Origin of the sequence: Peribacillus kribbensis DSM 17871 (genome assembly GCF_000430765.1) — a bacterium.
Classification (GTDB): Bacteria; Bacillota; Bacilli; order Bacillales; family DSM-1321; genus Paraperibacillus; species Paraperibacillus kribbensis.
The window spans coordinates 1-56,606 of sequence record NZ_KE387238.1; the positions used below are offsets into that span (position 1 = coordinate 1).

Genomic DNA, 56,606 nt, shown 5'->3' on the forward strand with positions numbered 1-56,606 from the left:
TTCGTCATCCGTTCAGCATAGTGTCCATTAGAACCCTTCTCATTGACCTATCTTCGTCATCCGTTCAGCATAGTGTCCATTAGAACCCTTCTCATGGACAATTCAGCGTAGTGTCCATTATATAGCTTCATACGGCACATCTTCATCAAACATTCCAGACAATGTCCAGAGCTTCAGCACACAGCCTGCTATGCCGAATTTGAAGGCCTTCTGCGCATTACACCCTCTCTTACTCTATTCACCTATTATCACCCGCATGAAAGATAAAACGAACGTCCCAGAAGTACATCTCGCTGCACTATAGCCTTCGGTCCGGCAAAGGTTCCTGTTCAAGCCAGAAGTTTTTTTGCAGAGCTCCTTATAATAATGATGAACAATTTTTTAATGCAAAGCTGTCAAAATCACACCCACAGTAATCAGCCCGACGCCGATTCCATTCAACAGGCTTAATTTCTCACCAAAGAAAGCGATCGCTGCAATTGTCGCCAGCACCACGCTCAATTTATCTATCGGAGCTACCTGTGACACTTTACCCGTTTTTAAGGCCAAAAAATAGAATAGCCAGGATGTTGCCCCTGCAATACCGCTTAAAATGATAAAGAGAAAGGTCTTCTTTTCTGCAATGATGTGTGGAATTTTACTAAGGCTGCCTTCAAAAGCTACAACAGCCACTAAAAAAAGCGTCATGATGATCGACCGGACAGCAGTAGCTGTGTTGGAGTCGACATTTTGCAGCCCCATCTTCCCAAAGATTGAGACAAACGCTGCCGATACGGCAGACAGGATAGCAAAAATAAGCCAGGTCATCCCTTTTTCCTCCTTTATCAATGGACTGTTCGGATGCTTTCCCTGCGGTCCAGCCTTTCCATAAGTGCCAGCAGCTCTTCATATACCCCTGCATGATCCGGATCCTTCCAGAATTTACGCTTTCCCAATTCAATCTTCAGCTCGTTCCACCTCAGGGCATGATTCTCCTCCTGATATTTCTTAATCTGTTCCTCAAGCTCCTCTACCGCAGCATGAATATTGCTCGTGACATCATAAACAGTCTTCTCGGAAAGATGGATGCTTTCATTAGTTTGTATATGATATACAATCATTTCCGTTCTATGCTTAATCTTCTCTGTCATGTTCAACAGCTCCTTAGTATGATTAGTCCCTACTCATCCTTTCCAAAAGGTTTTTCAGATAAACGGCCGTTCCTCGTTGCCCGCATAAAAACAGCCAGGGTACACGGCCCTGGCTGTAAAGAACGAATGAATCCTTAATACTGTTCGTCTGGATGAAGATTATTCCGCATGAACTCCTGCACTCTTTCCACTTGTTCAAGGGAAGCTGGTTCTGTTTCATACCAGCCCTCCACATCCATCATCGTAAAAATGGCTTTATGATTGGCGATCGCATTATCAAAGCACTTTGCATAAATATCCTGTAATTCTGGATGGCTTGTTTCTAAGATTGTGTTTCCCAGGCTGCGGCTCCTCCCCTTTTCCAGCTCGAGGCACAGCTGAAGCATTTCACGGTTGGTTAACCCGCGGCCCTCCATATTATTCGGCATATCGGAACCTCCTATTTTTACTGGACTCTTCCCCGGTTAAAATATTGAGAAATTTCAGCAATGCGTAATTGATGGGATTCGGCGATCCGCTCCAATCTTGTACGCATTTCCGGGTCATCACAAAGAGATGCACACCAGTTGATCGTCTTTGCGGTTATCGTTTCTGCACGGATCTCGTCCTCGATAAACGAAAGCTCCTTTGTAGTAAGGCGGGTCATACTCATACCTCCCTTAAAATCTATATCCTTAACTTCCTCCAGATCCAGCCTTTTATACACAGGATGCAGAATAAGGTGAAATTCTGCATAAAGTAAAAAAAATGCCCCATCTTAAATGGAGTAGGATGTTATAAATATGGAGGTCAGCAAAGTGAAAAATGAAAGTAAAGGCAATATGATCCATTCAAAGACTGTAAAAAAGCAGCTGGATGAACTAGAAAAAAATTCGGCGGCCAGTAAAAAAGGCAGTACAAACGAAATAAATCCAGAGGTTACAGACGAAGGATTATCTCAGTAAAAGGTTTAGTCTCCCAGCTACCAAGATGGGAGACTTTTTATGTAATCTTTGTACAAAAAGAGACTTCAGAAAATCGAAGTCCTAAAGGGGTTATGAAGAGAAATCATATGTCACATGAGTCAATTGTTCGGATACATCCCATAAGCGGCTCATGATCTCCTGGTTATAGACTCCTTGTGCAGGTATTTCGATGGCCGGATAGCCTTTTCGGGCCCCTTTTCCATCCGGCCCAATATATTCACCGCCTTGAAGATCTTCATTTAATGCGGCAAAAACCGTCGGCAGCGCACCCATCTCGGCAGGCTGAAGAAAAAGGGAGGACATCTTTTTCAGGATGCCCGGTGCGTCACGGCCCCCGATTTTAAATAAATTGGTGGCCGAAATGCCGGGATGGCAGGCGATGCTTTTAACAGCCAGCTGATGCTCTTTGAACCGCTGATCCAGCTCTTTAGAAAATAACAGATTCGAAAGCTTGCTCTGTCCATAAAATTTCATCGGTTTATAACCGGAGCTTCCATCCAGGTTAGTAAAATCAATCACAGCCCCTTTATGCGCCAGACTGCTTAAGGTGACCACACGGGAAGATCCTGAAGCCTTTAACAGAGGAAGCAGTAAGCCAGTCAAAGCAAAATGCCCCAAATGATTGCTTCCGAACTGAAGTTCAAACCCATCCCTGGTTTTTTGGTAAGGCGGGACCATGACGCCTGCATTATTGATCAGGATGCCAAGGCTGGAATAGTCATCTACTAAATGATCTGCAAATTGATGAACGCTCTCCAGGTCGGCCAGATCCAGCTTTCGCACATCAAGCTCGGCCGCTGGGATTAGACGCTGGATCTCAGAAGCTGCATTTCTTCCTTTTTCCATATTTCGGACTGCCAGGACTACTTTGTATCCTTTGTCAGCCAAGATCTTCGCCGCCTCGAATCCTATGCCGCTGTTTGCTCCGGTAATAATGGCGGTCTTCTTTCTGTTCAGGCTTTCTGTCACATTCCCAGCTCCTATCTTTATTTTCTAAAAAAACGGGGCTTTTGCATGATGAAAACCATAACAGGAGCAAAAGGAACAGAAAAAAGTTTTCATCTGTACCTGCTTCCCCTGCCAAGAGCCCAGCCTAACCCGTATTAACTCCGGGCATTCAGCCGTTCATACACCAGCAGATTTTCATAAATGATTCTGAGTAAAGGCGCTTCTATCCCGTTCGACTCCGCCATCGTCAGCAGATAGCCATGAATATGCCTGGCTTCAATTTCTTGATTCTTTTCCATATCCCGCTGCATGGACGACTTCATTCCATATGGGAGCGCATGAATGCTGTTAACGGTCGTCTCCACGATGTCCTCGCTGATGGGGGCATTCACCGCTTTCACAATCTCAGCAGTTTCACTCAATAATTGCTGGAAAAGAGAAGACCCAAAGCCGCTTTCTCTGATTGCGCCGACGGGTGCCCGCATAAGAGTGGTGAGTCCGGCAAGCACCGTGATAAATAAATATTTATGCCACATTTCCTGTTCAACATGATCAGAGAGAATAAATCGATTTTTTTCATCATTCAGGTATTCCTGCAGCTGCCGGCAGCGTTCCTCCTGTTCTGGATGAAGGGCTCCAAACACTACCCGGTTTACAGGGCTGGTCTGGACCACCTCCCCACTTTCATTCAGTGTAGACTCGATAAAGCACAGGCCGCCAAGCACCTTTTCCTCACCATATTCCCGCTTCAAAATGTCCATATGGCTCATTCCATTAAGAAGAGGAACAATCAAGGTTTGTCTGCCCACAAATGGTTTGAGATCCCTGATTGCCGCTGCCAAATGATAGGATTTGGTAGAAAATAAAATGAGATCATATGGTTTCACCCTGCTGTCAGCCGTAATAAGGCTTGGAGTAATCACAAAATCACCATGCAGGCTTTTAACAGACAGGCCCGACCGTTCCAATTGCTGCTTTCTGCCTCTGCGTACCAGGAAATCTACCTGTTTCCCCTGCTCGGCCAGCCTTCCTCCGAAATAACCGCCGACTCCTCCGGCCCCTAACACTAAAATGCGCATGTTGTTCCCCCTTTTCGTTCATTCCTTTATGTATGAAGAGTTCGTTCGAAATATTGGGCCAATTCGACAATCATGGCTCCCATTCTTTCATTCCCCGGAACGATGATCCGCCCGACTCCTTCATCCTTCAGTGCTTCAGCTGTTACCCTTCCAACCGCCGCACATACCGTTTCCTCTGACAACCTGAAAATGAACAACCCGAACTCTCCCTGCTTCCTGGCATATTGAAACAGCGAGCGGACCTGTACGGCCGTGGTAAAGCAAATGGCGTCCAATTCACCTGAAAGGATTTCCCGGTATGTCTTCTCCAGGATTTCCTGCTGCGGCGGAATATGCCTGTAAGGAAGAAGATAAGAAACCTCTGCCCCCTGATTTACGAGATAGTCTGTAAGAGCAGGAGCTGTTTCCCCGTGCAGCTGAACCCACACTTTTTTTCCTGCAAGATCATTCCCCTCCATCGAGCGGATCAGACCGTTTGTAGTGCCATCATCATCTACCGCCGCCGGAAAAAATCCCAGTTTCTTTAAGGCCGCCCTTGCCTTGTACCCTCTGCATGCAATTTGTGCAGCTTCCAATGTCTGAAGCAGCTCTTTTTTTATGCCCAGCTTTTCAGCGGCAGAAACCAGTGCCTCGAGACCGATTCCCGTCGTAACAATCACCCAGTCGGGACGATCCAGGACAAATTGGCGGATTTCCTGTTCAAGCTCCTTCTCTGCCGGATAAACGGTTCCCTGCAGCGGGCGCAATAAGGGAATTCCACCCTGTTTCTTAATAATTTCCTTCATCTCTTCGGTTTTTCTTGAACCGCCTGTGGCGATTCTTTTTCCAAGCAAACCTTGCCCCATCCAGCACCCTCCTGTATTCTTTTGTTCATACTTTCTACGTTATCTCAAGCTTACCAAGAAATCCAGAATCTTTCCTAATTAAAATACCTGCGGATCTAAAGAAAATTAAAATAGAGCTGCCAATGGCAGCTCTACCGTACATTTTGAATGTTCAAATACCTTTATGCTTCATTTCTCAGGGCAGCGGGCGAAAATACTTCACCTTCATCTACAGGGGGGAAAAGTGAACGTGATGGCTGTCGTTTTGCTTCATGATTTACCTTTTTAAACTCTTTTTGAAGGAATGTTTCGATTTCTCTACGTCTGCGGCCGCCTTTTTTTGCCATTGCAGAAGCCTCCTTTAAAATTATTCACAAGATAACCATCCTGACAGGAAAACCCTGCCGCAAAATCCCTTGACTTCATGCCTTCAAAACCTGTCGACCTTGCTGCCTGTCTTTTTCAATAATCAAATCCTGAATGTAAATGGATTGTTAAATTATTGTTAAGGCTAATTTTAAAGAATCTATTTAAAAGATTCAATGCTGAAAAACAGCCAAATTCCTCTTTATTTTTACAAAATTCTGACTATATGTTCCATATGGTAGTTTTTACGGCTAATTCAAAGAATTTTGCCGCTTGGACATATATCGCACTCCTGTTTTATATTTTTTGCTGAAGAAACCCCAGGATGTCGGCAGTTTTTCTCTCCGTGTCCAGCAGAATGATTCGTTCATCACTTTTATGTATAAAAATTGGATTTCCTTCTGGATCAAAACAATAAGCAATCGGGATGGAGAAGCCGCAGTTACGATAAGAACCATCCGCATGGCTTGCACCGATAACAAACGCTCTCTGGCTTCTCGCAATATTCCGGGCTTCAGATGTCCAATCCTCAAACTGGTGCTCACTAAACATTCCGACACCGATCGGATTAAAGATAAAATCCACAGCCTCCTCTCCCAGGCCTTCCAGCCCCTGAAAAACCTCCCGGCATAGAATAAAGCCAAGCTTATTGCCATTTGATTCAACCTTTGAAGGCTGATATAACCCCGAATGTTCTGGCGTCTTATTTCTATCAAGGATCAATCTGCCGGAAGGGTCTGCGATAAAGGCCCTATCCTTCAGGCTGCTATCCTTATATCCCGCCACAATATACATGCTGTACTCCTCTGCCAAATGACATACATCCATGAGCTGCCACTCCTTAACATAACCTTCAGGAAATAGAATCAGCTCTGCCTCCCGGCTCATCTTTAAGGCAGCCTCAAGCTGGACCGTCTGCTCCTCATGGACCGGCTGTCCTATAATCATTTTCATACCGGCACACCCTTTCATTTTTTATCCAAGACTATATATTCGATAGAGACAGCCCGCCTCCTTTTTTGGACAAAAATAAAAACCCCCAAGACTTTTGTTGTCTTGAAGGCTTAATCGATCATTCTTCCATAACCTCATCAAACGCATACGATACCTTGGTGAATTCCTCATCCGACTCAATCGCTGTCAGATCTCCGTCAGAATCAACCTTCATGAAGAAAACATCAAGATCTTCTTCCTGCTTGTTTTTGACATCCTCTGAAAAACTCACAGCCACATATTCGGTTCCCTCAATATTCAGGGATCCCAAAACCTCTACTTCCTGCTCAGGCCCATTTTGCGACTCGATCGTAAAAGTTTCTCCCGTTTGAATTCTTTCCACTTCTCTGCCCCCTCCTGTTTGCTTCCTGTTATTTTCCCTTATTGAGCAGGAAACATTCTCAATTCGAACAAAATAAAAAGCTGTTTTTCTACAAAGGATAATAGAAACCAATTTTGGAATCAGGAGGCATTTTCATGAGAAAAAATCATCTTTTATCCTTAACGGCAGCAATCATGGCGCTCTCCGCCTTTACACCAATGGATTCAGTCACAGCAGAAAACCTCCTTCCTTCTTATCATTCCAGGAGCGAAATCCCCGCTCAGTACAAATGGAAAACGGAAAATATTTATTCAAGCATTAAAGACTGGGAGAAGGATCGACAAAAAGCATCCTCTCTATCCGCTTTGTTCAAGAAAAAATATCAAGGCAAGCTTGGCAGCTCTCCTGAATTACTGAAGGGCGCCCTTGATGATTATTCGGAACTGGCACGGATCTCCGACAAAGTGAGTGTTTATGCCAGTCTCTCCCGGGATGTCAATGCAGCGAATCCAAAACTGCAGGTGCTGTCAAACAAGGCGGATAAAATGTCAGATACGATTTCTGAAAACACAGCCTGGTTCGTTCCCGAAATACTGGAGCAGCCCCAAAACCGGATTAGCACCTGGATTCATCATCCGCAGCTGAAAACCTATTCCTATTTCCTGAGTGATATCGTCAGGACAAGGGCACATAGTCTGCCAAAAGAAAGCGAAGAGCTCTTGGCAAAGGTCTCCCCTCTTGGCGGTACAGCGAATGCATTGTACGGGACCCTTGAAAAAGACATTGCTTTCGGCCCGATTAAAAACAGCAAAGGGATAAAGACCACTTTAAGCAGAAGTAATTTTCCTTCTATTATGGAAAGCAGCGACCGCAGCTTTAGAAAAGCTGCCTTTAAAAAGTATTACGAGACTTTAGGCAGCTTCCAGGACACCTTTGCAGAAACCCTGCAAGCCCAGGTTAAATCCCATAATATCAGTGCTGCTATCCGGAAGTATCCATCTGCTGTGGAAGCAGCCCTTGACCAAAATGATATTCCGTCTGAAGTCTACAGTCAGTTAGTCAAAACTGTCAGCAAGGGACTTCCCGACCTCCACCGGTACATAGCCTTGAAAAAAAAGCTTCTTAAAGTGGACAGGCTTCATATGTATGATATGAACGCGCCCGTAATAAAAGCCGATACTGAGTATATTCCCTATAAAGAAGCAGAAAGCCTTGTTATAAAAGGATTGAAACCTATGGGAAGCGATTATCAGAAACTCCTTAAAACCGCTTTTTCAAAGGGATGGATTGATGTTTATTCCACAGCTGATAAACGTTCGGGCGCCTATCAGTGGGGATCCTATGATACACACCCTTTTGTTCTGCTGAATTATCAGGGCACGATGGATGACGTCTCCACCATCGCACACGAATTAGGCCATGCCATGCACTCGTATTACTCAAAAAAGTCTCAAGACTATATCAATGCCGGATATGCGACTTTTACTGCCGAAGTTGCATCAACCCTGAACGAAAACTTATTATGGGAAATGCAGTACAAACACGCAAAAATCAAAAAAGAACGAATAAACCTGCTAACCCAGCGGCTCGAGCATTTCCGCACCACCCTTTTCCGTCAAACCCAATTCGCTGAATTTGAAAAAGAGATCCATGAAATGGAGGAAAGCGGCAAAACGCTGAATGCCGCAGCTCTTAACCGGCTGTATCAGAATCTTAATCAAAAATACTATGGCCCAAGCCTTGCAGCTGACCAGGAAAATGCCCTTGAATGGACGAGGATCCCTCATTTTTACAACTATAATTTCTATGTCTATCAATATGCGACCAGCTTTGCGGCTTCTACAGCCCTTAGCAGTCAGATCCTAAAAGAAGGGAAGCCTGCAGTAGAGCGAATTAAGACACATCTGCTGAATGCGGGAGGTTCAAAGGATCCTATCTCTATTTTAAAAGACGCAGGTGTAGACATGTCTACATCAGCCCCTATTAATCAGGCTCTTTCCGCATTCAGAACCACCCTGGACGAGCTTGAAAAACAGCTCAATTGAAGCTTGTTCATGCAAAAACAAGCACCTTTCCATCGTTTGCGTGAATTTGCATAGTTTCATTTTTTTATTCATGATTGCGCATTTAATCATTTTTATCGTATTTTTTCATATTTGCGTGTTTGTGCATAATTATTTGTATGTTAGTTGTAGAAAAGGGGAACTGCCTGCTAAACAGGAGTCCCCCTTTTTTGTACACTATTAACCATGCACATCCATACACCTCATTTTATCTCCAAGGGAAGTCAAAATGAATCCGGTCTTTAATAATTAAAACTGCTCATTTTCTATTGTATGTTGTGCTGGTCCCATCAGCATTGAACTGCTAAATGTGTTTGTTTAAAATGGATAAAGAGTTGAAACAAAAGGACGACGGGAAGAAGCTTTGATTATCACAAATGTTTCTAAATGAAAAAAATGAAAGACACCTTTAAATTCAGCCTCCAAAACTAATATCCCCGCCAAAATAAACGGGGATACTAAATGTCTTTATATAAAGGCATTTTACAATTGCAGGTAACAAGAATTAAAACTAAGCAACCTCTAAAATTCATCCCCTGATGTTCAATTCTTTTTACTCTAACATATGAAATTTTGATAAATATGACTCTATTAAATTAGATCTCCCTTTATATTGGATTACAATATGAAATGGAGTCGGATCAGTCGGAAACGAATCATAATTTCTTCCCTTTACCCATTCATCTACAGTTGAAAGAAGTATAGAAAAAAAGTACTTAATTCATGTTTATCATGTTATTAATATCTCTTCAACTCTAAAGATGGTGAATATGACACTGCTTCGAACTATAAATTTAGATTGGGTCTTTCTTAAACTCTTTCTGTTTCGCTAATGATCCTTTCAGATGATAAACGACAGAGCTTAACGTTATCATCAAAAGGGCAGCTTCGGGGATGGACTAATTGTTTGAGATGTTGATAAGCTAAAAGAGGGAGGCATCTTGAAAATGGACTTAGCGTTGAAACCGTATTTTCCTGACAGTCCCCCTAGTAGGACTCCCCTCCCCTTTTTCATGTTTATACAAATTTCTGCGCTAAAGCTTTATATTTTAAGTTAATAACCGCATTTCTTCCTATTATATAGGATTAAAGTTCCCAAGAAGGAGTTTACATAATATTTTTATCGAAATGTTCAGTGGAAATAGTTTTGGAAGAGATTTTTATTTAGTTTTATTAATCCGTTGATTTCTTTTTACCAAGTAAGGATGTAAGAGCTGGTTCATTAAATCCTTTGATAATCAGCCAAATGGCTAATATCATTTCATTTGCTGCTACCGGTACTGCCAAAATCCCGCCCCAGACTGAAACTTGTTCAATGACATCAAACATGACTAATATGGCACAGAGAAAGATAAGTACGGCTCCTGTCATCCCGAGGATTGGAATGAATCTGGGAATCAGTCTGGATCTATAAAAAATATAGCTGTACATCATGGTGTTTATGCCTAGCATGAAGTTAGGGCCAAGCAAAAATGTCCAGTCATGGACTGCTTTCAATAGGGTTCCTGAGGTTTGATAGGAAGTGATTGCTGGGGCTGCTGCTGAAGTGAATTCACGGCTGAGAGTAAGTAGAGACAGGACACTGAGCACACCAATCAATATGAGAACCGCTTCCAGAAACCGGAAGCAGACGTGCCAGAGTGCGATTGTTTCGTTATATTTCTTAAGAATAGGAAACATTGTGGTCGCCGTGCCTATCGCAGAAACGACAACCAGCAGCTCAAACAATGCTCCCAGCATTACCTGACTGGCATGTTCGGAACCTTGAGTCAGATAATCAGCGTTAACAAGGACTGGATTATATAAATTAAAAGCAGGAATGACCGCAAACACGGCCGCCAGTATAAAAAAAATCCCAATAAGTTTCGCAGTTTTTTTATTTGAATTCATTTTTATCCCACTCTCCTCTAAAATTCACTACATTTCCTCACGATTTTGTTTCTTCTCCATAAAAGAAAACCTCTTCCAATGAAAGGTTAAAGGCACGAGCAATGCGGAAAGCCAGTTCGAGTGACGGTGAATAATTTCCCTTTTCGAGAGCCACGATCGTTTGTCTTGTAACACCCACCTTGTCAGCTAATTGCTGCTGGGTCATTTCATCATGGTTGAATCGGAATTTTCGGATATGATTGCCGACAAGATTTTTTCCCATCTTATACTCCTTTCCAATAATGATAAAGTTTTGTTATGGAACCAGTGACATCTGCCATGAATCCTGAAAAGATCAGGATGATGAACATAATCTGTGACGGCTGATAAACCAGTAAACTCATAGCAAGAAGAAACCCGAGAATGAACACAAAAAATGAATTTCGATAAGCCTTCAACTGAATGATCTTATCCAGTTCGTCCTGAAAGGATGGCTCCTTCTCTTTGGTAGTGATTCGATAGAAGATATTAAATATGATGCTGATGATGATGTGAGCGATAATGGAAACCACTGTCAATGTAAGAACATAGGTGCCCCAATAGTGAAAAATTTCTTCGGAATACAATCCGCCTTTAGGATGCTGAGGATACATGTACAAGCCAAAACCGGCAAAAATCAAAATGACGCTGATTACAGACACAATGCTTTTCTTCTCTTGATAAGTCATGCTGACTTCCCTCCTTCATATGTTTTATTTTACATAAAGTAAAGTTTATTTTACTCAATGTAATATAAACTATACATCAAGTCAAGTTGATATGACAAAAATAGGCAGGAAAAGTTTTTAGAATGATCAGCGGAACAAACTAAAAAAGACAGCCAGCTGACTGCCTTTTTTGGACCATTCTTTTTACTCATCTGGCGATACCAGCATCGGTTACAAAGGTTTAATAAATGTGTTCCTATAAAAACTTATTATTTTGCCTTTTTCCCTTTTCTCACCGGTCCAAAATGATCATTTAATCCTTTTGTTAACAAGCCTATGCAGCGCTCCAGCTCGACTTTTAATGTCTTTCTATAAGTCTCAAGCTTTGCTTTTCCTTCTTCCGTCATATGATATACAATGATTTCTTGGAAAGTTGCATCCTTCTTTCCTATGAAATCACCGCCTTGTTCTCCCAGCAGCTTCTTTTCTCTTTTCAAATATCCTTCTCTATATAAATCGTGAAGACATTTATAAACTTCTGAATGAGTTGGAGCATAGGCATAAGGTTCAAATTCTTTTCGCAGATCCTCGACGAATTGTCTGCCATAGCTTTTATTGGATTGAATATAGTCCAATAAATAAAGCTTCAAAAAGGCACGCTGCTTCAAGAGGAATCCCCGGCTTTGATGATTTTCTTCCATAATTGCACCCGCTTTCCATTTATTACTTTTCTTAAATTATATCATTTTTCCCTCTCTTTTTTTGTGATTTCCCCTTGATTTTAGCAATAAATTTCACTAAGCTTAATGGCTGATGACTTGGTTTGATTGTTATTAAAGATTTGGAACTAGGTTGTTTCAAAAAATTTTAACTCGTTGTTTTTTTGGCCCCAGCTCTTCTTAGAAGTGAAGGAATTTGGATTAAATTTCAAACTATTTAAAAGTATGATTGATTAAGCTTATTGACTGGTGATTCATCTAATGTGTTATTGAATAGTTGGAACCTTGTTGTTTCGGATTTTAGCTGGGGTTGGTATTATGCTGAGAGTATTGGCCCTGGCTTTTCAGATATATTTTTTCTGCTGCGGCATGGCTGCAAGAAATTAAATGACATTCCATACGACTCCTGGCACGGCTTGATTACCGTTTCGCACACGAATTTTGGATTATAGATCATGTTCTTTTTAAATTCGAGCATCACTTCTTCAATATTGAGCACGGCCGCCGGATATTCGAACATACCCATATGATCCTCCGTACCTGGCCGCCTGTTTCGAACACAATCGCAATATTTTATAACAGGATTTTGGTTTTTCGTGGGTATGATCACACCCTGGCAGCTTTTTTGCTATTTTAATTTTTTAGATACGGATTGTAGTTCTATGAGGTTAGCAGAGTCTATTGAATATTTGGAACCTTGTTGTTTCAGCTTTGTTTATACTAAGTTTTTCGAATGATTTTTGATGATCGGCTATTATTCATGTGTAATAAGGAGTTTAAAAAGGTAACTCTATTTCCCCAGTTCGTATGGTTAATACTTTAGAAGATTTGGAACTAAGTTGTTGCAAGGATTAAGTTGATATTGCTTATTATGACTCGAATAGCCAAAAAATAGGTGCCTTGAAACGGCATCCTACATTCAATCCCAGATTAATCAGCTTACCCGGATGATTTGAATCCTCAATTAAAGCTGATGGTTCCTTCTACACCGGCAGCCGCTTTTGAATCTGGTTCCTATAAAAAAATTCAAAAACTCAGAAAAGCAAAAAACCTCTCTGCCTTAACAGAGAGGTTGAAATGATTTATTATACTCCAGGAAACCATCCCGGAGTATGGATGATGGCATTCCAAAGCGGATCTGGAACGACCAGTTCCTGCTGACGGTTTTTGTCGATTTTGGTGACAATTTCATCTTCTCTTCCCTCCTGGATCTTCTGGACCCAGTCAGGCTCGATGATTAATTCACGGGCCAAGGCAATTAGCGGCACACCAGTTGCAAATGCATCTACTGCATCCTGTGGTGTATAGATGGAACCGACACCGATAACAGGGACTTTGTTCCCCACTCTTTCCTGGACGATTTCAAGGCGGGATCTTGTGTCATCCACTCCCCTTCTTGGGATGGAAGTATGATCCAGCAGAGAAATGTGAAGATAATCCAGGTCCTGTTCAGCGAGCTTATCGATTAATACAAGGGTATCCGCCATCGTAATCCCCGGTGTTTCAGGCTCCTCTGGAGAGAAGCGATATCCGACGATAAAAGGTGTCTTGGATGCGGCTGCTGCTTTTTTAACTTCCTTAATGACTTCAAGCGGGAACGTCATGCGCTTTTCAATGCTTCCGCCAAAGCGGTCTTCTCTGCGGTTGGAATGAGGGGAGAAGAATTGCTGAATCAAGTATCCATTTGCACCATGGATCTCCACTCCGTCAAATCCTGCTTCCACAGCGCGTCTTGCGGCCTCGCCGAAATCCTTGATGATCGTTTCCACTTCACTGGTTGTCAGTTCACGAGGTACCGGCTGCCCTTCTCCTTCTGCAGGAATGGCGCTTGCACTGACGGTCTCATTATTAGGAACGAGCTCCGGAGGGCAGGATCTGCCGCCATGAAAAATTTGCAGGATGGCTTTGGCACCCTGTGCTTTGATACCTGCCGCAAGCTGTCTCAGACTTGGGATAAGTTCATCCGTATCTGCTCCGAATTCCCCGTGGAATCCTTTTCCGTTGCGGGTCACATAGGCGCAGGCAGTAATGACCATACCTGGTCCGCCTGAACGGCGGGCATAATAGTTCACTTCTTCTTCTGTCACTGAGCCGTCTGTGTTTGAAGAGAAGTTGGTCATAGGAGCCATGACGATCCGGTTCTTCAGCTTCACTCCATTTTCAAAGGAAAACTCTTTAAAGAATTGTTCATAGTTTGCATTCATCTTTTCTAATCCTCCCAAATTAAATCCATTCCACGATATCTTTCATTTCACTTCTTGTTTTAGGCCTTGAAGGATCTGCAGCCCGGTAGCCAAACGCGGCCATGACGGAAATCGCAAATTCCCCATTTTCAAGCAGATTTCTTTCTTCCAGGATTTTGTTTACCGCAGCAGGATCAAAGCCCTCAATCGGACAAGAATCAATCCCTATTAAAGCAGCAGAAGTCATCATGTTGGCCAGTGCGATATAGGTCTGTTTGCTGGACCAGTCGAACAATGCTTTTTCGTTATCCAAAAGACCAAATTCCTCCTGGAAATCCTTATATCGTCCGAGTAAAGATTCCGCAAACTCAGGCGGCATCTTTTTTACTTCTTCCATATGTTTTTTTACAAAGTCAGCATCATAGGTGGCTTTTGTTCTTGCCAGAATCAGCACAAAATGGCTCGCTGTCGGCAGCTGCCCCTGTGCTCCCCAGGACACCTCCCGGATTTTTGACCGGAGCTCCTCATCCTGGATCACAAGAAACTTCCATGGTTCGAGGCCGATGGAGCTTGGTGACAGTCTGGCATTTTCAAGAATATATTGAAAATCCTCTTCGGAAATTTTTTTCGTTTTATCAAATTCCTTGGTTGCAAACCGGAAATTTTGTGCTTTTATAACTACTTCTTTGATAGCATTTATGTCCATCATGATGTTCCCTCCAGACTATATGTACTTATAATTTTTTTGATTCATAAAGGTCAGCTTTTAAAGGCACTTCAAAATACTCAGGCGCTGCCTTCATGAATGAAGTAAAATGTTCGGATTTGTTATGATCGGCCACCGCGTCATTGTCCTTCCATTCTTCAACCATTACAAATGAGTTTGGGGCTTTAGGATCTACATAAAGCTCGTATTTATTGTTTCCTTCTTCGGCTCTTGAAGACGCAATCAGCTTTTCAGCCATCTCAAGGAATTCTTCTCTTAACTCAGGCTTGACCTGCATATATGCGTTTATTGTAATCATTGGTTTTCCTCCCTGTTTTATAAACTTTTTTACAATGCTGAAATTTTACCCCTGCCTTTTAATATCTAGTCTGCCGTTTATACCGGCAGGGGATACGCTAAAATACATGGTCTTTGTATTAATCCATAATGGATTTGTTTTCTTCTTTTTTCGTGCTTTTGTTTAAGATTATTGGCGAAGAAATTTCTTTACTTTTTGACCTCTTAGCCTGCAATTTCTGGGTTAAGTCTAAAAACCACTCTTTATCTTTAGTCAATAGGGCCAAATCAATCATGGCAAGCAATTGGTCTTCTGTTCCTTCACTGCGGGCTTTCAGCTTTTCGATGGATGAGTTCAAGATCCAGACACCCTTTCCATTGATGTCAGCATTGTCACTTTCCGTAACCTGCACCCTCGCTTTGTTTTGGAATACATCCAAGTCATTGATATAACCCTGAATCAATTCCCCTTCACGAGTTTTGGCCAGAACCCAGTCCCCTATGTTTAAACCTGCTTTCATTTTCCGCACCCCTTACTGTATTTTTTTTTTATACAGTTATGATAAAAAGAAAAAAATCATTCAGTATCAAAGACACCGATTAATTTTTTCCAAAACATTTTGCAGTGATATGGTAGTTAAATACTCTTCATAATGCTTTTCCGCTTCACTCAAAATTTCATCCATCACCTCTTGGGTGTGGGATGAAACCGGGCAGGTTTCCAAAGGATCGCCTGAGCACCAATTAGGTTTAAGGGTTCCATAAGAAACAGAATGGTAAATCCTGCCGAGCGAGATTTCAGCGGGTAAGCCGTTCAGGATATAACCGCCGCCTACACCTTCCCTGGTATTCACCATGCCATGCTTTCGGAGACAGCTCATCACCTTCCTGATTCGCGCAGGATTGGTGCAGACATTCCTGGCAATCTCCTCGCTGCTTGCCATGTGATCCGGTAGATAGGCGAGATATAATAAACTATGGACAGCTATCGTATACTCACTGTTCATGAATCTGAATTTCCTCCTTTCGAAGGATTACTGTAATCATATAACTTACAGTTAACAGAGTCAAGTCATTTGCTTAAGGCTATCGATATCTTTCTTCTTTATAAGGATTGGCCGTCATAGAATATCCAAGCTCTTCCCAAAAGCCTGCCTCATCGTTTTTCATAAACCGGATGCCAGTCACCCACTTTGTCCCCTTCCAAAGATAAAAAGACGGAGGCGGAATAAACCTCAGCGGGTAGCCATGCTTGGGGGAAAGCTCCTGCCAGTCATGCCCGTCATCCTTCCACTTATAAACGAACAGCGCATCGTCCCCCATTAACGGTTCCAGCGGCAGATTGGCAGAATATCCGTATGGGTCTCCGTTGTAATAGCCATAAATCTTGATATGGGTCACGCCCTCTTTCAAAGAGGCAAGTTTTATGAGCTCCCGGAAAGGGATTCCTTCAAATTGTGTGCCAAACTTGGACCAAGTGGTAACACAGTGAAGGTCAATCTCTGATTTGACAGCCGGCAAATTCATAAAATCTCTGTAGGACAGAGTGATTTCCTTTTCGACATTACCAAAAAGTCTGAACGACCAGGTTGTTTCGTCAAATTTATATATATCTCCCTGATGGAGAATGGGCCATGAAGTAGTTTCAAATTGTCCCGGAGGAAGTAGTTTTTTCATAGAATCCGCCTTTCTTTTTTGTTTGGTTTACTCAAGGAGCATATCCATTATGGTTCTGTTTACAGTCCTATGTCCATTTCCATTAGTATTCATCAATACTGCAATTCCAGACTGTCTAGCAGGGAGAATGGATACCATGCTGCGAACCCCCATCTGGCCGCCGCCATGCTCGACTACAGGTTCATTTTTATATGACCCTGTGAACCAGCCAAGTCCATATCCCCAGCCTTCCGGATACCAATGCGCCGGAACCTTTATTACTGGTTTCTGCATCTCGAGAATGCTGCTTCTTTTTAATATGCCCCCACCCAGTTCCGAAATATGAAATTGAAGATATTTCCCAAGGTCATTGGCAGATGAATATAGGAATCCGATAGGGGCTGCCAGTGGATTAATCGGGTAGGGTGTCTTTATCTTCGGGCTGTCCATATAATACCAGGAACTATCCCTGTCTCCCTCAGCAATCATGGGATCCCACAACGTTCTATCCATTTTTAATTCTTTAAAAAGATAGGAGCTTAAGTATTCTTCCCACGTTATCCCGCTGACTTTTTCAAATAAATCACAAAGAATCACATACGAATCGGTACAATAAGCCCAGCCTTCTCCAGGTGGATATTTAAGCTGGACCTTCTTGAACCACCTGGTGATATCCTCTCTGGAGTGAATCCGCAAAAGCTCTTCCTCAGACAGTCCATAATATTCCAGTGCTTCATTGAATTCTGTTTCAGTATCCGAATAAATGTCTCTTATATTCGGGGCCTTCATATTGGCTACTCCCAAATCTGATGGAAATCCTGCCGTATGGCTTAAGACATGCCGGACTGTTATTTTCTTAGAGAGACAGGAATCTGTTGTTTCAAAGTATGGTAGATATTGAACCAGCGGATCATCCAAATGTATAAGATTCTTTTCACAAAGAGACAGGATGCTTACAGCCATAAAGTTCTTTGAGACACTCTGAATGCTCATTATGGTATCTGAGGTCATTGGGGTTCTTTCAATCCCCATTCGCGCCTGGCCAAATCCCTTGGAAAAAACACATTCCCCTTTTTCCACAATACTGATGCTCATTCCCGGGATATTTTCGTTTAAAAGAATTTCTTGAACAAATTGTATGATTCTCTCCGATTTGCTTCTAGTGAACATCAAGATCTCCATCCCCCGGCTGCTATACATCTGTTTTTTCTTTATTATATCAATTAGAAGTTTTGTTCTCCATCCCGGGCATAATATTTTGAGACTTAGAGTCCAGCTGTTAGAATATATCCTGAAAATAACAGAAAGAAGTTGAAGCGATGTCACAGTCTGTTAAACAATTACATGATATTAAATTCTCCGTGCTGGATTTAGCGCCCATCACTGAGGGCAGCACGGCTGCCAAGTCACTCGCCAATACGCTTGATCTTGCTCAGCATGCAGAAAAATGGGGTTATAACCGTTATTGGCTAGCAGAACACCATAATATGCCAGGAATCGCGAGCTCCGCTACTTCCGTTGTCATTGGCCATGTGGCTGCCGGTACAAAGTCCATCAGAGTGGGCTCCGGGGGAATCATGCTTCCTAACCATGCTCCGCTTGTAATAGCCGAGCAGTTCGGAACTCTTGAATCCTTGTTTCCCGGCCGTGTGGATCTCGGGTTAGGCAGAGCGCCTGGTACAGATCAGCTTACAGCCTTTGCCCTTAGAAGAGAAAGACGGAGCGACGGCCAGGATTTCCCTGAACAGCTGGCAGAGCTTCGGAACTACTTCAAAACCTCTGAAGAAGTCGGAGGACGGCACGTGCATGCCATTCCGGGTGAAGGCTTGAACATACCTGTCTGGCTCCTTGGATCCAGCGGCTTCAGTGCCCAGCTCGCCGGACAGCTTGGGCTTCCATTTGCGTTTGCCAGTCATTTTTCTCCGGATAACACCCTGCCGGCCCTTGAGCTATACAGAAGCAGCTTCAGACCTTCCGAGGTACTCGAAAAGCCTTATGCAATGGTGGGTGTCAATGTCCTTGCTGCTGATACAGAACAAGAAGCCAAACGCCTTGCAACGAGCATGCAGCAGCAATTTTTAAACTTGATCCGAAACAACCGGGCCCCCCTTCAGCCTCCAGTGGATAATATGGATGAGTTATGGAGCGCATACGAAAAAGCTGCCCTGGAGCAGCAGCTGGGATCATCCATTATTGGAGATGCTGACATCGTAAAGGAAAAGCTTCAGAACTTCCTTGATATAACCGGTGCGGACGAAATGATTGTCAATGCTCAAGTTTACGACCACCAGGCGCGCCTCCGCTCCTATGAGATTGTGGCGGAAACTGCAGGCTTGAAATAGCATGACAAAAAGAGGATGAAATCTAAGATTTCATCCTCTTTTTTTATATTGAAAGTCTTCAATTTGAAGCGAAATGAACATACGATGAATGCGCCTTTATTCATCACTCATCCCATTGTACAGGCTCCCAGGAACCCTGCTTCTTCCTGATGGAAATAATCTGGCCGATGTGGTGGGCTGTATGCAGATTCATGGAAGAGATTTTTTTCCACCATGTCCGTTCCGGTTCGGGCGGAGTCATCAGCATTTCATCATGGCAGTCCAGGATCGCCTGCATCCATTCAGAAGAAACTTCACGCAGTGTATTTACGGTCTTCTCCCAATTTTCTTCCGTAATTTCGGCTGATTCTTTTGTTTTCATGAAAGTAGACTCGTTCGTAAAGCCTTCCTCTGGAACAGGAAGTCCAATGAATTGATTTAAATATCTTGAATTCCAGAATATCAGGTGATTGACAATCTCCCAAATGGAGTTGTCTCCTTCTTGATCACGCCAGGAAGCCTCTTTTGCAGTGACATTCTTTAAGGATGCCTCCATACCGGCGAACATTTCTGTCCGATTCATAATCACATTCATTTCATTCAGAAGAAGTTTTTTAATCTCTGACATGGGTTCCACACACCTTTCTCTCTTCGATTCTATTAGAAATCTTACCCAGCTATGTTCTTTTCAAACAAAACCGCCTTCCGAATCCTTCGGAGCCTCTTTCGCCATTTAAAACAGCTTTTTTGCTGATATATCCCCTTTTTTGAAAGGATATAACTAGTTTTCAAAGCTTTTGTCGGAAGGCAGGAAAAACAGAAAGTGAATGCAGAATATAGAGGACATAGGAAATAGAATTCCCAATTAATGAAATGAAAGGGTGTTATAGATGAATAAAAGCCAGATCATGAAAGCCTATTCCATTAAAGATGTATCAAAAAAAATCAGTGTCCCTACCGGTACGATCAGGCAGTGGGAAAAGGATTTGAACGGACTGCTCGTAATCCCCCGTTCAAGGCAGGGAGCCAGATTTTATACAGACACGGAAATCGCCATCCTGGCAAAAATAAAGGAAATGAGAGAAAAGAATTTAAGCAAGGGTATGATCCGGATGCTGCTGGAAAAACATTTCAATGAAGGCTCTGAAATAGGTTCTGAAATCCCTTCCGAAACACCCGCAGTCATCCCTGCGGATAACGCCGTTGCACCGGCTGAGGAAACGTCCGTTGTACAGGCTGTTCCGAATCTGGATGAACTTTACGCCGCCCTGGACAATTATAAGCAGAATCTGCTCCAGGATATACGAAATGAAATCAAGACCAACAATAAGGAAATGCTGGATGAAGTGAAGAACAGCATACATGCAGGCACCATCCATACTGTCCAGGGGCTTTCAAAATCGATTTCCCGGTCGAATGAAAAAAGACAGCAGGAAACCCAGCAAATCAGCCAATCCATAAGGGATTCGGCCAAAGTCACTTCCGATACGTTCGCGGCTCTCTCTGAAAACATTGCGAGAAGTTCAAAAGGCACTTACGAACAGCTTTCCAAACGGATATCCGAATCTACAAAATCTGCTTCCAAGGATTATAGACAGGCTATGACCAATGCCTCGATGTCCATGAATAAAGCTCAGAAGGATTTCGTAAGGATGTCCAGAGAAATCCAGGTCAGCCAGGAGAGCCTCATGGAAGCCATGAATAAAAATCTGGAGCAATTTTCCCATCATATTCAGGAGAGGGAGGACGTATTCCAGGGAATGGTGACAAGCTTCCGTGAAGTTGCCGCTGCCAAAAAGAAAAAGAAATGGTGGAAGGTTTTTTAATAGACAGGAAAAGGCAGCTTTAGAAGGAGCAGGACTCCTTTTGCGGCTGCCTTTTCATTGAAAAGTTATTCTTCATCTTCCAAAGAAAACTTGATATTCTTTCCGTAGAAAATTTCATCCATCTCCCGCGTCAGTCTCCGTGTAATGGTCTCCTGCTCTTCAGTGCTTAACTTTTCCTTGGTATAGCCAAAAAGATAATTATCCAAATCAAAATCCTTCAATTTGCATTTTGTATGGAAAATATTCTCCTGGTACACATTCACATCGATCATATGATAAGCTTCCTGCACATTTTCAGGGATATAATTCTGTATGGAATCGATGGTATGATCGATGAACAGCTTGTGTCCTGAAATATCCCTCGTGAATCCCCTGACTCTGTAATCAATCGTCATGATATCCGTATCAAACGAGTGAATTAAATAATTCAGCGCCTTTAAAGGAGAAATTTCCCCGCAGGTAGATACATCGATGTCCGCCCTGAATGTGCTAATGCCCTCGTCAGGATGGAACTCCGGATACGTATGGACCGTGATATGGCTCTTGTCCAGCGCAACGACCACATTATCCGGAAGCGGTCCAGGCGATTCATCATACGATTCTTCCGGCACCTCCACAATCGGACCCTCCGAAACCAGCACCGTCACGCTTGCCCCCTGCGGGACATAATCCTGCTTGGCAATATTCAAGACATGCGCCCCGATAATCTCTGCAACTGTCGTTAATATTTTCGTCAGCCGATCGGCATTATACTGCTCATCAATATATTCCAGATACGCCTCGCGCTCTTCCCGCGTCTTCGTATAGCAGATATCGTACATATTAAAGCTCAATGATTTGGTCAAGTTATTAAATCCGTGAAGTTCAATCCGCTTCTCTCTTGATAGCTCCATGTTCATTTCCCCTTGCTTATAAAAAAGTATAATGATTCGTCCAAACTTCATCCTGATGTCATTGGTAATATTTACGTCAATAAAAACAAATATACAATTAAACCTTATAAGTTCTTTCATACCCTTAATGGAAAAGCTAAAAACTAGCTTATTTAAAAGAGTATGAGGGGGCCTGTGAAAGCTAAAGAGGATTCTTTATGTAAGTAGTCCAGATCCACCACCTTTAGAATCCTTTCAAGGACATAGCCCTTGCTCCCTCACCGAGTTTTGTCCTTTAACCCTCTCCTCATGGACAAATCTTTTGCTCTGCCGCTGCATTTTGTCCATTAGACCCCTCCTCACGGACATAGCCCTTGCTCCCTCACCAAGTTTTGTCCTTTAAACCCCTCCTCATGGACAAATCTTTTGCTCTGCCGCTGCATTTTGTCCATTAGACCCCTCCTCAAGGACATAGCCCTTGCTCCCTCACCGAGTTTTGTCCTTTAACCCTCTCCCCATGGACAAATCTTTTGCTCTGCCGCTGAGTTTTGTCCATTAGAACCCTTTAGAGAGATGGAGATCAAACCCATTAAAAAGAGACAGCCTCAAAGCTGTCTCATATACCTTACACCCACCACATGGAGGATGGCTGTTCTTTTATCAGGACGGTCTTCAGATTCTGGACGGCCCGGGCGAATCCTTCTTCAATGGACATAAGAGGATCTTCATGCTCGATGCTGACCACGTAATCATAGCCGTAAGTCCTGAGTGCGCTCATCATGTCGGACCATTCCTGGACGCTGTGGCCGCAGCCGACAGATCGGAAGGACCAGGCACGGGTCTGGATACTGGTGTATGGCTGCATATCGGTCAGGCCGTACATGTTTACATTGTCCTGGTCAATGTATGTATCCTTTGCATGGAAATGGTGGATGGCGTTTTCTTTTCCGAGAATCTTGATTGCTCCCACCGGATCGATTCCCTGCCACCATAAGTGGCTCGGATCCAGATTGGCTCCTATGGCAGGGCTCGTCAGTTCCCTCAGCTTAAGCAGCGTGTAGGGGGTATGGACTAGGAAGCCGCCATGAAGCTCCAAGCCGATTTTGATGTTTCTTTCCTCGGCATACTTTCCCCATTCCTTCCAATATGGAACGAGCTTTTCTTCCCATTGCCATGTAAGTACGTCTCCGTATTCATTTGGCCACGGCGCTACCGGCCAGTTTGGATATTTGGCCCCCTCATGATCTCCTGCTGTTCCGGAGAAACAGTTGACGACCGGCACTTCCAGGAGCTCAGCCAGCTTCAGGGTTTTAACGAAGGTGTCATGGGACACTTCTGCAAATTCTTTATCCGGGGAAAGAGGGTTCCCATGACAGCTGAACGCACTGATCATTAGGCCCCGGTCTTCGATTGCCTTTTTATAGGTCTCGCGTTTTTCCTGGCTTTCAAGAAGTTCATCCAGGGGACAGTGGCTGTTTCCTGGATAATTCCCTGTTCCGATCTCGACTGAATCCAATCCTGCCGCCTTTACATAGTCCAGCATCTCTTCAAAGGATTTTTCTGCAAATAATACTGTGAATACTCCAAGCTTCATAGAGCCATTTCACCCTTTCCTTGTATGGATACACTTTTTCCTTCTTCGCTGCTTTTATAAATCGCTTCAATGATCTGAGTCACCTGAAGCGCCTCTTCAGGCTTGACGATCTGTTCAGACAGTCCAAGACAGGCCTCAACGAAATTCTGTGCCTGAGGGATGCTCGGATCCTCTTCACCCGGCAGCCATGCGGCCTCACTGTTGAACAGCATTCCATGCTTGGAATAATTCAGGCTGAACGGGAAGACCTCAAGTCCGCCCATATCTCCGGAGATACTGACATTTTCAATCACATCTTCTTTGATATTGTTGGACCAGGAGGTTTCCAGCAATAAGGAGGTCCCGTTTTCAAACCGGATATAGGCTGTAACATGATCATCCACGTTGAAAGTGGAATAATCAAAGGCTCCCCATAAATTGACCTGGCCCGGCATTTTGCTCAAGGTATTATAGGTTGTGCCCATCACCTCGGAAGGGCCTGGATTTCCCATTAGCCAAAGAGAAAGATCAAGGAGATGGCAGCCATAGTCAATAAGGCTTCCGCCGCCCTGCAGCTCTTTGTTCGTAAATACTCCCCATCCGGGTACCCTCCTCCGCCTGAGCGCCTGCACCCGCACTACCAGCGGCTTGCCGATCTCTCCGGCAGCCACCGCTTTTTTGGCTGCGACCGCTTCCTTCATAAACCGATAATGAAAGGCGATGGAAAGGACCTTCCCGGACCGCTTTGATGCTTCGATCATCTCTTCACATTCCCTGGATGTCATAGCCATCGGCTTTTCGCAAAGAACATGGACTCCTGCATCAAGGGCAGCGACCGCTATTTCTGAATGGAATTTATTCGGCGTGCAAATGACCACTGCATCCACAAGCTGGAACAGCTCCTGATAGGAATCTGTCACCTTAGGGATATTAAATTTGGCCGACGCATCCGCAGCTGTCGTAAAATTCACATCATAGAGGGCTTCGATGGAGACTCTTTCCCTCAATTTTAATAGAGTAGGAATATGTCTTCCCTGGGCAATCCCCCCGGCACCGATGATGCCGATTCTTAATTTATCCATATTATCACCCTATCTTATATCAGTTCTTTGGCATGCAGGCTCACGATTTGTTTCGTGTTTGTCGATTCGAGGGCTGCAAGAATAACACCAAGTGATTTCCTTCCTTCTTCCCCGCTCACCGGAACCTCTGAATCTGTCAAAATACTGTGAAGGAATGAGCTGATCACATGAGAGCTGTTCTGGCCGCCTTCATCATTGGACTGAATTCTTCCCAGTTCATACTTTACTACTTCCCCGTTTGTATACTGGACAATCATTCCGTACTCTGGATGGTCTTCAAGGCGGATGACCGCTTTTTCAGCATAAATGATTGTCGAATTATCTTCCCTTCCATACGACCAGCTGGCGGCCATAGTCCCAATGATGCCGCTCTCCGATTTAAGGATGCATGCAGCATTATCATCCACCGTACTGTTTGGCTTGGAGCTGTTTTCCACAAAGGCCGCTACCTCCACAATTTCTTCGCCCAACAAATAGCGGATCAAATCTGATTTGTGTACACCTAAGTCTCCCATCGCCCCTATGAAGGCCTCTTCCTTTCTGAAGAACCAGCTGTTGCTTCCATCTGCACTCCAGGCTTCTGGCCCCGGGTGGCCGAACGCTGTTCGGAAGCTGTACACTTTGCCGACAGCTCCGGTTTCAATGAGCTCCCTTGCTTTCCTATGGGACGGGACAAATCTTTGGTTATGTCCGATCATCAACTTTCTATTATTGTTCCTGGCAGCCTGAATCATGGCCTCTGCTTCTTCATCGGAGGTTGCCATCGGTTTTTCACAAAGTACATGCTTTCCGGCATTCAGCGCTGCAATGGAGATTGGAGCGTGCAGATAGTTCGGCGTGCAGACAGACACGGCATCAATCGATTCGTCTGCCAGAAGCTCATTGTAATCCGTGTACGCTTTCGCGTTATAATGAGCGGCCATCGCCTCTGCTCGTTCAGCAGAAATATCGCATACTGCTGTTATTTCCGCATGCTTATTTGCGGCATATTCCGGAAGGTGGCGGTATCTCGCAATGCTTCCGCACCCTATGACTCCAATTCGTAAAATCTCCATTGTTTTTCCTCCTTATTTTCCAGAAATGGTTTCAAGTGGTTTCGCGTTTCCATATACCGGCCTCTTGCGGTCAACAGGAGCAGCCCATTTTACTGCATTCTTAATAACAAGCTGCACATCCGGGTGATGGTAGGTAGGATAGGTTTCATGTCCAGGACGGAAATAGAAAATCTTTCCGTTTCCTCTTCGATACGTACAGCCGCTCCGGAACACCTCTCCTCCTTCAAACCAGCTCATGAACACCAGTTCATCAGGCGCTGGGATATCGAAGTGCTCGCCATACATTTCTTCTTTCTCAAGCTCGATATATTCTCCCAGACCTTCCGTGATCGGATGGCTTGGATCAACGACCCATATCCGTTCCTTTTCGTCCGCCTCGCGCCACTTCAGATCACAGGAAGTGCCCATCAGCTTTTTGAAAATCTTTGAGAAATGTCCGGAATGAAGAACAATCAGCCCCATGCCGTCCAATACCCTTTGCTGCACGCGCTCTACAACCTCGTCCTGGACCGTCTCATGTGCCTTATGCCCCCACCATAGAAGCACATCCGTGTTTGCCAATACTTCCTCCGTTAAGCCGTGCTCCTCTTCATCAAGAGTAGCGGTTCTAACTTCATAATCCGCACCCTTCAAGAAGGAAGCGATCGCCTCGTGGATTCCGTCAGGATAAACCTCCCTTACCTTTTCATTGGTTTTTTCATGCTGATTTTCATTCCAGACTGTAACATTAATCATCATTTGGCATCTCCTTTTCTATTCTTTGACAGAACCGGATGTAAGACCGGATACGATTCTCCTTTGGAAAATCAGGACCATAATAACCAGCGGAACTGTAACTACGACGGTAGCCGCAGAAATTTCTCCCCAAGGAATCGTGAACTGTCCCTGGAACATGGCAATGCCTACCGGGACGGTTTTGTAATTTGTATCGGTGTTGATGGTCAAAGCGAATAAGAACTCATTCCACGCAGCAATAAATACCAGGATGGCCGTCGTAAACATGCCAGGTACAGCCAGGGGCATGATGACCTTCCAATAGGTCTGCATCAATGTGGCACCGTCCATTTTCGCCGCCTCCTCGAGGTCTCCCGGAATCTTCCTATAGAAGGTAACCAGCAGCCAGATGGAAAGAGGCAGTGCAAATGTTGTATAAGGTATAATTAAACCTAAATATGAATTCGTTAAACCTATATTTTTCAAAAAAATGTAAATTGGGGATATGGTAGCAATCTGCGGAAACATTGAAACAGATAGAACAATCCCAAGAATGAATGTTTTCCCCTTGAACTGAAGACGCGCGATCGCATAGGCTGCGAATGAGGCGACAATGACCGTATAAACGGTTGTGATGGTTGAAACCACCGCACTATTCCATAAATACCTCATGAAGGGATAGTCTACAAAGACAGACACATAGCTCTGAAAAGTAGGATGGCTGCTGAATGGAGTAAATGCCTTATCCCCAAACAGCTCACTCAGCGGCTTTATTGAGCTGAGCAGCATCCATAAAAACGGAAACATTACAAAGAATACGAAAACGACTAAAAACAAATAAAAGAAAGGATTTGCTTTTTTTCTCACTCTCTCCACTCCCTTTTAGAAAAGTCTGATCCAAATCTCATTGTCCATCGCTCCTGATAAAAGAATTTTATCTTCCTGCCCCGTTTCCATCATTCAACAAGTCTCTTCCGAGGAACTTGATAAACAGCATGGAAATGACCGCCACACACAGGAACACGATGACAGATAACGCAGATCCTTCTCCAAAATTGGTTTGGGAGAACATAACTTTATATGCCAGTATAGAAATCGTTTCCGTAGAATTCGCCGGACCGCCTCCTGTTAATACATAGATCAAATCGAATACACGGAACGCATCCAGAGTACGGAAAAGCAGGGCAACCAGGATGCTCGACTTCAGCAGTGGAAGTGTTACGTTTGTGAATTGCTTCCATTTGCCTGCTCCGTCAATGGAAGCAGCTTCATATAAGGATGAAGGGATAGTCTGCAGACCCGCAAGGAGAAGCAAAGACATATACGGCGTTGTCTTCCAGACATCTGTAAAGATGACCGAAAACATGGCACCCGTGCTGGTGGTCAGAAGATTGCTCATCTTATCGACAATCCCAACCGATTCGAACAGCTTGGCCACAATCCCGTTCTGTCCGTCATAGAGAAAGCTCCACATCATAGCCGAAACAGCCGTAGGGATCGCCCATGGAATCAGGATGGATGCCCTGATTAAGCCCCGTCCAAAAAAGGCTTTATTGATCAAGAGGGCTATGGCAAGTCCCAGAACAAGCTCCGCTGCCACCGATATAACGGTGAATGTCAGGGTATTTCCGAGTGCCCTCCACATACGCGGCTCTGTTAAATCTTCTTTATAATGCTTCAAGCCAATAAAGGTCGGCTTAATGATCGAATCTTTCATACCCGAAGCAAGACCGAGCAATTTTTTCTCCTGTGTGAATTCTGTCTTCTTGGCTGCTTTATTCAGCTGGGAAGAAACGGATTCGGTTGTTTTCGAAAATTCCTCCGCCGTCGATTTTTCTACATCTGCAAATCGAATATCCTCGGAGGGCTGTTTAAAATTCATAAGTTTATCATTTACGGCATTGTATTGGGACTTCACCTTCGGATCCTTCTGGAGCTTTTCATCCAGGGATTGCAGCTTCTCCTTGATATCCTGAAGCTCTGCGGCATCATTTCCCTTTTTGATTTCACTATCAATGGAAGAAATCAGAAACGGATAATTATCAAGATATCTGCCAAGGTCCACGCTGTACTTTAGGTGCACTTCCGATTTTTTTGGGTCGCTTAATCTTAGATCAAACAGGCTGTAATAGAAGGATTGAAGGACCGGCCATACCGCCACTATGAAAATCAGGATCATGGCTGGTGCCACTAGGTAAAGGGCTGCCCTGCTTTCCTTCTTCTGCCTTTCTCTTTTCGGAGCTTTTTTCACGGGAAGTCTGGCGTCCTGCTTGTTCAATTCGACGCCTGCCTGTCCCTCCATGCCGCTGTTTTTCATTCTTACCCCACCTTTTATGAGAGAAATGAATGATGCTGGTTAAGGACTTTGTCCCTTAGGGACTGCCTTAACCAGCATCAGTATTAGGCTGTCTTCTTAGGATTTAAGCTTTTCTTTCATTTCTTTATCCATGGCTTGGACCGCCTGCTCGACTGTTTCTTTGCCTGCAATGGCGTTTGAAACGTGGATTTGGATAATCTCTGAGATTTCAGGATAGTTAGGAGCTACCGGACGTGACACGGCTGCAGCCAATCCATCCTGGAATCCTTTATCGCCAAAGGTAGGGTTGGCTTTTAATACATCCTGGTCTTGATAAAGTTTTAGAATAGTAGGTGCATGGCCGCCATAAATGGCATCAATTTTCTGTCCTTCTTCACCCGCCATGAATTTCAGGAATTCCCACGCTTCTTTCGGATGCTTGGTGTTTTTATTAATACCTGCCATCCAGCCTCCAAGTGCTGCAGCAGAACCCTTATCACCGGCAGGAAGAGGGGCAACACCTACATTTCCGGCAATTTTGGATTTTTCTTTGTCGTTCGCGCTTGCGTATTCATACGGCCAGTTTCGTACAAAGACAGACTGTCCTTCGATGTATGCCTGGTCCGTTTCCAGTTCAGAGAAAGTGGTAACATTTCCAGGAACAATGCTTGACTTTGCCACTTCCACCAATTTTTTCAGACCCTTAATGGTTTCCGGGCTGTTTACCGTTACTTCATTTTTCTCATTGATGAATTTGCCGCCATATGCGCTGACAAATTCTACAGCATTACATACGAGCCCCTCATATTGTTTAGCCTGCATGATATATCCGAATTTTGAACCGCCCTGCCCCTGCTTCGCCTTTGCCTGCTTGATCAGGTCATCCCAGGTTTTCGGAACTTCATTTTCTTTCACAAGGTCTTTTCTATAAAAAAGCAGACCAGCATCCACGAATTTTGGCAGTGCCCACTGTTTGCCGTTAAACTGTGCAGCAGCCAGTGCTCCCTGGTTATATTCATTTAAGTCGATTCCATCCTGCTGGATGAACCGGTCAAGCGGCAGCACATAGTCCGCCTGAGCAAATTCTGCCGGCCAGATTACGTCCATATCTATGACATCAATGCCGGTTGATTTAGCATTGAAGGCCGTAATATACTGATCATGCTGCTTTCCGGTATCAGCAGGCATCTCCTGGAATTTCACATCGATGTTCTTATGCGATTTTTCAAAGGCTTCCACCATTTTCGCTGTACCTTTTGTAACATCCTTACCGCGTGCGTAAACGATGGTCACTTTTTTACCATTGCTGCTGCTTGAATTCTTATCCTTTTCATTACTGCTGCTGGAATCACTGCTGCACGCCGCCAAAGCGAGCGAAAGGCTGGCGAACACTGTCAATAACTTTGCTTTACTGGACTTTTTCATAGGTACCCCCTGATTAATTGATTTTAAATTTTGAAGAATCTCTAATCATCAGTTCATAAGGCAAAAGGATCTCTTGATATGTAAGTGTCTCTTTTTGCCCGATTGCCTCGATCAGCATTTCCATTGCTTTCTTGCCCATTTCCTTGATCGGCTGCCTGATAGTGGTGAGCGCCGGCTCCACGACTGTAGCGATGGGCTGATCATCAAACCCGATGATGGCCAAATCATCCGGGATATTTATGTTGTTAGCTTTGGCTTCCATGATGATTCCTGTCGCTACTTGATCGCTGCCCGTAAAAATTCCATCAGGCCTTTCTTTTAAACTGGTAAAATAGTTAAATGCTTTTCTGCCGTCCTCCAAGTTATAAACTTGGCTGACAAGCAGATCTTCGCAGAGCGGAATGCCATGATGGGATAATGCACTTTTATATCCTGCTTCTCTTCCCAGCGTGACGCTTGAGACCGTATCGCCATACGTAAAGGCGATCCTTCTGCAGCCCTGCTCGATTAAATGGCAGCATGCATCAAACGCTGCCTTCTCATGGTCCAGACGGACAGCCGGTACTGGAACCTGTTCACTGCTTTCATTGCATAAAATCATCGGGCCGTATTTGGCATACTCAGCCAGGCTGTTCCAATCATTTTCACAGGAAGTGAGAATGAGCCCATCAACCTGCTTGGTCATAAGCAGCTTTAAATAATTGTGTTCCTTCTCCTTGTCATACCGCGTCTGACAGACTAATAACTGCAGATTGTTCTCTGTTGCGACTTCATCCATTGCCTCTAAAAGATAAGCAAAAAAAGGATTAGTAAGGACTGGAACTAAAATGGCAATGGTATCCGTCTTCTGGCTCCGCAGCTTTTGGGCCGAGGAATTCGGAACATAATTGAGCCGATCCATCGCCTCCCGCACCAGGCGCTTCTTCTCTTCAGAGACATTCGGATGATTATTGATCACCCTGGAAACGGTCGCCCGGGACAAGCCAGCCAGATTTGCAACATCCGCAATGGTGGTCAACGATTTTCCCCCTTTTCCCTCCTTCAGCCAATAATGTAATCGATTTCAGCAATCGCTTACACCTTTAATGTACTCCAGATTGAAATCGATTTCAACAATTTTCAGAAAAAAATGTCTATACAAGTTTCGACTTCGTTCTACAAACCTTCTACAAAAGGCCCAGCAACGCTGATTTTCTTGGGGTTTGGCAGTCCAACGGGTCAGGATGTTGAAAGTTTTCACCCAAAATAAAGGGAAGCCGGGCCGGCTCCCCTTCGCAGTTAATAGGTTTGATAGATGCTTTCACATGTTTCGGCGTTCGGCTCATAGAAGCATGGAGCTTATACCCGCCGACGATAAGCTGGTCATACCAGGTGGACGGGCAGTTTCCAGGCGGCCTGAAATACCATAGTGAATACTTGGCCGGCCAAAGCCTCCCCCCTTTGATGGACCCTCACCTCATTAAACATTGACCTGCATCATATTAACTCTCTGCCGATTTCACACACAGTCAGCATTTTCTTTTCACCAAGGATTTAATGAGCAAGACCGTAATGACAACCGTCCCCAGTAATACCGCACCACAGAGCAAAAGGAGGAATTCCGGCCCGTAATCAAAATGGAACTCCAAATATAATGTATACGTAAATAATACAGCTAAATAAGCCTCCAGGACAAAGGCACATACCATGAACCATTTATAATAACTGATAATTTCTTTTTCCGTAACAAACTTAAGAGTCAAACCGTCCCAGAGGAAATTGAAAAATCTACCGACCGATAACATGGCACCACTCCAGCTGATATTTTTATCTTTCTTTAAAGTATGTATGGACAATGTTAACCTTTATAACTCTATATAAATATTTACCGTTTGATGAAAGATTTCCTGCTGCTATCTGTCTTTTTATTGTTTTTCTGCATCTTAACTTTTGCTCCTTATTCTATAACAGTGCCTCTCATAGCTTTACTTCAAATACTATAATAACTCTCTACCCTTGGGGCCGGCCCTTATAACTTTTTATATATATCATTTACTAAAAATTGAGAAATTATCGATTATTAGAGTTTTTTTCCTTTTTTTAGGTATAATGGAATTTCAGAGACAGTTTTTTTGTATGGGGGGCCTGTGACTATGAATATTATGTCTTTTCATCGAACGATTAAAATCCGGCTGGCCGAGTCGTTTTTGAGCTCGTTTATCGGCAGCATGATTTTTCCATTTATGGCCATTTATCTCTCACAATATTTTGGGACGAAGGAGACAGGAATTTTACTTCTGATCAATGTTTGTGTAGGAATTGCCATCAATTTTTACGGAGGGTACTTTTCTGACCAGTTCGGCCGGAAGAAGATCATTGTATTTGCGGAAAGTCTGCGTTTTGTTTCCTTCTTTGTGATTATGCTTTCTAACTCTCCGTGGTTTCACTCTCCTGTTTTAACCTACATCATGATGACCTTTAACAGTGTATGCTGGGGATTGGCAGGGCCGGCCAGCCAGGCAATGCTGATGGATGTGAGCAGGCCGGAGGAAAGAAAAACGATGTACTCCATCATGTATTGGGCTAATAATCTTTCCATTGCCCTTGGCGGTATTATGGGAGGATTCTTATTCAAGCACTATCTTTTTGAATTATTAATCGGGCTGTGCTGTACCTCCCTGATCACCTGGGTACTGATCACCTTCTTTATTGACGAAAGCTATCAGCCTGTGCGGGATGCTTCTGTCTCACTGGGCGGCCAGGCGAAGAAAATGCTTTTAACTTATAAGGAAGTGTTCCAGGATAAGGTATTCATTTTATTTGTTTTAGGAGGGCTGCTTGTTCTTTCCATGGAGTTCCAGCTGACAAGCTATATCAGCATCAGGCTCGCCAAACAAATGCATGAAAACCACCTGTTTGGCATGAGCTTTGGGGGAGTGGAGATGACTGGATTCTTAAGGACGGAAAATACCATCCTGGTAGTGGTGATGGCCCTGTTCGCAGCTAAACTTGCCGGGAAATGGGAAGACCGGAAAGTCCTCATTTACAGCTGTCTGGTCTTCGCTGCCGGATATTCGATCATTTCATATTCGAATAATATCTGGCTCCTGTTTATCGGGATGCTGGCCGCCACCATAGCTGAGGTTGTCCGTGTTCCAGTCCAGCAGAATTATATGGCTTCTCTTCCGCCGGATCATGCAAGGAGCTCTTACATGGCCGTATCCGGTCTGACATTCAATGTGGCCATGCTGATCTGCTCTTTGACCGTGACCCTGAGCGCCTTCATTTCCAGCTTTGGAATTTCTGTTTTCATTACCGGGGTCGGACTCATGGGGGCCCTGATCTACATCTTTATTTCCCCACGCCTCGACAAGCGTGTACAGAAAGCAGCCGAAGAAGCAGTGAAAGGTGCGTAATAAAAGCCTGGGGAAATCCCCAGGCTTTTATTAAATAGATAGAATTTCAACATTGTAGCCCATAAATAATCCTGTTTCAATAACGCCAGGAATGGACTTGATTTCTTTCTCAAAGCCGCTGCCGATTTCCTCGAAACGCACATCTAAAATGAGGTTCCCTGCTTCCGTGATGACCGGGCCATCCTTCGATACAGCCATTCTTTGTGTGATTTCGCGCGCTTTGTATTTTAACAGTTCCTCTTCAACCAGGTGGATGGCACGAGGGTCGACTTCAATCGGAACGGCAAATTTTTCGCCAAGACGTGTGACGAATTTGGATTCATCCACTAATATGTAGTTTTCCGGCGAGCTTTTCATAACGAGTTTTTCGGCAAATAAGGCGCCGCCGCGGCCTTTGATCAGATTTTTTTGTCCGTCTACTTCATCTGCTCCATCAAATGCCCAGTCAGGCCTTACATTCAATAGTGTGGATGTTGGAATGCCCAGGATGGAACATGCATTGGACACTTCCTGGGAGGTAGGGACTGCGGTTACGGTCAGTCCTTCATTTTTTACCTTGCGGCTGATGGCCTGCAAGGCCAAAAATGAAGTAGAACCAGACCCTACTCCGATGACATCTCCATCTTTTACCCGCTGAGCTACCTTTTCAGCAACCGCCTCTTTTTGTTCTTTATTGGATATGTCGCCCCACTCAAGCGTGGTGGCAATTTTATTGGTCCACTTCAAAACATAAACCCCCAAATGTACTTATTGTTTCTTGAGTATAAGAAATCCCAATTCTTTAATTATATCACGATAATGAAAATATAGAATCATTTATTGCCCCAAAGGACGCGGGCCCGCTTCAAGGCCGCTGTTTTCAACGGTCTTTATGGTCCGGATCTTCAGGTCCCCGGCAATTCGAAGCTGACAGGAAAGCCTCAGCTGGTCATCGATAAAATACTTTGAATCCAAAGCTTTTTGAGGGGAGGTTTCTGTATAGTCTCCTTCAAGGATTTCTACCCTGCATGTTGTGCATTTCCCTTTTCCGCCGCAGCGGTGCAGGATGTTTACCCCGCTGTCCTCAATCGCTAACACAAGTTTTTTACCCGTTTCGACCGCGAACTCTCCAAACCCTAAAATATGTAATTTCGGCATAACAAAGCCCCATTCTTGAAAGTATCTAACAACAGTTTTGCCAATCTCATTGAAATCAGACACTTAAAACGGTGATTATCTGTAGGCGGCACAAATCAGTCCGAAATAGGTCGGTGCTTCGTAGGAGAGGAATTCTGCCTTTCGATCTTCTTCCGGAATGGCACCAGCCAGCATCAGGGTCTGCCAGATTCCATCCGGCTTAGCCGCATCAATATATTCCGGATCAAAGGATGCCATTTCTTCTAATTTATTTTGTTTGATCAATTCGACCACCTCAAGGTCCAGCTCCCGTGCTGCAGGGTCATAGCCATACGGGCCTTCTGCATCATGCGCATGGGACCAGTCACAGCTGGCAATCAAGCCAACTCTTTTTCCTGAAGCCCTAGCGGCGTCCTTGACCGCCTTCCCCATCTGAACATGCTGTTCAAAGCTCAGCTCCCGAGATGGGGTGATGACTACAACAGGAACATCAGGCATGAACCTTAAAGGCACCATAGCTCCCCAATCCAGCTGCAGGCAGGAATAAGGGCCTGAGGAAGTACCGTAATTGATGGTCACGGCCGGCACTCCTGCATCCAGCGCATAAGAAGCGATCGATCTGCCTAATTCAGGGTCCACCTTTCTTTCCATAGAGAAAACGGCATCATTTTCGTCTAGCGTCCCTTCCAGCCTCTCGGAGACTGTAATAGAAAAAAAGCCATTGACCCGGGTGCCATGTGGTGTAAATAGGACAATCACCTCCGGCTCGACTTCTTTCATCATCCTGCCCAGCTCCATCATGCTTTTTCTAGTAAGATCCATTCTGTCCCCCTGGCTGCCTTGGAGCTCAGGTATGATCTCCCCGCCATGCGGTGCAATACAAGAAAATACAAAATGATTCATAATCGGCTCTCCCTATTTTTTCTATTTTTTGATTATTTCTTTCCCGATTAATTGGTAGGATACTAGTCTCTCTTGATAGTCTGGAGTTCTTGTGATGATCATCAGCTCATCCACATGGTTCTTTTCGGCGGTCTCCATCAGCCTGCTCCCAACTTCAGAAGGATTCCCGGCAATAATGGCGTTCTTATAGGCCTCCACAAGCCCTTTTTCATCTGCAGTCAGCGGATAATGTTCGGCTTCCTCCCTGCCTGGCAGGCCCCCGCCTTCTCCTTTATCCTGCTTCAGCCTTCCGATCGCATTGCGGAACGCAAGGCTTTGGGCGTAGTCGGAGTCCAGGGCGCAGATGGAAGATACTGCAAGGATGGCATTAGGTTCTGGTAACAAAGCATTACTTTTATGGTTATGATAATAATCCTGAATGATTTCTGCGGGATCATGATCGCTCATAAACTGCCCGAAAACATAGCCCGTCCCGTTTTCCGCCGCGAGAACCGCACTTTTTGGACTGGTACCAAGAATCCATGGAATGGGCGGCTGATCAGGGACTGGTGATGGCTTCACCTTGGCATACAGATGATCTGAAGCAAAGGTTCCGCGGATAAAATTCAGGAGCTCCTTGACCAGCTCCGGCATTTTCCAGACCTTTTCCAGGAAATTGTCAGACAGGGCCATGGATGCTTCTGCGGACCCGCCGGGTGCCCTGCCAATCCCAAGATCTATCCTTCCTGGGAACAACGTGGCCAGAAGATTGAACTGCTCCGCTATTTTATAAGGCTTATAGTGCGGGAGGAGGACTGCCCCAGATCCAAGGCGGATCCTCTTGGTCTGTCCGCCGATATACCCGATCATGATTTCTGGTGCCGGGCAGGCAAGACCCTTTAGATCATGATGCTCTGCGATCCAGTATCTTGTGTAGCCGTACTCCTCACCGGTTTGCGCAAGGCGCAGCGCTTCCTGGAGCGCCTGGAAATTGGACGCTCCTTCGTAAACAGGAGCCTGGTCCAGAATGCTGATCTTCATATGTAACCTTCCTTATAAAAAATTGATGAATCCGAGCCGGCCGTCATTCGATGGGCTGGCCCATGATGCCATTGATTTCATAGCTTACGGAGACCCTAGCGTTCAAGGAATTGGATACCGAGCAATAGGTGTCCTTCGAAAGCTTAATAGCCCGGGCCACTTTATCATCAGGGAGATCTCCCTGCAGGATGTAGTGGATATGGACGTCTGTGAAGCGTTTAGGAAACGTTTCAGCTCTTTCCCCGCTCGTATCCACTTTTAATGATAATGGCTGAAGGCGCATCTTTTGGAGGATGGAGACGATGTCGATCGCCGTACATCCAGCGACTGCCTGCAGCAGCAGCTCTGTCGGCCTTGCTCCCGTATTTTCCCCGCCCACTTCGGGTGCGGCATCCATTTTTATTTCATGCCCAGAAGGCGTGGTTCCTGAAAAGGACATTTTCCCTGTCCATTCTATAGAAGTTTTCATAATTCACCTCGATATATCGTTTACCAAATTATACTATCATAAAATTTTTCTGTCCTTAAAAATTATGCCTGGTTATCTGCGAAAACCAGGCATTTCTCTTACATTTACTGCTGAAAATACTTAATGAGGCCTTTAGAAACCCCATCGGCAATTTCCTGATTAAAGGCTGCTGATGAGATCTCCGATAAATCGGTTCCATTCGTGATATAACCCAGTTCTATTAAAACGGCCAGCCCTGGATTCTCCCTTAATACATAAAAATCGCCAAACCTGGACCCTTGGTCCGGTATATGGGTTCTGGCCTTGAGGGACTGCTGAATATCTCCGGCAAGGCGCATGTCCTCACCCTTCGTGTAATAGTATGTACTTAACCCTCTTGCCTCCGGATTTTTGAACGAATTGAAATGAAAGCTGATAAAAGCATCCGCCTGATGGGCAGAATCAATCAAAACGCGGTCGGCAAGTGTAAGATAGGTATCATCATTTCTTGTAAGGTAAACATCCGCCCCCAGCTTCTTAAGCTGGGAAGCTGCCGCCTTTGCTGCACTCAGGGTAAAATCCTTTTCATGCCGCCCGTTCAGGGCAGCAGCTCCCGGATCCATTCCTCCATGCCCTGGATCCAGCACGATGGTCCTGCCACTTAAACTGCCTGATGGAGCCTTTTCTCCGGTTCCGCCGGCAAATTCTTTAGACATCCAGGCTGAGCTCCCATTTTGCAGCGAAACTTTATACCACCCGCCGCTTTCTGAGACCACGGAATACGTTTTACCTGGAACTGCCTTGCCCACAATATCGTACCCGGTGCCGGGACCGTTCCGTAAATGGACCCCAACCCCTTTTGGCACTATATTTTTTATAGCGGCAGATTGTGGGTGGGAGTGGTTTTCCTTTGTGGACTTAAAAAGGAACTGAGAAGCAACCCAGCCATTTTTTCCTCCATAAGAAATCCTTGCCCATCCATTCCTCACTGTATCAATGGAGATTTCCGAACGGTCAGGAAGAGATCCGATGACGGACGAATGTATATCGGGCGTGCTCCTGATATGTAATGAAGTCGCTCCCACTTTTAACGTTTCCCCTGTGTCTGCTGCATGGGCTGGCAAAGCTCCCTGGGTGATCGCTGCTGCGATTGCTGCTGCCAGTATGCCTTTCATTTTCCTCATAAGTTCCCTCTTTCTGCTGCTGCCAATTTACTCTCTTAAACGGAGTTATCCATATGGTAGCAAGATTGGGGGAAATGCTGTTACTAATAAAACTGCCTATTAGGAAAATAATCCATTCGCCCCAGGCCATCCTTCCCTTCATTGTGCCATTTTTTGAAAAAGCATGCGGTGATGGGTCTATGACTGGCCAAACCGCTTTTTAAGCTCCTTGATTTCTTCCTGATGGGTAACCCCCATGTCCTTCGGAGTTTCTAAAACAAATAGCGCATGCTGTAACACAGGTGAATGGATCAGCTCTTCAAATTGATGCTCCTTGATATGCCCGCTTGAATGCAGAATATTGGCATGCCGGTCCTTTCCTTCACCCATCGGATATTTACAGTTGTTTAGGTGGACGGCCTTCAATTCCTGGAAATATCCCAGCTTTTCTCCTTTTTCCGCCAAGTCCGCCCAATTGTCTCCTGTCCAGAGAGCACTGGCGAAGGCATGGCATGTATCGAGGCAGAAGCCTATTTTTTCCGGCCTTTCGCACAGCTTCCTGATCTGTGTCAGCTCCTCAAGCGTGGTTCCAATGGATCCTATTACACCAGCATTATTTTCGATCAAGAGACGGCTGCTGCCCATCCAGCCTTCCAGTACAGCGTTTAAGGTCTCGATCATAAGCTTATAGCTATCAATCTGTCCTCCTGAATGGAGGAGGGAGCCAAAATGGACAACGACTCCCAGCGAACCGCAGGCTTCTGCAATTTCCAAGTCATTTTTCAGAGATTGGATGACAGCTTCCTTTTTGTCCCGTTCCGCTGTGAGACTTGTCGGGTATGGTGTGTGGGCTATAGATTCAATGGCATGCTCCAGACAGAAGTTCCGGCAGGCTTCCGCGTCCTCGTGATCATAGCTTTTCACACTCAAACTCCTTGGATTCTTCGGGAAATATTGATAGCTCAGTGCCTTGTAGGAATAAGCTCTTTTTGCTGCACCAAGGTAGCCTTCTTTAATGCTGAGATGACAGCCGAATTTTAACATGATATTCACCCTCATCAATACGTTCTTGCTAGCTTTGGCAGTCAGGACAATAAAAGGTCTTTCTCGAGGAAATGATGTCCTTTTTGACCTTGCCGCCGCATCTTAGGCAGGGCTCTCCTCCCCGGTCATAAACTCGGCACAGGGAATCAAACCCGCCGGTAAGCTGGTCTCCCCGATACAAAGGGTTTTCCATATACCCGCCTTTTTGGATCGCTTCAGGAAGCAGAGTCCGTATGGAGTGGTACAGCTTCTCCTGTTGTTCCGGTTTCAGTGAGCTGATGTCCCTGAAGGGAAGAATTCCTGCCTCAAAACAAATTTCATCGGAGTAGCAGTTTCCAATCCCAGAGATAAAATGCTGATCCACCAGCTTGATTTTAAGTCTGCCCCTCTTTTTGGCAAGGAGTGCCTGAAATGCTGTATAGGTGAAATCCGGAGTCAGAGGCTCAGGGCCCAGTTCAGCAAAAATCCTCTCTGCCTCCCGCCTGGTCAATAGATGAAGATGCCCCAGCCGCAGCCCTATAAAATAGAGGCTCTCACTTCCAAAGCTCAATATAATCTGAAACGTACGGTTTGGCTTTTCCTCCTCCTCCCCCCAGAACATCCAGCCGCCGAGCATTAAGTGAAGGACCAGCAGCTGCCCGTCAGACAGTGTAAAAATGAGATGCTTTGCCCTTCTTGTGACAGATAAAACAGTTTTTCCTTTCACGCTTGAAATAAATTCAGCTTCAGGAACATTAAGGGATTTCTCCCTGCCTATAGAAACGTCTGTAATTCTTTTTGATGCAAGTTTATTATGGAGCAGAATCCGGTAATTCTCCATTTCAGGAAGTTCGGGCATCCTTTCCTTCATTCTCCTTCCTGCAGCTATTTAATGGGATTCGGCTCCAAGATTCCTTCCTGGCTTTCTTCCCCATCCAGCTCGAGCTCTTCAATGGCGACTGACCTCGTATGCACAGTATGACTCCACTCACGCTGATTTCGTTTCAGGAAGCCGAGTATCGTTACCGGAATCCAGGAGAGTCCAAAAATATAGGAAACCACGAACCAATGAAGTTTTTTTCCTTTTTTCTCAAGGATCATAGCTGTAAACGGAAGGGAAAGATAAGCAAGGATAAAAATGCCATATACCCATCCATTAAATAATAAAGAGCGGTCTACAACATTTCCGAACGGGCCTTCCGCCTTGTAGACTCCGGTCAGCGAAAGGAGGCCGGCGGCCATGAGAATAAGGGCAAGGATCGACCTTGAGGGCATGATCAGATAAATGGCTGAATCGATCAGCATCCATTTTCTTTTTTTGATTCCCTCGGACAGTAGGGGAATGGCATAGCGGGTCATCGTGTCGAAATGCCCCTGCATCCAGCGGATTCTCTGCCGGAAAGATTGGGCAAAGCCAAGCGGCTTTTCGTCGTAAACCCTCGCATCATGGGCCCAGGCGACCCTTTTTCCTGTTTTAAGGATATACCGCTGGGTAAATTCCAGATCCTCCGTCAGGGAAGTCGCCCCCCAGCCGATATCCTTCAGGACCTTTGTTGAAACGGTGACGCCCGTGCCCCCAAGCTGGGCGGTTAAACCTAAATGCTCCCTTACCAGCTGATAAATACGGTTCGTGGACCAATATGCAAAAGAATAGGATTTCGTAACCCATGTATCCTCCGGGTTTTTCGTATCGAGGTAGGCCTGTACAACCTCGTGGCCTTCCAAAAGCTTTGTATTGATGATCTGGAGAAAATCCCTGCCGACGAGATTATCGGCATCGAACATGACGACCGCATCATAGGTGATTCCCTCTTCCTCCATTTCCCAAAGCCTTTCGAACATCCACTCGAGTCCAAAACCCTTTCCCCTTTTTTCTGGCTCCTTCCTCTCCATGGCGGTAACGCCCGCATTCCGTGCCTCCTCGGCGGTCTTATCACTGCAATTGTCACAGATTACATAAATATCATAAAGATGTTTGGGATAAGCAAGATTCTTCAAATTCCTGCAAATCTGGCCGATCACTCTTTCTTCATTATGTGCGGCAACCAATACAGCGAACCGATGTTTTGCCTCCTTGATTTCGGTCTTTTTATATTTCCTCATGCCCAAATAACTCATGAGAGTCTGATATCCCGCAAAAAACAAGGAAACGGCCTGGATGCCAAACAAAAAGAAATACACCCCAAACTCTGCCGCTTCAGACCAGCCGGCAGTCAATACTCCATACGCAAAGGCAAGCAGCAGGCAGGCGCCTGCTATTAGAATGAACAAACTAAACACCTCGGTTTCTTTATAATAAAAAATTGCCAAAATCCATTACATACTGTAATGGTCTCCAGCAGGAGGTGTTTTAAACCATAAAAAATGGAATTGAACTCCTATCGTTTTGGAAACAATAGACATTATCAAATGAAATGGCAGGTGCGGTATGCAAAGAAAAATCTCTGCTTTTGGATTATTTCTTCTCTTTTCTTTAATCTTGAAATCTTTATATGTAAAATTCTCCATTTTGGATCGAGCCTACCTGACAGGCATACTTGCAGAAACTGCCCTATTGTCAGCGGCTATTTTAGGCTTATGCATATTAAACCGGCGTCTGTCTGTGATCTCGCTGCTGCTGTTTAATGTTTTGTATTCCTTCTACTGCCTTGCCGCCCTCCTTTTTTACGATTTTTATAATGCGATTTTCACTTATAAATCTTTTGCAGAGCTTGACCAGGCAGGAACCGTCAAAGATGGCATTTTTGCTTTATTTGATCTCCGGTATCTTCTTTTATTTTCCGATTTTCTTTTTCTTTTTCTCTTTCCGATTTATAAAAAATTTTTGGACCGATTTTCATTCAGGACCTCAAAGAAATCCGTCACTATTCTCCTTTCTGCCTGCCTGCTTTTTATCCTGCTGGGACTTAAGCAGTCTGCTTCCTCGGTCAGTGAGCTGAACAAATACAACTCCCTCGGCCTAGCCGGCTACCAATTAATGGAGGCAGGCATCGACATCGCCGGAGCCGGCATGGGACACACTCATATAGATGCCGAAATGGTCAAAAGGCAGCGGCCTGTGACAGGCGCGGCAGCTCGTCAGTGGAACGGGGCAGCCAAAAATAAGAATCTGATTATCATCCAGCTGGAATCGATACAGAATTTCCTGCTTCATTCTAAGCTTCAGGGAAAGGAAATTACTCCTAATCTGAATCAATTTATGAAAGAATCTTTGTACTTTCCGCATGTATACACTCAAGTTGGCAAAGGCAACACCTCGGATGCAGAATTTCTAATCAATACATCCATCTATCCTTTAGGCGATGTTCCCATGTCTAAGGCAGTAGAAGGAAAGTCCATCCCAAGCCTTCCGCGGCTCCTTGAAAAAGAGGGCTATCAAACAGCCACTTTCCATACAAATTCAGTATCTTTCTGGAACCGTGACAAGCTGTATGCATCGCTTGGTTTTGACACCTTTTACGATAAAGACTTTTTTGGGGCGGAAGATTCCATCTCCTATGGGGCTTCAGATGAGGTGTTATATACAAAAACAGCAGAAAAGCTGGGAGAAGTGGCAGGAAAAAAGGAAAAATTTTATGCGCATGTGATTTCCCTGTCCAGCCATTTCCCTTACCTTCTTCCCGAAAGCAAATTGGATAAGACTCCTGAACTTCCAAGGAAATTCAAGGGCTCGCCGGTCGGATCTTATATACAGGCGGCAGGCTATGCAGATTATTCGTTTGGTCTTTTTGTAAATGCACTAAAGAAAGAAGGTCTCTGGGATTCTTCCGTGATTGCCGTATACGGCGACCATCAAGGTCTTCAATCCAAGGGAAAAAAGGATACGGAGCTTGTCCGAAGCCTGCTCGGCCGGGCCTATGATTCTACGCTCGATCATCTGAACGTACCGCTGATGATCAAGGTTCCAGGCATACACGGTAAGTCCATGCCCATGGCCGGGGGACTGATCGACGTTTATCCGACCCTCGCCAATCTACTGGGACTGCCTATCGAAAAGGAACCCGTTTTCGGCACCGATCTCATCAATGCCAAAACCAATCTGGCCGGCATCCGCTTTTATGCACCAACAGGGACATTTGTCGATCAGGAGTACGCCTTTAAACCAGGAAAAACAAACTATGAAGGAACGATGACATCATTAACTAACAGGAAAACAGGGAAGGCAGATGCCAAAAGGCTCGATGAAATGAACCAAATACTGAACTATATGAAGCTTTCAGATTCTTATATTCATTCAGTGAGATAAAACAAAAGGACCGGCAGCTGTGAACTGCCGGCCTTTTTCCTTTATACGCTTGGTACTCTCTCTTCTTTCAATGACTGTAAAAATGCTTGAAGTACCGCTTTGGTCAGCTCGCCCGGAGTTCCATCGCCGACTGGCTGCTGATCGATTCGGATGATCGGCACAACCTCGGCAGTCGTGGAACTCATGAACACTTCATCTGCCTGAAGCAATTCCTCTTTTGTGAAGGCCTGTTCTTTGAAGGTCCATCCGTTTTCGGCAAATAAGGCAGCCAGCTTCATTCTCGTGATGCCGTTTAAAATCAGGTTGGATGCCGGGTGAGAATAAATGGTCCGATCCTTAATCATAAAGATATTAGAAGAGGTCCCTTCAGTTACATATCCGTCCCGGATCAGGATTCCCTCAAAAGCCCCTGATGTGTAGGCTCTCTGCTTAATCATGATATTGTAAAGAAGGTTCAGGCTCTTGATATCGCATCTCAGCCATCTGAGGTCATCCGCGGTGATGGCAGAAACCCCTTCCTGCTGCTCTTTTTCTGGTCTTTTAGATGGTACCGGGTAGGCAATGAGCTGCGGCTTTATGCCTTCTTCATACTGATGCTTCCTTGGTGCCACGCCGCGGGAAAGCTGGACATAAATACCACCGTCATGAAATGGGCCTGCTGCAAACAGCTCCTCGAGCTTCCCCTTAAGCTCCTCCATGGTCAGGCTGAGCTCAATTTCAATTTCCTTCGCGCTTCTGTAAAAACGCTCAAGATGCTCCTCCATCGCAAACGGAGTACCGTCATATACCCGGATTACTTCATATACTCCATCACCAAACTGATATCCCCTGTCTTCAATGTCGACCTTGACCTCGCTTCGCTCCACTAGCACATCATTAACCAAAACCTTCATGTAAATTCTCCTTTAAAATGGATTTCCATAATACTGATATGTAAAAAACGTATGGTTTTTCCATCAAACATGGATTTTTTTAAAAATTAAAAATATATAAAATTCATTTTACCTCTTTTTCTAACAGAGGCCAACTGTAAAGTGCTAAATAGAGGGAGGGTTTCTTTAGTATCTTTATTTACTTTCCCTTGTCCCTGCTATCTAAAAAACTGCACGGAAGGATTTCCGTGCAGCAGCGTTTCTTATAGATCTATACCAAGCTTGACCGGGCAGTGGTCACTTCCCAGGGTATTACAATGAATCTCGGCTTTTTGGACCCTGGGTGCCAGCTTCTCAGAAACAATAAAATAATCAATCCGCCATCCGATGTTTCGTTCGCGGACTTTGTTCATGTAGGACCACCAGGTATAGGCCCCTTCCTGATCCGGGTACAGCATCCGGTAGGAATCGACAAAGCCTGAGTCGAGGAAGCGGGTCATCGTCTGACGTTCCTCGTCGGTAAATCCGGAATTCCCTTTATTGGGCTTGGGGTTTTTTAAATCGATCTCCTGGTGGGCGACATTCAGGTCACCGCATAGGATCACCGGTTTACTTTCATTCAGATGTGTCACATATTCAAACATCCGGTCCTCCCAATCGAGCCTGAATCCAAGTCTCGCCAAATCCCTTTGGGAATTGGGGGTATATACATTGACCAGGAAGAACTCTTCATATTCAAGCGTGATCAGCCTGCCTTCCTTCTCCTCTTCTCCTTCAGGAAAGCCGAATGAAGCTCGAAGCGGCTTTTTTTTAGTAAAAACGGCTGTACCGGAATAGCCTTTTTTCTCCGCATAATTCCAGTACTGATGATAGCCCTCCAGCTCCATAAGCAGCTGGCCTTCCTGCAGCTTGGTTTCCTGGATGCAGAAAATATCGGCATCCACTTCTGAAAAATAATCAAGAAACCCTTTTTTTACACAGGCCCGTATTCCATTGACATTCCATGAGATTAATTTCAAAGTCGTTTCCCCGCTCTGTTTTTTAATGGTTTATGAATCTGCTGATTGCAGATAATTCTTCAACTCCCTGTATATGCCCGCAATTTCATCTATCTTCATCCTTACCAGGCCGCTTGAGGAAGGAGCCACAAAATCGAGAACACCAGGAACTTCTGAGGTCTCCTGAAATCCCCATGGAGCCCGTTTCCTCCCGGTATATTCAAGATAGACGCCTTTGCCGACAAAACATACAATCCTTGGCTTGTATTGTCTAATTTTGGCTTTAAGCTCCCTGCGCCCCTCCATATATTCTTCTTTCGTTATTTCATCTGCCGCTTTTGTTGGCCTGGCCACAATATTAGTAAAGCCATATCCACTATCAAGCAGTTTACCATCTTCTTCAGTGGCATATTTACGGTCTGTCAGGCCAGATTCAAACAGCAGCTTCCAGAACCGGTTATTGGGATTGGCAAAGTGGTGTCCGGTTTCTCCAGACCGGATGCTGGGATTATATCCGACAAACAAAATCTGAAGACCATCTTCTATGTGGTCAGGTATAGGCTGCATAACAGAAGCTCCTTATAGGATGAATTTCCTCTCTTTATTATACACAGATCATTCCCGGCCGGCTTTCTTTCGGTCTGCAAATAAAAAAGCGATCAGCCCCCGGTTTTGAAGGGGCTTTTCGCCGCATCTATTACTTTATTTTAAGAGAATAAAATATAGAGTCAACCTTTAATACTGGAAAATGGGGAGGTAGATCTTCAGGCTGTATTTCTTTGAACCCATTCTTTTCATAAAATCGATGGGCTGCTTTGAATTGTTCAGTGGTACCAAGGAGAATCTCCTTCACTTCCTGATTCCTTGCCCAATGAATGGCCTTATCCAACAGCAATGCCGCCGTACCAAATGCTTTTCCGCGATAATCGGTTTCTACAAACACCTTCTTGAGGGCAAGCTGATCGTGTCCAATATCCTGAACAGCAGTTGTGCCCACCACTTTCTTCTCATGAAGGGCCACCCAAAAGTTTCCTTTGCCACCCTGGTAAAACTGCGGGATAGTAAATAAATCGGGCTGGTCCGCCAGTGTAATGGGAATTCCATATTCGTTTTGCTGGATGTGAGAAATCAGTTCAGCAATATCGTTCTTATATTCATCTTTATATTCAGCAATTTGAATGGTCATTGATTACACCCTTTAATTTCTTTTGACCTATTTTTTCCCATAAGGGACATAGTATGCTTGTTATTTCTCTTCCTATATAATAACCAAACAATAAAAACACCAGGACATTTTAACGAACACGATTATTCTGCCTTGGATTCCTGTTCAAGATGGGAGTCAATCAGCTTATCCAGCTTTTCCAGGCTGTCCCTTGCTCTTTCATAGCTGATTTTCCGATAGTGATGGAGTCCGCCTTCTTCTTCATCCTTTTCATCCGCCCATTTTACAATCTGCTGCAGGGGCGTCCTTACAATGTCATTGGAAGGCAGGAAGGAGTCCGTATGAAATAAAATGGCCAGTGCGATGGTTTTGGCACTTACTGGATTTTCTCCAAGCCGGATCAGGAGCTTATGGGCCCTTTCTGCTCCTTTTATCGGGTGAATATCATTTTTCCTGTACAGATCATAGTCCCATTTGCCGTTTTTATACCATGTAAAATGGCCGATATCATGAAGCAGTCCCGCCTTTGCCGCAAAGTCTACGTTCTGCCTTTGCGCGAGGGCCAGCTTATAGGCATGGTGGGAGACCGCTACAGCATGGGACAATCCAGAACGATTTAAGTATTTCTGGGCAATATGATGTTCAAAGATATTCAAAAGAGTTACATCTCTCATTTTTCATCATCCCTATTCTGAAATAATGTATGACTTATACCCGGTAAATACTTTCGTTATGCACCTATCTTACACTTTAAATTTGCCCGCCTTTTTTAAAAGAGATTCTGTAAGCTCCGCCATATAGACAGAGGAAGCGGCTGCCTCTTCAATCACCTCTGATTGTCCTTCACACGAGGAAGCTACATTCCGGGTATACTGGGCGGCATCAGTCGACAGCCTGGCAGCGCTCTCTGATTCTTTTTTCATGTCATCCATTTCGTTTCTTACGGCCTGGTTCGTTTCGGATGATTTCTCCATTGTACTCCAAAGCTCACCCATTTTAGTAATCATTAGGGAGATCCTTTCACAAGAAGAGCCATATTCCAGCTAGTAAAAAAAGAGCAGGAATCTATCTTTATAATAGATTCCTGTTTTGAGCGGCTTTATTCAGCTTTTTCCCGGACAATCGGCATGGTGCAGCAACGGAAGGCGCCGCCTGACTTTATAATTTCTGTGATATCCACTTCAATCAGTTCATAGCCTCTCTTCCGAAGCTCCCTGTTCACATTCTTGTTTACAGGCAGAGTCATAATTCTTTTTCCCCCGATAGAAAGTACATTAGTTCCAAGGGTAAACTGCTCCTCTTCGCTGACTTCAATGAGATCATATCTTGATGCCAGCAGCTTCAGCTGTTCCTGGTCGATTTCTCCCGGGAAAATTAAAGCCTCTTCTGGTGAAATAATATTGAAGACGCAATCGAGATGCAGATAGGTGTCGGTGAAGGGAATGGGAACGATCTCAAACTGCGGGAGATGATTCTTAAGCTTTTCAATCGCCTCAATCTTGGTTCTGTTGCTTATTCCTACATAGATGGTATTCCGGTCGATTAACACATCCCCTCCTTCAATACGGTCCCCTGTCAAATCCAGATAAGAGACATTTTCCTTTTGAAGCCATGATTTCAAAACCTGTTCTTCTCCTGTCCGTATCTCAGTCCCCATTTCTGCGACAAACACCCGCTCCCCAAGGGTGAATCCCACATCCCTTGTAAAAACCTGCTCCGGATATCTTTCAGAGGAAGGAAGCAAAACGACCTCAATCCCTTCTCTCCTCAACGCTTCGGTAAACTGCCGGTGCTGATCCATGGCCGTTTTAATATGAATGCCTTCATCCTCGAAGTATTTCTGGGTTTCATTAATTACATCCTTAATCTTCATATATTGAGGCTCACAAAGAATGACTTTTTTTAATGGATCATACTCACTGGAACACATTGCCTTCATACCAGCACATCCTTTTTTAAAATTAAATTTACTATTTCCAAGGGTCATTCAGGCTATGTAAGCGGAAGCAAGTTTTCCGCGAAAAGGCTGGCACCTCTTGTTAAATCGTCTGACTAGCAGAATCGGATCTGTTTATACTACTCTTTATAGGGGACTCGACAGCGATCAAAAAGAAATCGGGTACGGCAGATCCGAAAAAGCACGCAACATATCCCGCGAAGAAATCGACCAGGCAGTGGAAGAAATGAATAAGCAATTCATGTAACATCTGTGGAGACAGTCCCCTATTTCCCGGCGTTAAACCGGAGTTTCAGGGAGACTGGCCCCATTTCCCAAATTTATGATAAGGCGGCAGGTGAAATGGACCATACGATCCGTGATCTGAATCCGGAAGATCTGAAGAGGAATCAGGAGATTGCCTCGCGGATGACCTATACGAAGAATTTCCGCTCTGCAACGGCAGAGGAATGGTATGTGTTTATACCGGGGTTTACGGATCCCGGGACCGGCGGAGCAGCCGGTAAAGCGATTGTTCATTATAATTTATACGGCAACCGGGATATGTTCATTAACACGACCGTTATCCTCGATGACCCTGCACTCTTTGAGCCTGAACATTTCCAGCTGGTCTATTCGATAGCGGACGAGCTGGTGAACCGGCTGGTTGGCTATGCAGACACTCTCCTCTCTGTACATGCCGGAGCCAATTCCTATAACGCGGAGTATAAACGATGACTGATTAAGGAGGAAAAGATGTGAATCATAATCTGGTTCGTTCCATTGCCGAGCATTCCCGGCCGCTGACTGGGACGCATGATTTAGATGAATTAATCAGAAGAGTAGAGGATTCCAGGTTTGTCCTGCTGGGAGAAGCCTCCCACGGCACCTCTGAATATTACACCACTCGTGCTGAAATCTCCAAGAGACTTATTAAGGAAAAGGGATTTACCTTCATCGCAGTAGAAGGAGACTGGCCCGCATGTCAGGCGGTGAACCGCTATATTAAGGGCTATGACAAGGATTCAGCCTCTGCCCGGGAAGTTTTGAAAGCGTTTGACCGCTGGCCGGCATGGATGTGGGCAAATGAAGAAATCATAGAACTCATTGAATGGATCAAGGATTATAATGCATCAGGGCAGGCTGATCCCATGGTAGGTTTTTACGGAATCGATGTTTACAGCCTGTGGGAATCCATGGAGCAGGTCATCGATTATCTCACCGAAATCGATTCCCCTGATCTGGAAGCGGCAAGGCACGCTTTTACCTGCTTTGAACCTTTTAACAGGAATAATGAAAAATACGCGGTATCCGCGGGGTTATATGCTGAACACTGCCTCGATGAGGTGTCCAGACTGCTGACGGCCATCCAGCGGAAAAAACATCTATATCCCAGGCATGAGGAATTGAACCTGAATCTTCAGGTGAATGCCCTGGTCACTTATAATGCAGAGAATTATTACAGGACCATGGTGGTACATGACGAAAAATCCTGGAACATCCGGGATATGCACATGGTCGATGCGTTAAATGAGGTCATGGATTATTACGGTTCAAAAGGAAAAGCGATTGTCTGGGAACATAATACCCATGTTGGGGATGCCAGTGCGACAGATATGGAGGACGCGGGCATGATCAATGTCGGCCAGCTCATACGAGAACAAAACCCCCCCGAAGAGGTCTTTATTGTCGGGTTTGGGACCTATCAGGGAACAGTTATAGCGGCTGAAGAATGGGGAGTCAATTTCGATGTAATTGATGTGCCCCCTGCTGAAAAAGGAAGCTGGGAGGACGCCATGCACCAGGCAGGAGCTTATGATAAAATCCTCTACTTTGAAGAAGGGAATAAACATCTTTTCAGCAGTAAAATCGGCCATCGGGCCATCGGTGTCGTGTACAGGCCTGAATATGAGATGTACGGAAATTATGTTCCATCCATTATGTCGAACCGATATGATGTTTTTATTTATCTCGATGAAACGAAGGCGCTTCATCCGCTTTCCTTCCGGGAAACACCGATTTTATAAAACAGGCCTGTGGAGTCCTCCACAGGCTAATTTAATTCAACTGAAACCCCTGTGGAAAAATTATAAAAGAGGGGTTCCCTTTTACCCAGCTGCTCCATGCATTGTCGTTAAAATACCGGCGGTCTGCATTATATAATCCTTTCCAACAAACACTAGAGGTTTTACATGCTATCAGGAGCATTCTCCCTCATGGACCTCTCCCTAGCCCCATTCTTTTAGGGTTCAGCCTGACATTTTACTTAGCACTAATAAGCTGGGATTCCCCATTCAATGTATGATTGAAGCAACGGTCAAGAACGGAGGTTATGCTTCCTTCAAAAGGTATATTGAAGGCCTTCCAAATGTAGAGTTTTGTTATCGGATTGCCGGGAACGTGTGCTTTATGCTAAAAATGCAATTCGTTACCTTTGAGAAAGCAGAAGAATTCATTGAAGCTGTAAATTTACCCATTTTATTTTTTCTAAGGTGGAGACTAACCTTTCAATAGAGGGTTATATTCAAAATAACTTTAGTAAAAGAGCCAAACAAAAAAGGCTGCCAGGAGAAGTTTCCAGGCAGCCTTCTAAGCTGGGAGCCAAAAACACTCCATGTATTTTATTATTCTTTAGTCACAACAATCCTATTATCTTCCACAACAGCTTTCATAGCTTTAATTTCAGGCTGTTCGAAAATAAAGTCTGCAATTCCGTCCTCCAGCTGTTCCTGGATGACACGGCGGAGTGGTCTTGCACCAAAGGCTGGATGATAGCCAAGTTCGGCAATCTTTTCTTTCGCCTCTTGTGTGACTTCCAATGACAAGCCCTGTCCTGCGAGTGTTTGATCCAGTTCGCCAAGCATGATATCGACGATCTGCAGGATATTCTCTTTAGAAAGCTCAGAGAATTCAATGATGCTGTCAAAGCGGTTCAGGAACTCCGGCTTGAAGTAGCTGCCAAGTGCTTGAAGGATGGACGCCTGTTCAACTGCAGAGCTGGCACCAAAGCCCATAACCTTTCTCTTTTCCCCTAAACCAGCGTTGCTTGTCATGATGATGACAGTATCCTTAAAGTTCACCGTGCGTCCCTGGCTGTCTGTCAAGCGTCCGTCTTCCAGAATCTGAAGGAACATGTGCATGACATCTGGATGTGCTTTTTCCACTTCATCCAAGAGAATGATGCTGTATGGCTTGCGTCGGACCTTTTCAGTCAGCTGTCCAGCCTCTTCATGGCCGACATATCCCGGAGGAGAACCAATCAGCTTGGAAACGCTGTGTTTCTCCATATACTCACTCATATCCAGACGGATCATAGAATCTTTAGAACCGAATAGTTCTTCAGCAAGTGTTTTGGTTAATTCCGTCTTACCGACACCAGTTGGTCCAACGAATAAGAAGGAACCGATTGGGCGGGTTTTCGCTTTTAGGCCTGCACGGCTGCGGCGGATGGCTTTGGCGACCTTTTTAACCGCTTCTTCCTGGCCGATGACCTTTTTAGACAGCTCCTCCTGAAGGCGGTTCATGCGGACCTGCTCGTCCTCCTGGAGTTTTCCGACTGGAATGCCGGTTTTCTGTTCAATGATTTCCTGGATGTGCTCGACTGTAACCTCTGGACGAGCAGCAGGACCTCCATTATTCATTGCCTTTTCCAGCTGTTCTTCCTCATCGCGGAGCTTGGCTGCTGCTTCATAGGCTTCATCCTTCAGCGCCTGCTCTTTATCTTTGTGGATTTGTGCCAAACGTTCTTTAATATCCTCTTCTTGTCCGCCTTCTATGGTCAGGTTCAGTTTAGATCCTGCCTCATCCATCAGGTCGATGGCCTTGTCAGGAAGGAAACGGTCCTGGATGTAGCGGTGAGACAATTCTACAGCAGAACGAAGGGCATCCTCACTGTATGTGACTTGATGATAGGCTTCATAGCGTTCTTTCAAGCCTTCAAGAATTTGAAGGGCTTCACCAGGAGTCGGCTCATCTACCTGTACAGGCTGGAATCGGCGCTCAAGCGCTGCATCCTTCTCGATTTTGCGGTATTCAGCCAATGTGGTCGCACCCACAAGCTGCAGTTCACCGCGTGCAAGAGCCGGTTTAAGGATGTTGCCTGCATCCATGGAGCCTTCTGCTGATCCTGCGCCGACAATCTGGTGGATTTCATCGATGAATAAAATGATATTTTTTCTCTCCTGAAGCTCAGCGATCAATTGCTTCATGCGCTCTTCAAATTGCCCGCGGATTCCTGTATTTGATACAAGGGAAGCCACATCCAATAGATATACTTCTTTTGAACGAAGCTTCATCGGTACTTTTCCTTCCGCAATTTTCAAGGCAAGGCCTTCTGCAATCGCAGTTTTACCGACACCCGGCTCCCCGATCAGAACAGGGTTGTTTTTGTTTCTTCTATTTAATATTTCCATAATTCGTTTTACTTCTTCATCACGTCCGATAACAGGGTCAATCAGCCCTGCGTGTGCGGATTGTGTAAGGTTCCGGCCGAATTGGTCAAGGAAGCCTCCGCCGCCCTGCTTGGTTTTAGGAGCTCCTCCTGCGTTAGGCTGGAATCCGGGATTCATGGAATTTGGCATTTGGCCAAAGGCTTTAAATAAATCATCAAAAGCAAATCCACCCATATTATTCATACCTCCCATAGCTGCACCTAATTTATTGCGTTCTTCTTTATAACAAGTGGAGCACAAATGGAAATCCTGCTGTCTGCCATTTACATTCACACGAAATTGAATGTTTGCTTCGTTTGTATGACATTTTTCACAATGCATATGCGACTCCTCCTTAAAGGGTTTCAAATTTAAGTTTTTAATTCTCAGTAGGTTTATTGACTTTGACTATCTTTGACTTTCTGTTTTTATTATACATTGACCTTCTTTGACTTTCAAGTGTTTTTAGCAAAAAAGTTTTTAGTTTGAGATTTTATTACAGCTTTCCTCTTTATTACCCCTTCTCAATCTATAGAAAACACGCCGCTTTCAAACATTTATCAATCCATGAAATGGTGTTTATGTAATTAACTCCCGGTTAAATAGTGATGAGCAAATATCAAAATAAAAACTGCCGGCACACTCCATTTACAGAGTATGCCGGCAGTCTGGTTCGAGTCTCTTTATCAAAGGCTGTATTATGGCTGCAGTGATTTCCCTTCTTCCGCAATATGAAACAACAGATGTCCCAGATGGTTCATGGGGCTGTATTCCTGTTCTTCCTCTTCGACATCTCCATCTTCTTCATAATCCTGTCCGCTCAGGAATAAAGCCATGAACTCGTAAAAATCTTGGAGAGCAAGAGAATAATATGCACTTGGCTGCTCGTTCTCCCCTTCGAATTGAACAATTAAGTGAGATATATCACCATCTGCATCTTCTGCATCCATGAATACAAAAAATCCGATATTCGTGTCCAGGTCAAATAAATGCCTTGCCCCGCCCTCGGTAGCCCCATCAAATTCACTGCTGTTAAGTTTTTGAATCTGCATGCTGTCTACATGATCTTCCTGATGGAAGCTTACGACAAAAGATTTCATTCTTGAAATTCCTCCCTGTCTGAATCCTGTGAAATGGATACACACTGTCCAAATTTACCAATCATACTCTTGTAACATACCCTATTTCTAATATTTTTATATCATTTATGAGGATTTTTTATAATTGAAAGGGATAGAAGAAAGAGTTACAAAAAAAGAGTACTTCTTTTTGAGAGTTGAGGGAGGTTACGGTATATTTAACTATGTAGATGTGTAACGCTTTCTTCATAATCACCCTTAATGGAACTAAGGGCCGTGTCACGGCTCTTTTAAGGTTGTTACTAGTTGAAGCAAGAAACACTAAAAACTTTGGTTTAGATTGGAGATACATCAATGGAAGAAAAACTTTATTGCTCTGAATCAAAAGTCGTTCATACAGATTTGGTTATGCCGAATGACACGAACAATCATAATACACTTTTTGGCGGGGTGTTAATGAAGAAAATGGACGCGGTCGCCGCCATAGCTGCCAGGAGGCATTCCAGGGCTGATGTTGTGACAGCTTCTACAGATTCTGTGGATTTTCTCGCTCCCATCTATCCGGATAATTCTCTTTGTCTTGAGGCATACGTGACGTATACAGGAAGAACCTCCATGGAAATTTTCGTAAAAGCCATTGCCGAGCAGCTGGGTACAGGTAAAAGACGGATCGCCGCAACGGCGTTTTTAACCTTTGTTGCGCTGGATGAGGAGGGAAAACCAACTTCAGTTCCTCAGGTGGTCCCTCAGACTCAGGAAGAAATCAAACTCCACGAAACTGGCGGAGAGCGCGCGAGATTAAGGAAAATGAGAAGGGGAAGCAGCAGGGATCTCGCTGATTTTATCAATGTTGATAAACCCTGGAATCAATCCCTTTAATCTGTAAAAAGAAGAGGCTCTCACATAAGGCCCATAACCCATATCGGGCAAATGGGCCTTACGAGACGGCCTCTATTTTTATTGAAAGAGCGGGTTTCCCGCTAATAACTCTCCATGATCGATAAATGGATTCCTGTTGCCCTGCAGCTCATGAATGGCGGCATTCCGATGGAGTTCATACAGAGTCACCGGAAACTCCTTGTGCCAGGAAAACAGCAGCTTTAGATCCACGCGGCTGGATATATCCACAATTCCTGAATAGCGGAGATAAAAATAGAGAGTGGCTCTTGCTGCTATTCCTTTTCCATACTCCGGCTCGAACTTTCCGCTTTCAGACATCCCGCAGCCCGTAGTAATTCCCCTGATTCCCGCCTCTGGAGTATAAGAAGGAAAATCTGTGTAAGGCAAATTGCCGCGCTTGCTGTTACAGGCAGGCTCGCAGGCAAACAGATGATGCAGATCCCCTTTCATTGGCTCCTTTTTCCCAAACCAGGATTGAGGCACAATATGTTCACAATTCAGCTTGATCTCGGTGCTCAGTTCGGAAATTCTTCCATCTGCTTTTTCACCGATGATCCGGATATCCTCCTCAATCACTGTCAGCGGATCCAATACAGTTCCGGAGTAAATGCTTTTCAGCTGCCGGTTTTCATGTAAATCCACCCAGGGATACAGATATTTAAAGGGTGCATAAGGCAGCTGTGTGTGATGCGTTTCCGCAAGGAGGGCATGAAGCTGTTCCATTACTTGACTGCTTTCAAAAGAGATTTGTTCATAATAAGCTTTTTTAATTTCTTCCTGTGTGGAATCGCTGTAATACTCTCTTTGGGCAACGCTTCGCAAATGGATGGATCTCGCTTCCGGCCATAGTTCCTGAAGTCTTTGCGTCTCATTCATGGATGTACCAGCAGCGCTGCCGCTTCTTTTTTGAAGATATCTGTCAGATACTCGATGGCAGTCAAGTACAGAAGTCCATTTCCTTCAAGCTTTGGTGTGTAACCGAGAGGGATGGTCCTTTTAATGAGCTGGGCATAAAGCTCTGCACCCGTCAGCTTTCTTCCGAAGCTCTCCTCGGTCAGCACCTTGATGAGGGCCAATGCCCCTGCAGCGTGGGGCGCAGACATTGAAGTGCCGCTTAGTGTGGCGTACTTGCCATTTTTATAGGTAGAAAGGATTCCTTCGCCTGGAGCAACCAGGTCCACTTCATTATTTGAATTTGTAAAATTTGAAGACCTTCGCTGGAGATTGATGGCACCGACACTGATCACCTCGTTATAGCATGCCGGGTACCCGAGCTCATCGGTTTTGTCATCGCCATCACCTTCATTCCCAGCCGCACACACCACTTGAATATTCTTTGAAACGGCTAGTTTGATCGCATCATGAAGGTCCTTATCATCGGATGGGCCGCCCAATGACATGGATATGATATCTGCTCCCTGCTCGATCGCAAACAAAATTCCATTTTTGATCCACTCGTATTTCCCAGATCCATTCTTGTTTAATACTTTCACGATCAATAGATCAGCCTCGGGTGCGACACCGATTACCCCCTGTTTATTCATGGATGCAGCCATCGTGCCGGCAACATGGGTGCCGTGGCCGTTGTAATCCTGATAGATGTCCTCCCTGCCGCCGTCATCACCGGTAAAATTCTTCCCGCCTTTGATTCTGTCCTTTAAATCCGGATGAGTGATATCACAGCCAGTATCCAGGACAGCAATCGTGCTGCCTTTTCCCATCGTCTTATCCCAAATCTTTGGGGCCTGGATCAGCTCCACACCGCCTGGCACTTCTGAAGTATCTTCGATCTGCTCCACCAATTCATACGGAATAACCCGAACAACCTGCTCCTGCTCCATCTGTCATCCTCCTAACAAAATGAGCTCCTTCCATAAGAAAAGGGCAATGGTTCCTAACTCCCTAGAGGCCGAATCCTGCT

At 44.7% G+C, this 56,606-nt stretch carries 63 protein-coding genes and 2 pseudogenes; 11 read left to right on the plus strand and 54 right to left on the minus strand.

Annotated elements, in window-relative coordinates; translation table 11 throughout:
• Positions 1-381 precede the first annotated feature (381 nt).
• From H539_RS0113415 to H539_RS0113430, 4 genes are all read right to left on the minus strand, one after another.
• The gene (locus tag H539_RS0113415; RefSeq protein ID WP_035322657.1) at positions 382-807 is read right to left on the minus strand and encodes an EamA family transporter; all 426 of its coding nucleotides are present in this window, start codon (positions 805-807) and stop codon (positions 382-384) included.
• A gap of 17 nt (positions 808-824) precedes the next feature.
• Positions 825-1,130: a hypothetical protein gene (locus tag H539_RS0113420; protein WP_026693943.1), complete on the minus strand. Its 306-nt coding sequence runs from the start codon at positions 1,128-1,130 to the stop codon at positions 825-827.
• A 134-nt stretch (positions 1,131-1,264) separates the two neighbouring features.
• Positions 1,265-1,558: a spore coat protein gene (locus H539_RS0113425; protein ID WP_026693944.1), complete on the minus strand. Its 294-nt coding sequence runs from the start codon at positions 1,556-1,558 to the stop codon at positions 1,265-1,267.
• A gap of 17 nt (positions 1,559-1,575) precedes the next feature.
• Positions 1,576-1,776 (minus strand): hypothetical protein, encoded by a 201-nt coding sequence (locus tag H539_RS0113430; RefSeq protein ID WP_026693945.1) that lies wholly within the window; start codon positions 1,774-1,776, stop codon positions 1,576-1,578.
• A 136-nt stretch (positions 1,777-1,912) separates the two neighbouring features.
• Here H539_RS0113430 and H539_RS31525 point away from each other — a divergent pair, with 136 nt between their 5' ends.
• Positions 1,913-2,074, plus strand: a complete 162-nt coding sequence (locus H539_RS31525) for a hypothetical protein (RefSeq protein WP_155890042.1) — start codon at positions 1,913-1,915, stop codon at positions 2,072-2,074.
• A gap of 90 nt (positions 2,075-2,164) precedes the next feature.
• On the opposite strand, the gene H539_RS0113440 is transcribed toward H539_RS31525, so the two are convergent.
• The 6 genes from H539_RS0113440 to H539_RS0113470 form a co-directional block, all read right to left on the minus strand.
• On the minus strand, positions 2,165-3,064 hold the full coding sequence (locus tag H539_RS0113440; protein WP_026693946.1) for an oxidoreductase: 900 nt from the start codon (positions 3,062-3,064) through the stop codon (positions 2,165-2,167).
• Between the two features lie 134 nt (positions 3,065-3,198).
• Positions 3,199-4,122 carry a ketopantoate reductase family protein gene (locus H539_RS0113450; protein ID WP_026693947.1) on the minus strand — a complete coding sequence of 308 codons (924 nt, stop codon included), beginning with the start codon at positions 4,120-4,122 and terminating at the stop codon, positions 3,199-3,201.
• Positions 4,123-4,148: 26 nt separating this feature from the next.
• On the minus strand, positions 4,149-4,967 hold the full coding sequence (locus H539_RS0113455; protein WP_026693948.1) for a uroporphyrinogen-III synthase: 819 nt from the start codon (positions 4,965-4,967) through the stop codon (positions 4,149-4,151).
• A gap of 161 nt (positions 4,968-5,128) precedes the next feature.
• A complete protein-coding gene (locus H539_RS31530; RefSeq protein ID WP_155890044.1) occupies positions 5,129-5,293 on the minus strand; it encodes a hypothetical protein in 165 nt (54 codons plus the stop codon).
• 316 nt (positions 5,294-5,609) lie between these two features.
• The gene (locus H539_RS0113465) at positions 5,610-6,266 is read right to left on the minus strand and encodes a carbon-nitrogen hydrolase family protein (protein WP_026693949.1); all 657 of its coding nucleotides are present in this window, start codon (positions 6,264-6,266) and stop codon (positions 5,610-5,612) included.
• A 118-nt stretch (positions 6,267-6,384) separates the two neighbouring features.
• Positions 6,385-6,648, minus strand: coding sequence for a DUF1292 domain-containing protein (locus H539_RS0113470; RefSeq protein ID WP_026693950.1), 264 nt, complete (start codon positions 6,646-6,648; stop codon positions 6,385-6,387).
• Between the two features lie 134 nt (positions 6,649-6,782).
• Here H539_RS0113470 and pepF point away from each other — a divergent pair, with 134 nt between their 5' ends.
• On the plus strand, positions 6,783-8,672 hold the full coding sequence (gene pepF, locus H539_RS0113475) for an oligoendopeptidase F (RefSeq protein ID WP_026693951.1): 1,890 nt from the start codon (positions 6,783-6,785) through the stop codon (positions 8,670-8,672).
• Between the two features lie 1,191 nt (positions 8,673-9,863).
• On the opposite strand, the gene H539_RS0113480 is transcribed toward pepF, so the two are convergent.
• From H539_RS0113480 to H539_RS0113535, 12 genes are all read right to left on the minus strand, one after another.
• A complete protein-coding gene (locus tag H539_RS0113480) occupies positions 9,864-10,580 on the minus strand; it encodes a DUF4386 domain-containing protein (protein ID WP_026693952.1) in 717 nt (238 codons plus the stop codon).
• A gap of 37 nt (positions 10,581-10,617) precedes the next feature.
• The gene (locus H539_RS0113485) at positions 10,618-10,842 is read right to left on the minus strand and encodes a helix-turn-helix transcriptional regulator (RefSeq protein ID WP_026693953.1); all 225 of its coding nucleotides are present in this window, start codon (positions 10,840-10,842) and stop codon (positions 10,618-10,620) included.
• Position 10,843: 1 nt separating this feature from the next.
• Entirely contained in the window at positions 10,844-11,287 is a 444-nt protein-coding gene (locus H539_RS0113490; RefSeq protein ID WP_026693954.1) for a hypothetical protein, read from the minus strand.
• Positions 11,288-11,535: 248 nt separating this feature from the next.
• The gene (locus H539_RS0113495) at positions 11,536-11,967 is read right to left on the minus strand and encodes a helix-turn-helix domain-containing protein (protein WP_026693955.1); all 432 of its coding nucleotides are present in this window, start codon (positions 11,965-11,967) and stop codon (positions 11,536-11,538) included.
• 334 nt (positions 11,968-12,301) lie between these two features.
• Entirely contained in the window at positions 12,302-12,511 is a 210-nt protein-coding gene (locus H539_RS0113500; RefSeq protein ID WP_026693956.1) for a hypothetical protein, read from the minus strand.
• A 559-nt stretch (positions 12,512-13,070) separates the two neighbouring features.
• Positions 13,071-14,189: an NADH-dependent flavin oxidoreductase gene (locus tag H539_RS0113505; RefSeq protein WP_026693957.1), complete on the minus strand. Its 1,119-nt coding sequence runs from the start codon at positions 14,187-14,189 to the stop codon at positions 13,071-13,073.
• 19 nt (positions 14,190-14,208) lie between these two features.
• Entirely contained in the window at positions 14,209-14,868 is a 660-nt protein-coding gene (locus tag H539_RS0113510) for an NAD(P)H-dependent oxidoreductase (protein ID WP_026693958.1), read from the minus strand.
• Positions 14,869-14,902: 34 nt separating this feature from the next.
• Complete coding sequence (locus H539_RS0113515) at positions 14,903-15,193, minus strand: putative quinol monooxygenase (protein ID WP_026693959.1); 291 nt, start codon at positions 15,191-15,193, stop codon at positions 14,903-14,905.
• Positions 15,194-15,311: 118 nt separating this feature from the next.
• On the minus strand, positions 15,312-15,692 hold the full coding sequence (locus H539_RS0113520; protein ID WP_035322658.1) for an IDEAL domain-containing protein: 381 nt from the start codon (positions 15,690-15,692) through the stop codon (positions 15,312-15,314).
• A gap of 66 nt (positions 15,693-15,758) precedes the next feature.
• Positions 15,759-16,178, minus strand: a complete 420-nt coding sequence (locus H539_RS0113525) for an RrF2 family transcriptional regulator (RefSeq protein WP_026693961.1) — start codon at positions 16,176-16,178, stop codon at positions 15,759-15,761.
• A gap of 79 nt (positions 16,179-16,257) precedes the next feature.
• Positions 16,258-16,848, minus strand: a complete 591-nt coding sequence (locus H539_RS0113530) for a molybdopterin-dependent oxidoreductase (RefSeq protein WP_026693962.1) — start codon at positions 16,846-16,848, stop codon at positions 16,258-16,260.
• A 27-nt stretch (positions 16,849-16,875) separates the two neighbouring features.
• Complete coding sequence (locus H539_RS0113535) at positions 16,876-17,997, minus strand: serine hydrolase domain-containing protein (RefSeq protein WP_035322659.1); 1,122 nt, start codon at positions 17,995-17,997, stop codon at positions 16,876-16,878.
• Positions 17,998-18,146: 149 nt separating this feature from the next.
• Here H539_RS0113535 and H539_RS0113540 point away from each other — a divergent pair, with 149 nt between their 5' ends.
• Positions 18,147-19,169: an LLM class flavin-dependent oxidoreductase gene (locus tag H539_RS0113540; protein ID WP_026693964.1), complete on the plus strand. Its 1,023-nt coding sequence runs from the start codon at positions 18,147-18,149 to the stop codon at positions 19,167-19,169.
• Between the two features lie 103 nt (positions 19,170-19,272).
• Here H539_RS0113540 and H539_RS0113545 read toward each other — a convergent pair whose 3' ends face one another.
• Positions 19,273-19,776 (minus strand): DinB family protein, encoded by a 504-nt coding sequence (locus H539_RS0113545; protein ID WP_026693965.1) that lies wholly within the window; start codon positions 19,774-19,776, stop codon positions 19,273-19,275.
• Positions 19,777-20,038: 262 nt separating this feature from the next.
• Between H539_RS0113545 and H539_RS0113550 the strand changes: the two genes are divergently transcribed.
• A complete protein-coding gene (locus H539_RS0113550; protein ID WP_026693966.1) occupies positions 20,039-20,974 on the plus strand; it encodes a MerR family transcriptional regulator in 936 nt (311 codons plus the stop codon).
• 65 nt (positions 20,975-21,039) lie between these two features.
• Here H539_RS0113550 and speD read toward each other — a convergent pair whose 3' ends face one another.
• The 11 genes and pseudogenes from speD to H539_RS0113610 form a co-directional block, all read right to left on the minus strand.
• Entirely contained in the window at positions 21,040-21,867 is an 828-nt protein-coding gene (gene speD / locus H539_RS0113555) for an adenosylmethionine decarboxylase (RefSeq protein ID WP_026693967.1), read from the minus strand.
• A gap of 604 nt (positions 21,868-22,471) precedes the next feature.
• Entirely contained in the window at positions 22,472-23,440 is a 969-nt protein-coding gene (locus tag H539_RS0113570) for a sugar phosphate isomerase/epimerase family protein (RefSeq protein ID WP_026693968.1), read from the minus strand.
• Positions 23,437-24,501 carry a Gfo/Idh/MocA family protein gene (locus H539_RS0113575; protein WP_026693969.1) on the minus strand — a complete coding sequence of 355 codons (1,065 nt, stop codon included), beginning with the start codon at positions 24,499-24,501 and terminating at the stop codon, positions 23,437-23,439. The genes H539_RS0113570 and H539_RS0113575 overlap by 4 nt, the downstream gene beginning before the upstream one ends.
• 14 nt (positions 24,502-24,515) lie before the next feature.
• Positions 24,516-25,556 carry a Gfo/Idh/MocA family protein gene (locus tag H539_RS0113580; RefSeq protein ID WP_026693970.1) on the minus strand — a complete coding sequence of 347 codons (1,041 nt, stop codon included), beginning with the start codon at positions 25,554-25,556 and terminating at the stop codon, positions 24,516-24,518.
• 12 nt (positions 25,557-25,568) lie between these two features.
• Positions 25,569-26,291, minus strand: a complete 723-nt coding sequence (locus tag H539_RS0113585; protein WP_026693971.1) for a ThuA domain-containing protein — start codon at positions 26,289-26,291, stop codon at positions 25,569-25,571.
• An 18-nt stretch (positions 26,292-26,309) separates the two neighbouring features.
• Positions 26,310-27,137, minus strand: a complete 828-nt coding sequence (locus tag H539_RS0113590) for a carbohydrate ABC transporter permease (protein WP_026693972.1) — start codon at positions 27,135-27,137, stop codon at positions 26,310-26,312.
• Between the two features lie 67 nt (positions 27,138-27,204).
• Positions 27,205-28,449, minus strand: coding sequence for an ABC transporter permease subunit (locus tag H539_RS0113595; protein WP_051348627.1), 1,245 nt, complete (start codon positions 28,447-28,449; stop codon positions 27,205-27,207).
• A 234-nt stretch (positions 28,450-28,683) separates the two neighbouring features.
• Positions 28,684-29,991: an ABC transporter substrate-binding protein gene (locus tag H539_RS0113600; RefSeq protein ID WP_026693974.1), complete on the minus strand. Its 1,308-nt coding sequence runs from the start codon at positions 29,989-29,991 to the stop codon at positions 28,684-28,686.
• A 13-nt stretch (positions 29,992-30,004) separates the two neighbouring features.
• Complete coding sequence (locus H539_RS0113605) at positions 30,005-31,009, minus strand: LacI family DNA-binding transcriptional regulator (protein ID WP_026693975.1); 1,005 nt, start codon at positions 31,007-31,009, stop codon at positions 30,005-30,007.
• Between the two features lie 260 nt (positions 31,010-31,269).
• Positions 31,270-31,439 (minus strand): annotated as a pseudogene (locus tag H539_RS32840) (cell wall hydrolase); the annotation flags it as partial.
• Between the two features lie 60 nt (positions 31,440-31,499).
• Entirely contained in the window at positions 31,500-31,775 is a 276-nt protein-coding gene (locus H539_RS0113610; protein ID WP_026693976.1) for a hypothetical protein, read from the minus strand.
• A gap of 348 nt (positions 31,776-32,123) precedes the next feature.
• Between H539_RS0113610 and H539_RS0113615 the strand changes: the two genes are divergently transcribed.
• The gene (locus tag H539_RS0113615) at positions 32,124-33,386 is read left to right on the plus strand and encodes an MDR family MFS transporter (RefSeq protein WP_026693977.1); all 1,263 of its coding nucleotides are present in this window, start codon (positions 32,124-32,126) and stop codon (positions 33,384-33,386) included.
• A 30-nt stretch (positions 33,387-33,416) separates the two neighbouring features.
• On the opposite strand, the gene rpiA is transcribed toward H539_RS0113615, so the two are convergent.
• The 9 genes from rpiA to H539_RS28525 form a co-directional block, all read right to left on the minus strand.
• Positions 33,417-34,112 (minus strand): ribose 5-phosphate isomerase A, encoded by a 696-nt coding sequence (rpiA, locus tag H539_RS0113620; protein WP_026693978.1) that lies wholly within the window; start codon positions 34,110-34,112, stop codon positions 33,417-33,419.
• Between the two features lie 90 nt (positions 34,113-34,202).
• Positions 34,203-34,523, minus strand: coding sequence for a 2Fe-2S iron-sulfur cluster-binding protein (locus tag H539_RS0113625; RefSeq protein ID WP_026693979.1), 321 nt, complete (start codon positions 34,521-34,523; stop codon positions 34,203-34,205).
• A gap of 75 nt (positions 34,524-34,598) precedes the next feature.
• Complete coding sequence (locus tag H539_RS0113630; RefSeq protein ID WP_026693980.1) at positions 34,599-35,405, minus strand: DODA-type extradiol aromatic ring-opening family dioxygenase; 807 nt, start codon at positions 35,403-35,405, stop codon at positions 34,599-34,601.
• A 21-nt stretch (positions 35,406-35,426) separates the two neighbouring features.
• Positions 35,427-36,425 (minus strand): LLM class flavin-dependent oxidoreductase, encoded by a 999-nt coding sequence (locus tag H539_RS0113635; protein ID WP_026693981.1) that lies wholly within the window; start codon positions 36,423-36,425, stop codon positions 35,427-35,429.
• Positions 36,426-36,468: 43 nt separating this feature from the next.
• Entirely contained in the window at positions 36,469-36,894 is a 426-nt protein-coding gene (locus H539_RS0113640) for an OsmC family protein (protein WP_026693982.1), read from the minus strand.
• A gap of 104 nt (positions 36,895-36,998) precedes the next feature.
• Positions 36,999-38,057 (minus strand): N-acetylmuramoyl-L-alanine amidase family protein, encoded by a 1,059-nt coding sequence (locus tag H539_RS30180; protein WP_026693983.1) that lies wholly within the window; start codon positions 38,055-38,057, stop codon positions 36,999-37,001.
• 177 nt (positions 38,058-38,234) lie between these two features.
• A complete protein-coding gene (locus tag H539_RS0113650) occupies positions 38,235-39,080 on the minus strand; it encodes a deoxyribonuclease IV (protein ID WP_245602181.1) in 846 nt (281 codons plus the stop codon).
• A gap of 28 nt (positions 39,081-39,108) precedes the next feature.
• Positions 39,109-39,918: an Fpg/Nei family DNA glycosylase gene (locus H539_RS0113655; RefSeq protein WP_026693985.1), complete on the minus strand. Its 810-nt coding sequence runs from the start codon at positions 39,916-39,918 to the stop codon at positions 39,109-39,111.
• A gap of 26 nt (positions 39,919-39,944) precedes the next feature.
• Complete coding sequence (locus tag H539_RS28525; RefSeq protein WP_155890046.1) at positions 39,945-41,330, minus strand: glycosyltransferase family 2 protein; 1,386 nt, start codon at positions 41,328-41,330, stop codon at positions 39,945-39,947.
• Between the two features lie 157 nt (positions 41,331-41,487).
• On the opposite strand from H539_RS28525, the gene H539_RS28530 reads away from it, so the two are divergent.
• Positions 41,488-43,305: an LTA synthase family protein gene (locus tag H539_RS28530; protein ID WP_051348574.1), complete on the plus strand. Its 1,818-nt coding sequence runs from the start codon at positions 41,488-41,490 to the stop codon at positions 43,303-43,305.
• Between the two features lie 41 nt (positions 43,306-43,346).
• Here H539_RS28530 and dat read toward each other — a convergent pair whose 3' ends face one another.
• The 7 genes from dat to H539_RS0113700 form a co-directional block, all read right to left on the minus strand.
• Positions 43,347-44,198 (minus strand): D-amino-acid transaminase, encoded by an 852-nt coding sequence (gene dat, locus H539_RS0113670; RefSeq protein WP_026693986.1) that lies wholly within the window; start codon positions 44,196-44,198, stop codon positions 43,347-43,349.
• A 242-nt stretch (positions 44,199-44,440) separates the two neighbouring features.
• Positions 44,441-45,196, minus strand: coding sequence for an exodeoxyribonuclease III (locus H539_RS0113675; RefSeq protein WP_026693987.1), 756 nt, complete (start codon positions 45,194-45,196; stop codon positions 44,441-44,443).
• Between the two features lie 30 nt (positions 45,197-45,226).
• The gene (locus H539_RS0113680; protein WP_026693988.1) at positions 45,227-45,742 is read right to left on the minus strand and encodes a mismatch-specific DNA-glycosylase; all 516 of its coding nucleotides are present in this window, start codon (positions 45,740-45,742) and stop codon (positions 45,227-45,229) included.
• A 130-nt stretch (positions 45,743-45,872) separates the two neighbouring features.
• Complete coding sequence (locus H539_RS0113685; RefSeq protein ID WP_026693989.1) at positions 45,873-46,361, minus strand: GNAT family N-acetyltransferase; 489 nt, start codon at positions 46,359-46,361, stop codon at positions 45,873-45,875.
• Between the two features lie 122 nt (positions 46,362-46,483).
• Entirely contained in the window at positions 46,484-47,014 is a 531-nt protein-coding gene (locus H539_RS0113690; RefSeq protein ID WP_026693990.1) for an HD domain-containing protein, read from the minus strand.
• A gap of 69 nt (positions 47,015-47,083) precedes the next feature.
• Complete coding sequence (locus tag H539_RS0113695) at positions 47,084-47,347, minus strand: hypothetical protein (protein ID WP_026693991.1); 264 nt, start codon at positions 47,345-47,347, stop codon at positions 47,084-47,086.
• A 92-nt stretch (positions 47,348-47,439) separates the two neighbouring features.
• A complete protein-coding gene (locus tag H539_RS0113700; protein WP_026693992.1) occupies positions 47,440-48,279 on the minus strand; it encodes a dimethylarginine dimethylaminohydrolase family protein in 840 nt (279 codons plus the stop codon).
• Positions 48,280-48,376: 97 nt separating this feature from the next.
• Between H539_RS0113700 and H539_RS31535 the strand changes: the two genes are divergently transcribed.
• From H539_RS31535 to H539_RS28535, 4 genes and pseudogenes are all read left to right on the plus strand, one after another.
• Positions 48,377-48,544: a hypothetical protein gene (locus H539_RS31535; RefSeq protein ID WP_155890048.1), complete on the plus strand. Its 168-nt coding sequence runs from the start codon at positions 48,377-48,379 to the stop codon at positions 48,542-48,544.
• A gap of 161 nt (positions 48,545-48,705) precedes the next feature.
• Positions 48,706-49,014, plus strand: coding sequence for a hypothetical protein (locus tag H539_RS0113710; protein ID WP_425414728.1), 309 nt, complete (start codon positions 48,706-48,708; stop codon positions 49,012-49,014).
• A gap of 20 nt (positions 49,015-49,034) precedes the next feature.
• Complete coding sequence (locus tag H539_RS0113715) at positions 49,035-50,303, plus strand: erythromycin esterase family protein (protein ID WP_026693994.1); 1,269 nt, start codon at positions 49,035-49,037, stop codon at positions 50,301-50,303.
• Positions 50,304-50,553: 250 nt separating this feature from the next.
• A pseudogene (locus tag H539_RS28535) lies at positions 50,554-50,789 on the plus strand (Lrp/AsnC family transcriptional regulator); the annotation flags it as partial.
• Between the two features lie 111 nt (positions 50,790-50,900).
• Here the strand turns inward: H539_RS28535 and H539_RS0113725 are convergent.
• Positions 50,901-53,048: an ATP-dependent Clp protease ATP-binding subunit gene (locus tag H539_RS0113725; protein WP_026693995.1), complete on the minus strand. Its 2,148-nt coding sequence runs from the start codon at positions 53,046-53,048 to the stop codon at positions 50,901-50,903.
• 356 nt (positions 53,049-53,404) lie between these two features.
• A complete protein-coding gene (locus H539_RS0113730; RefSeq protein ID WP_026693996.1) occupies positions 53,405-53,806 on the minus strand; it encodes a hypothetical protein in 402 nt (133 codons plus the stop codon).
• Positions 53,807-54,139: 333 nt separating this feature from the next.
• Here H539_RS0113730 and H539_RS0113735 point away from each other — a divergent pair, with 333 nt between their 5' ends.
• Positions 54,140-54,664: an acyl-CoA thioesterase gene (locus tag H539_RS0113735; protein WP_026693997.1), complete on the plus strand. Its 525-nt coding sequence runs from the start codon at positions 54,140-54,142 to the stop codon at positions 54,662-54,664.
• A gap of 78 nt (positions 54,665-54,742) precedes the next feature.
• Here the strand turns inward: H539_RS0113735 and H539_RS0113740 are convergent, their stop codons facing one another.
• A complete protein-coding gene (locus H539_RS0113740; RefSeq protein WP_026693998.1) occupies positions 54,743-55,561 on the minus strand; it encodes an endonuclease I family protein in 819 nt (272 codons plus the stop codon).
• Complete coding sequence (locus H539_RS0113745; protein ID WP_026693999.1) at positions 55,558-56,526, minus strand: S8 family peptidase; 969 nt, start codon at positions 56,524-56,526, stop codon at positions 55,558-55,560. The genes H539_RS0113740 and H539_RS0113745 overlap by 4 nt, the downstream gene beginning before the upstream one ends.
• Positions 56,527-56,606: the final 80 nt, after the last annotated feature.

What these genes read in the sequence shown, in the direction of transcription:
- H539_RS0113425 (WP_026693944.1), bottom strand. Translation starts at nt 1,558, where the DNA reads ATGCCGAATAATATGGAGGGCCGCGGGTTAACCAACCGTGAAATGCTT.
- H539_RS0113495 (WP_026693955.1), bottom strand. Translation starts at nt 11,967, where the DNA reads ATGGAAGAAAATCATCAAAGCCGGGGATTCCTCTTGAAGCAGCGTGCC.
- H539_RS0113540 (WP_026693964.1), top strand. Translation starts at nt 18,147, where the DNA reads ATGTCACAGTCTGTTAAACAATTACATGATATTAAATTCTCCGTGCTG.
- H539_RS0113485 (WP_026693953.1), bottom strand. Translation starts at nt 10,842, where the DNA reads ATGGGAAAAAATCTTGTCGGCAATCATATCCGAAAATTCCGATTCAAC.
- H539_RS0113685 (WP_026693989.1), bottom strand. Translation starts at nt 46,361, where the DNA reads ATGACCATTCAAATTGCTGAATATAAAGATGAATATAAGAACGATATT.
- H539_RS31525 (WP_155890042.1), top strand. Translation starts at nt 1,913, where the DNA reads ATGGAGGTCAGCAAAGTGAAAAATGAAAGTAAAGGCAATATGATCCAT.
- H539_RS0113735 (WP_026693997.1), top strand. Translation starts at nt 54,140, where the DNA reads ATGGAAGAAAAACTTTATTGCTCTGAATCAAAAGTCGTTCATACAGAT.
- H539_RS0113630 (WP_026693980.1), bottom strand. Translation starts at nt 35,405, where the DNA reads ATGAATCATTTTGTATTTTCTTGTATTGCACCGCATGGCGGGGAGATC.
- H539_RS0113625 (WP_026693979.1), bottom strand. Translation starts at nt 34,523, where the DNA reads ATGCCGAAATTACATATTTTAGGGTTTGGAGAGTTCGCGGTCGAAACG.
- H539_RS0113535 (WP_035322659.1), bottom strand. Translation starts at nt 17,997, where the DNA reads ATGTTCACTAGAAGCAAATCGGAGAGAATCATACAATTTGTTCAAGAA.
- H539_RS0113745 (WP_026693999.1), bottom strand. Translation starts at nt 56,526, where the DNA reads ATGGAGCAGGAGCAGGTTGTTCGGGTTATTCCGTATGAATTGGTGGAG.
- H539_RS28530 (WP_051348574.1), top strand. Translation starts at nt 41,488, where the DNA reads ATGCAAAGAAAAATCTCTGCTTTTGGATTATTTCTTCTCTTTTCTTTA.
- H539_RS0113490 (WP_026693954.1), bottom strand. Translation starts at nt 11,287, where the DNA reads ATGACTTATCAAGAGAAGAAAAGCATTGTGTCTGTAATCAGCGTCATT.
- H539_RS0113635 (WP_026693981.1), bottom strand. Translation starts at nt 36,425, where the DNA reads ATGAAGATCAGCATTCTGGACCAGGCTCCTGTTTACGAAGGAGCGTCC.
- H539_RS0113690 (WP_026693990.1), bottom strand. Translation starts at nt 47,014, where the DNA reads ATGAGAGATGTAACTCTTTTGAATATCTTTGAACATCATATTGCCCAG.
- H539_RS0113655 (WP_026693985.1), bottom strand. Translation starts at nt 39,918, where the DNA reads ATGCCCGAACTTCCTGAAATGGAGAATTACCGGATTCTGCTCCATAAT.
- H539_RS30180 (WP_026693983.1), bottom strand. Translation starts at nt 38,057, where the DNA reads ATGAGGAAAATGAAAGGCATACTGGCAGCAGCAATCGCAGCAGCGATC.
- H539_RS0113455 (WP_026693948.1), bottom strand. Translation starts at nt 4,967, where the DNA reads ATGGGGCAAGGTTTGCTTGGAAAAAGAATCGCCACAGGCGGTTCAAGA.
- H539_RS0113700 (WP_026693992.1), bottom strand. Translation starts at nt 48,279, where the DNA reads ATGAAGGCAATGTGTTCCAGTGAGTATGATCCATTAAAAAAAGTCATT.
- H539_RS0113610 (WP_026693976.1), bottom strand. Translation starts at nt 31,775, where the DNA reads ATGTTATCGGTCGGTAGATTTTTCAATTTCCTCTGGGACGGTTTGACT.
- H539_RS0113530 (WP_026693962.1), bottom strand. Translation starts at nt 16,848, where the DNA reads ATGAAAAAACTACTTCCTCCGGGACAATTTGAAACTACTTCATGGCCC.
- H539_RS0113505 (WP_026693957.1), bottom strand. Translation starts at nt 14,189, where the DNA reads ATGAATGCAAACTATGAACAATTCTTTAAAGAGTTTTCCTTTGAAAAT.
- H539_RS0113415 (WP_035322657.1), bottom strand. Translation starts at nt 807, where the DNA reads ATGACCTGGCTTATTTTTGCTATCCTGTCTGCCGTATCGGCAGCGTTT.
- H539_RS0113420 (WP_026693943.1), bottom strand. Translation starts at nt 1,130, where the DNA reads ATGACAGAGAAGATTAAGCATAGAACGGAAATGATTGTATATCATATA.
- speD (WP_026693967.1), bottom strand. Translation starts at nt 21,867, where the DNA reads ATGGAGCTATCAAGAGAGAAGCGGATTGAACTTCACGGATTTAATAAC.
- dat (WP_026693986.1), bottom strand. Translation starts at nt 44,198, where the DNA reads ATGAAGGTTTTGGTTAATGATGTGCTAGTGGAGCGAAGCGAGGTCAAG.
- H539_RS0113615 (WP_026693977.1), top strand. Translation starts at nt 32,124, where the DNA reads ATGAATATTATGTCTTTTCATCGAACGATTAAAATCCGGCTGGCCGAG.
- H539_RS0113550 (WP_026693966.1), top strand. Translation starts at nt 20,039, where the DNA reads ATGAATAAAAGCCAGATCATGAAAGCCTATTCCATTAAAGATGTATCA.
- H539_RS0113595 (WP_051348627.1), bottom strand. Translation starts at nt 28,449, where the DNA reads ATGATCCTGATTTTCATAGTGGCGGTATGGCCGGTCCTTCAATCCTTC.
- H539_RS0113430 (WP_026693945.1), bottom strand. Translation starts at nt 1,776, where the DNA reads ATGACCCGCCTTACTACAAAGGAGCTTTCGTTTATCGAGGACGAGATC.
- H539_RS0113740 (WP_026693998.1), bottom strand. Translation starts at nt 55,561, where the DNA reads ATGAATGAGACGCAAAGACTTCAGGAACTATGGCCGGAAGCGAGATCC.
- H539_RS0113545 (WP_026693965.1), bottom strand. Translation starts at nt 19,776, where the DNA reads ATGTCAGAGATTAAAAAACTTCTTCTGAATGAAATGAATGTGATTATG.
- pepF (WP_026693951.1), top strand. Translation starts at nt 6,783, where the DNA reads ATGAGAAAAAATCATCTTTTATCCTTAACGGCAGCAATCATGGCGCTC.
- H539_RS0113480 (WP_026693952.1), bottom strand. Translation starts at nt 10,580, where the DNA reads ATGAATTCAAATAAAAAAACTGCGAAACTTATTGGGATTTTTTTTATA.
- H539_RS0113450 (WP_026693947.1), bottom strand. Translation starts at nt 4,122, where the DNA reads ATGCGCATTTTAGTGTTAGGGGCCGGAGGAGTCGGCGGTTATTTCGGA.
- H539_RS0113580 (WP_026693970.1), bottom strand. Translation starts at nt 25,556, where the DNA reads ATGGAGATTTTACGAATTGGAGTCATAGGGTGCGGAAGCATTGCGAGA.
- H539_RS0113695 (WP_026693991.1), bottom strand. Translation starts at nt 47,347, where the DNA reads ATGATTACTAAAATGGGTGAGCTTTGGAGTACAATGGAGAAATCATCC.
- H539_RS0113585 (WP_026693971.1), bottom strand. Translation starts at nt 26,291, where the DNA reads ATGATTAATGTTACAGTCTGGAATGAAAATCAGCATGAAAAAACCAAT.
- H539_RS0113465 (WP_026693949.1), bottom strand. Translation starts at nt 6,266, where the DNA reads ATGAAAATGATTATAGGACAGCCGGTCCATGAGGAGCAGACGGTCCAG.
- H539_RS0113500 (WP_026693956.1), bottom strand. Translation starts at nt 12,511, where the DNA reads ATGGGTATGTTCGAATATCCGGCGGCCGTGCTCAATATTGAAGAAGTG.
- H539_RS0113575 (WP_026693969.1), bottom strand. Translation starts at nt 24,501, where the DNA reads ATGGATAAATTAAGAATCGGCATCATCGGTGCCGGGGGGATTGCCCAG.
- H539_RS0113730 (WP_026693996.1), bottom strand. Translation starts at nt 53,806, where the DNA reads ATGAAATCTTTTGTCGTAAGCTTCCATCAGGAAGATCATGTAGACAGC.
- H539_RS0113515 (WP_026693959.1), bottom strand. Translation starts at nt 15,193, where the DNA reads ATGATTACAATAAACGCATATATGCAGGTCAAGCCTGAGTTAAGAGAA.
- H539_RS0113525 (WP_026693961.1), bottom strand. Translation starts at nt 16,178, where the DNA reads ATGAACAGTGAGTATACGATAGCTGTCCATAGTTTATTATATCTCGCC.
- H539_RS0113680 (WP_026693988.1), bottom strand. Translation starts at nt 45,742, where the DNA reads ATGCAGCCTATACCTGACCACATAGAAGATGGTCTTCAGATTTTGTTT.
- H539_RS0113725 (WP_026693995.1), bottom strand. Translation starts at nt 53,048, where the DNA reads ATGCATTGTGAAAAATGTCATACAAACGAAGCAAACATTCAATTTCGT.
- H539_RS0113570 (WP_026693968.1), bottom strand. Translation starts at nt 23,440, where the DNA reads ATGAAGCTTGGAGTATTCACAGTATTATTTGCAGAAAAATCCTTTGAA.
- H539_RS0113650 (WP_245602181.1), bottom strand. Translation starts at nt 39,080, where the DNA reads ATGTTAAAATTCGGCTGTCATCTCAGCATTAAAGAAGGCTACCTTGGT.
- H539_RS0113640 (WP_026693982.1), bottom strand. Translation starts at nt 36,894, where the DNA reads ATGAAAACTTCTATAGAATGGACAGGGAAAATGTCCTTTTCAGGAACC.
- H539_RS0113600 (WP_026693974.1), bottom strand. Translation starts at nt 29,991, where the DNA reads ATGAAAAAGTCCAGTAAAGCAAAGTTATTGACAGTGTTCGCCAGCCTT.
- H539_RS31530 (WP_155890044.1), bottom strand. Translation starts at nt 5,293, where the DNA reads ATGGCAAAAAAAGGCGGCCGCAGACGTAGAGAAATCGAAACATTCCTT.
- H539_RS0113710 (WP_425414728.1), top strand. Translation starts at nt 48,706, where the DNA reads ATGACCTATACGAAGAATTTCCGCTCTGCAACGGCAGAGGAATGGTAT.
- H539_RS0113520 (WP_035322658.1), bottom strand. Translation starts at nt 15,692, where the DNA reads ATGAAAGCAGGTTTAAACATAGGGGACTGGGTTCTGGCCAAAACTCGT.